Here is a 54,116-nt window from a genome sequence, read left to right as displayed (position 1 = left end):
GGGCGGACAAGCGTTATCTGGTGCTGGTCAAAGGGCGCTGGATGAATGAGACACAGCACGTCAAGGCGCCGCTTTTTAAATACCTGCTGGACAACGGCGAGCGCCGGGTGTCGGTGGATGCGGAGCGGGGCAAGCCGTCGCATACCGTCTTCCGTCTGTTGGCGCGCTGGCCTGAGATGAGTCTGCTGGAAGCGCAGTTGAAAACGGGGCGGACGCACCAGATTCGCGTCCATCTTGCACACCTGGGGTTTCCGATCCTCGGTGATGAAAAATACGGTGATTTCGCTTTGAACAAGCGTCTCAAACCGGCTGGGCTGAAGCGGATGGCGCTGCACGCGTGGCGGATGGCCTTCCGTCACCCGCTGACAGCAACGCCGATGATCTGTGTGGCGCCCATGCCGGAGAGCCTGCGCAGCTATTTGGCTGCGGTCGACGCCGCGCAGGGGCGGGAATTCACGGCGGCGGCATTGGCCGATATTCTGGAAACGCGATGAACTACGAATTGGTTGTGTTTGATTGGGATGGGACGCTGCTGGATTCGGCGGGCGCCATCGTGAAGGCGATTCAGGCTTCGTGTGCGGATCTCGGTCTGGAGATTCCCTCCGATGCGCGGGCGCGCCACGTGATCGGTCTGGGCTTGATGGATGCGATGCGCTATGCCGTGCCGGATCTTGCGCCGGATCGTTACCAGGCCATGGTGGACCGCTATCGTCATCACTATCTGTCCGGCGATCATGCCTTGACCTTGTTTGAAGGGGTACCCGCCATGCTGGCGCGGCTGCAGGCGGCGGGGCATGTTCTGGCGATTGCTACCGGCAAAAGCCGGATGGGCCTGGAGCGGGCACTGGATCATGCCGGTTTGCGCCCGTTTTTCATGGCGTCGCGTTGTGCGGATGAGTGCCATTCGAAACCACATCCGCAGATGCTGGATGAACTGATGGCCGAATTTGGCATGGCGGCGACGTCGACCGTCATGATCGGCGACACCTCGCACGATATGCTGATGGCAAAAAATGCGGGTGTTGATGGTCTGGCGGTGACCTATGGGGCGCATCCGCATGATCATCTGCTCGACTGCGCGCCGCGGGCCTGTGTGCACTCTGTGCAGGAGCTCGATCAATGGTTGCGGGCCCACGGCTGATCTGTGCCAGCGACGATCTGGTTGAGGCGGGCCGGGGTGTTCGCTTCACGGTGCTGCGGTATGGGCAGGACGTGCCGGCCTTCGCGGTGCGTTTTCGCGGCAAAGTGTATGCGTATTACAACGAATGTGCCCATGTGCCCGCCCAGTTGGACTGGTTGCCTGGCGAGTTCTTCGATGATTCCAAGCTATACTTGATTTGCTCGATTCATGGCGCGTTGTACGCACCGGATACGGGCAGATGCCTTGGAGGGCGCTGTCAGGGAAAGGGTTTGAAACCTCTGCCGGTCTTCGAGGTCGATGGACAACTATATCTCGATACCGCAGAGAACCATGAATTACCCCGAACCGAATGAGCAGGGCTGGGAGCGTCGTGCGCTCGAAAAACTGGCTTTTGCCGCCCTCGAGGCACAGAAAAAACAACACCGCTGGAGCGTCTTCTTCAAGGCCTTGGGTTTTGCTTACCTGATGGTCGTGCTCTTTGCCGTGGTGGATTGGGGGGTGAGCCCTGAACACAAGGAGCGTCACACGGCCCTGGTGACCCTCAACGGGGTGATTGAGGCGAAGGGGGAAGCGAATGCAGAGCATTTGATCGCGGCCCTGAACGCGGCGTTTGATGAGAAGAACGCGGTCGGTGTGGTGTTGCGGATCAATAGTCCGGGCGGGAGCCCGGTTCAGTCCGGTTTGGTGAATGACGAAATTCGCCGTTTGCGCGCCAAATATCCCGAAAAACCCCTGTACGTCGTGATTGAGGATATCTGCGCCTCAGGCGGCTATTTTGTCGCGGCGGCGGCAGACAAAATCTACGTCAATAAGGCCAGTATTGTCGGTTCCATCGGGGTGTTGATGGATGGTTTCGGCTTTACGGGCGTCATGGATAAGGTGGGTGTGGAGCGTCGTCTGCTGACAGCGGGGGAGAACAAGGGCTTCATGGACCCGTTCTCGCCGCAGGTGGCTGGTCAGAAGGCGCATGCTCAGGCTTTGCTGGCGGATATTCACAAGCAGTTCATCGACGTGGTGCGTACAGGGCGCGGCAAGCGCCTGAAGGAAACGCCCGAAATGTTTTCCGGCCTGATGTGGACGGGGGCGCAAAGTGTCGAAATGGGCTTGGCGGATGATTTTGGCAGCATCGACTCAGTGGCGCGGGACGTGATTCAGGCCGAAAAGGTGCTGGATTATTCCGTGAAGGACAACATTGCCGAGCGCTTTGCCAAGCGTCTGGGGGCGGGGGCGGTTCAGGGCTTCTGGAAAGTGTTGTCGGAGAATGCTGCGTTCGGGGGGGTGCGCTGAGTCGTTGCGCACGCTTTCCTGAATGCAAAAGGCCGCCCTCGGGCGGCCTTTTTGTTAGCTGGCGAGCAGGAGAAAAACCGTGGGGCGCCGATCAAGATCGGGGGGCGGGGTTTTTTTCCACTGCGCGATGTTGCGGGTGTGAATCTGCTCGCCGGGCAGGGTCAGGTCGGTGGCAACGCAGAGCCGGGTGCTGGGTTGGCAGGTCTGAAGCAGGGCCTCGAACAGGGCGTGATTGCGATAGGGGGTCTCGATGAAAAGCTGGGTTTGGTGCTTTTTGCGAGATTCGCTCTCCAGGTCGCGGAGGCTTTTGCTGCGTTCGGGCTCTTTGGCGGGCAGGTAGCCCTGGAAGGCGAAACGCTGACCATTCAGGCCGGAGCCCATGAGCGCCAGAAGCAGGGAGGAGGGGCCGACGAGCGGGGCGACGCGGATATTTTCCTGTTGCGCCAGGGCGACGAGATCGGCGCCCGGATCTGCGACGGCCGGGCAGCCGGCTTCGGAGAGCAGGCCGACATCGTGGCCGGCGCGGAGCGGATCCAGCAGGTGGTCGATGCGCTTGCCGCGCGAGTGCTCGTTCAGTTCTTCCAGGTGCAGGGCTTGCAGCGGCGTGTCGGTGCCGACCGCTTTCAGGAAGGCGCGTGCCGTTTTCGCCTGTTCCACGACGAAGTGGGTGAGCGGACGAATCAGTGCCAGGGTGTCGGGGTGCAGGTGTTGGCCGGGCGCGACAGGGCCGAGCGGGACCGGAATCAGATACAGCGTGCCGCTCATGACAGGACCGAGATGCCTTGGCGGCGCAGCAGTGTGCAGAGTGCGATCAGGGGGAGGCCGACCAGGGCGTTCGGGTCGTCGCCGCGCATGCTTTCAAGCAGCGCAATGCCCAGGCCTTCTGATTTGGCGGAGCCGGCACAGTTGTAGGCGGGTTCGCGCTGCAGGTAGTTTTCGATTTCGCTGTCACTCAACTGGCGAAAGGTCACCAGGGTCGGGATGCCCAGGGTGTCGGCCTGATTGGTGCGCGCGTTGTAGAGGCAGAGTCCGGTGAAGAAATTGACGGTTTTTCCGGACAGCGTTTTGAGTTGGGCGACGGCGCGTTCGTGCGTGCCGGGTTTGCCATAAATTTTGCCGTCGACCGTCGCCACCTGGTCGCTGCCGATGATCAGGGCGTCCGGAAATTGTGCAGCGACGGCGCGTGCCTTGGCTTCGGAGAGGCGCAGTGAGAGGGCTTCGGGTGCTTCGCCGGGCAGCGGGGTTTCGTCGGTTTCCGGGTTGGCTACTGCGAAGGGGAGGCCCAAGCGTTCCAGTAGGGCGCGGCGATAGGGGGAGGTGGACGCGAGAATCAGCGGTTGCGGCATGGGTGTGGTAAGAATGACTGCCGTACAGGGCCTTGGGTGGCGAAGGGCAGTACTTTGCTTTGACTTGGAAAGCTAAAAATAATATCATCTAGGGTTTAAGTCGCAACAGCTTGAGATTGAAAAAGCTTACAGACGCATTCGTGTTTGCCCGGGAAGGCCGTGTTCTGGAAGGAACGCTGCCGGTCTCGAGTCTTGAACGCCTGCATGATTTGCTGGTGGAGGTTGGGGGAGAGGTTGTCTTCCGCCTTGAGGGCTACAAAGGTAAACGAGGTGAAGCCATGCTGCATCTGACGGTAACGGGGTCGCTCCCGTTGATCTGTCAGCGCTGTTTGGCGGCTGTGAGTCACGATCTTGACGTCGACAACCTGCTGGAACTTGTTCCCGAAGGTGCCGACCTGTCACAGGACGAGCTGGAAGACGACACCCGGGATTTTCTGCCGGTGGTGAAAGAACTGGATGTGGCCGAGTTGGTGGAGGATGAGATCCTCCTGGCCCTGCCGGTGGCGCCGCGGCACGAAAAATGTGGTTTGCCGGGGGCGGCCGATGCGGGCGAGCGGGTGAATCCGTTTGCGACGCTGGCTGCGCTCAAGGGTAAGCCGAACTGATTTTTTTGGAGTATTAACATGGCCGTTCAACAGAACAAGAAGTCCCCGTCCAAGCGTGGCATGCACCGTGCTCACGACTTCCTGACCAACCCGCCGCTGGCCGTTGAGCCGACCACCGGTGAAGCCCATCTGCGTCACCACATCTCCCCGAACGGTTTCTACCGTGGCAAGAAGGTCCTGAAGGGCAAGGGCGAGTAATCGTTCTCTGAAGGGCAGGCGGCTCCCCGTGGAGCGCCTGCCTTTTCTTTTGCCATGACAACCCGCATTGCTATTGATTGCATGGGGGGGGACCACGGCCCGTCAGTGACGGTGCCCGCGGCGATCCGTTTTCTGGCTGAGCAGCCGGCGGCGAATCTCATCCTGGTTGGTCAGGAGGAGGTCTTGCGCCCGTTGCTCGCTGGCCATGCCCAAGATTCTCGTGTGCGACTGGTGCATGCTACCGAAGTGGTGGGCATGGACGAGTCGCCTTCTCTCGCCCTGCGCAACAAGAAGGATTCCTCGATGCGCGTGGCCATCAATCTCGTCAAGCAAGGCGAGGCGGATGCCTGCGTGTCGGCCGGGAATACCGGTGCGCTGATGGCGATTTCCCGTTTTGTGCTCAAGATGTTGCCTGGTATCGAGCGCCCGGCGATCTGTGCGCCTTTGCCCACGGTCAATGGCCACACGCACATGCTGGACCTGGGTGCCAATGTGGACTGCGGTCCGGCCCATCTGCTGCAGTTCGGCATCATGGGGGCGGGCCTGGTTTCTGCCATGGAGCACAAGGAGCGCCCCACGGTCGGTATCCTGAATATCGGCGAAGAGGACATCAAAGGAAATGAAGTGGTCAAGGCGGCGGCCGAGTTGTTGCGTGCCTCCGGCTTGAACTTCATCGGTAACGTTGAAGGGGATGGGATCTACAAGGGCGAAGCCGATGTCATCGTGTGCGATGGCTTTGTCGGTAACGTGGCCTTGAAAACCTCGGAAGGGCTGGCTCAGATGCTGGCTTCCTCGCTGAAGAGCGAGTTCAAGCGCAACTGGTTTACCAAGCTGGCCGCCCTGATCGCCATTTCCGTGCTGAACAACTTCAAGCGGCGTTTTGATCATCGTCGTTACAACGGCGCGGTGCTGCTGGGTTTGAAGGGGATTTCGGTCAAGAGTCACGGCTCGGCGGATGAGTTGTCTTTCTGTAACGCCATTTCCCGTGCTTACGATGCTGCCGAGAACCGTGTTCTGGAGCGCATCACCAGCCGTCTGGCGCAAATGAATCCCGCCGATGCGGCGGTTGTGGAGAGTGTCTGAGCATGTACGCACGTGTGATCGGTACCGGCAGCTATCTTCCGGGCAATCCCGTCAGTAACAACGACCTGGCCGCCCGTGGCATCGATACGAGCGATGAGTGGATCGTGACCCGGACCGGGATCCGGGCGCGTCACCTGGCTGAGCCGGGCACGACCTCCAGTGCGCTGGGCCTGATCGCGGCCGAGCGTGCCCTGGAAATGGCGGGGATTTCTGCTGCCGAGATCGATCTCATCATCGTGGCGACCTCGACCCCGGATTTCATCTTCCCGAGTACGGCCTGCATCATTCAGGGCAAGCTGGGCAACAAGGGCGCCGCAGCCTTTGATGTGCAGGCGGTGTGCAGCGGCTTTGCCTATGCGCTCGGTGTTGCAGACAAATTCATCCGTTCGGGCAGCCATCGCCGCGCATTGGTGATCGGCGCTGAAGTGTTTTCGCGCATCCTGGACTGGGATGATCGCGGCACCTGTGTGTTGTTTGGCGACGGGGCCGGCGCTGTGGTGCTGGAAGCGGCCGAACAGCCGGGCATCTTGGCGACGGCGCTGCATGCCGATGGCAGTCAGTTCGGCATCCTGAATGTCCCGGGGCAGATCTGTAACGGGCAAGTGACGGGCGATCCTTTTCTGCGTATGGACGGGCAGGCGGTCTTCAAATTTGCTGTGCGCGTGCTCGCCGACGTGGCCGAAGAAGTCTGCGCGACGGCAGGCATCAGCGCGGCGGAGGTCGATTGGCTGATTCCGCATCAGGCCAATATCCGCATCATCGAAGCCACGGGCAAGCGCCTGGGCGTTGATCGCGACAAGGTGATCGTCAGTGTCGATCATCACGGCAATACCTCGGCGGCTTCGATTCCGCTGGCGCTTGATGAGGCGGTGCGCGATGGGCGCATCCTGCGTGGCCACAAAGTCCTCGTTGAAGGCGTGGGTGGCGGCTTTGCCTGGGGCGCGGCCCTTTTCGAATTCTGAAACAGGAGACTTAAAGCATGTCTTTTGCCTTCGTATTTCCCGGCCAGGGCTCGCAGAGCGTTGGCATGATGGCGGCCTACGGCGATGCAGCCGTGGTGCGCGCTACCTTTGATGAAGCCTCTGCGGCGTTGGGCGATGATTTGTGGACCATGGTTGCCGAAGGTCCGGCAGAACTGCTGGCTCAAACCGTGAACACCCAGCCGGTCATGCTGACGGCGGCCATTGCTGCCTGGCGTCTCTGGTGCGAGAAGGGCGGCAAGATGCCGACCGTTGTCGCCGGTCATAGCCTGGGCGAATATTCGGCTCTGGTGGCGGCGGGCGTGATCGAGTTCAAGGATGCGGTGCCGCTGGTGCGTCTGCGCGCGGCCGCCATGCAGGCCGCGGTGCCGCTTGGTACCGGTGCCATGGCTGCGGTGCTGGGTCTTGATAACGCCGGGATTGCCGCTGCGTGTGACGAAGCGGCGCAAGGCGAGATTGTCGAGCCGGTGAACTTCAATGCCAACGGTCAGACCGTGATTGCCGGCCACAAGGCCGCAGTCGAGCGCGCCATGGACGCCTGCAAGGCGCGCGGTGCCAAAATGGCCAAGGCCCTGCCGGTTTCCGCGCCGTTCCATTCTTCCCTGATTCGTCCGGCTGCCGATACGCTGGCGGTCCGTCTGGCGGAGTTGGACCTGAAGGCGCCCCGCATTCCGGTCATCAATAACGTCGATGTCGAGATCGAAAGCGATCCGGCCCGTATCAAGGATGCGCTGATTCGCCAGGCTTATAACCCGGTGCGCTGGGTGGAAACCATCCAGAAAATGGCTGCCATGGGCGTGTCGACCGTCGCCGAGTGTGGTCCGGGCAAGGTGCTGGCTGGGCTGACCAAGCGTTGTGCCGACGGTGTTGCCGGTGTCGCGCTGGCCGATGCGGCCGCCATTGAAGCCAATCTGGGTCTGGAGTAAGTATGCTGAATGACAAAATTGCCCTGGTGACGGGCGCCACGCGCGGCATTGGTCGTGCCATCGCGCTTGAATTGGGCAAGCAGGGCGCCACCGTAATCGGCACGGCGACCACTGAAGAGGGTGCCGGCAAAATTTCCGCCTACCTCGCCGAAGCCGGCGTCAAGGGAAAGGGTGTGGCACTGAACGTGACAGATATCGCCCAGACGGACGCTGTGATGGCTGAGCTGGCCAAGGAGTTCGGCGCGATCACCATTCTCGTCAATAACGCCGGGATCACCCGCGATAACCTGGCGATGCGCCTTGGTGACGACGAATGGGATGCCGTGATCGACACCAACCTGAAGGCGGTGTTCCGTCTCTCCCGTGCGGTCATGCGCGGCATGATGAAGGCCCGTTTTGGCCGCATCGTGAACATCACTTCGGTGGTTGGCTACTCCGGTAATCCGGGGCAGGCCAATTACTGCGCTGCCAAGGCGGGTGTGGCCGGCATGAGCCGCTCGCTGGCCCGTGAGTTGGGTAGCCGTAACATCACGGTCAATTGCGTGGCACCCGGTTTTATCGATACCGACATGACGCACGCCTTGACGGATGAGCAGAAGGCCGCCATGCTCGCGTCCATTCCGCTTGGTCGTGCCGGTACGCCGGAGGACATCGCGGGCGCTGTCGGTTTCCTGGTTTCTCCCGTCGCTGCCTATGTCACGGGTACCACCGTGCATGTCAACGGCGGTATGTTCATGGATTGATTACACGAAGCCTCGGCTTTTGGTAAAATCTCAACGTTTTTTTTCGTACCCCCGAGGGGAAGGAGTTTTTCGAATGGATAACATCGTAGAGCGCGTCAAGAAGATCGTCGCCGAACAACTGGGCGTGAACGAAGCGGACATCAAGAACGAGTCCTCCTTTGTGGACGATCTGGGCGCTGACTCCCTGGACACCGTTGAGCTGGTCATGGCTCTGGAAGAGGAATTCGAGTGCGAAATTCCGGACGACCAGGCTGAAAAGATCACCACGGTTCAGCAGGCTGTCGATTACATCCTGGCTAACAAGAAGTAAGCCAATTCCGGTTTGAACCAGGCAAGGCCGGCCATGGCGCCGGCCTTGCCACATTTGCTTTCGGAGTGCATCTTGGCACGTCGCAGAGTCGTCATCACCGGCCTGGGCCTTATCTCCCCGGTTGGTAACAGCGTCGAAGAAGGCTGGCAGAACATCATCGCCGGCGTTTCGGGTATCGCCCCGGTCACCCGTTTCGACACCTCCACCTTCCCGGTTCAGTTTGCCGGTGAGGTCAAGAATTTCGATATCACCCAGTACATCGCCGCCAAGGATGCGCGCCGCATGGATACTTTCATCCATTACGGTCTGGCCGCCGGCATTCAAGCTGTACGCGATGCAGGGCTCGACAAGGAAGGCGCAGCCGACCCCGAGCGCGTTGGCGTGTCCATCGGTTCCGGCATCGGCGGTCTGCCGCTGATCGAGAACACCAAGGGCGAGTACGATGCCGCTGGCGTGCGCAAGGTTTCCCCCTTCTTCGTGCCGGGTTCGATCATCAACATGATCTCCGGCAATCTGTCGATCGAATTCGGCTTCAAGGGCCCGAACATTGCCGTCGTGACGGCGTGCACGACCGGGACGCATTCCATCGGCGAAGCCGCGCGCCTCATCGAGTACGGCGATGCCGACGTGATGGTCGCCGGTGGTGCCGAATCCACCGTTTCGCCGCTGGGTATGGGGGGGTTCAGTGCCGCCCGTGCGCTGTCCACCCGCAATGACGATCCGACCACGGCCAGCCGTCCCTGGGACAAGGACCGTGATGGTTTCGTGCTGGGTGAGGGGGCTGGTGTCCTGGTGCTCGAGGAGTATGAGCATGCCAAGGCACGTGGCGCCAAGATCTACGCTGAAGTCTGCGGCTACGGCATGAGTGCGGATGCGCATCACATCACCGCACCGAATATGGACGGCCCGCGCCGCTCCATGGTCAATGCCCTGAAGAACGCCGGCCTCGGCCCGTCCGATGTGCAGTACGTCAATGCACACGGCACCTCCACCCCGCTGGGTGACAAGAACGAGTCGGACGCCATCAAGGCTGCCTTCGGCGATGCCGCCTACAAGGTCGTGGTCAACTCGACCAAGTCGATGACCGGCCACCTGCTGGGCGGCGCCGGTGGTGTTGAGTCCCTGTTCACCGTGCTGGCGATCTATCACCAGATCTCGCCGCCGACCATCAACATCTTCAATCAGGATCCGGAGTGCGATCTGGATTACTGCGCCAACAAGGCGCGTCCGATGAAGATCGATGTGGCGCTGAAGAATAACTTCGGCTTCGGCGGGACCAACGGTTCGCTGGTCTTCAAGCGTATCTGATCCGCTTTTCCTCGAGCGAGGACTGAACGGTGCAGTTTCCGATCACCATCGGACTGCACCGTTCTCGTTTTGGGCGTCCGCTCCTGTGCCTGCTCGCCTGCCTGATGCTGCCCTTGTGGGTGATTTGGGGCGGGCAGGGTGCGCCATGGTGGCAGTTGGCCTTCTCGGTGTCGATCCTGGGCTTGCTGCTGGCGGTGGATCAGCGGTTGTTGCGTGCGACGGTAGCCGTCGCAGCGTTGCGCCTGGAGGCGGATGGTCGCTTGCTGGTGCGCCCTGGTGGGGCGGAGGCGGGCGTCTGGCTGCCGCTGACCTTGTCGCCAGTGACGCGTGTGCATCCGTGGCTGACGGTGATCAGCGGCACGTTGGCGGATGGCCGGGGTTTTAGCCTGTGCCTGACGGTCGACCGTCTGAATCGCGAAGATTTTCGCCGCTTGCGGGTGTTTCTCGCGTGGCGGCTCGATCAATTGCAGGTGACCGCTTAGCGCGGTCTGCGGCGCTTCAGGACGGTGTCGCGCGCCGATTTGGCCATGTCCGGGTAATCCCGGGAGAAGTGCAGTCCACGGCTTTCCTTGCGCTGCATGGCGCAGCGGACGATCAGATCAGCCGTGACGACCAGGTTGCGCAGTTCGATCAGGTCATGGCTGACCCGGAAGTTGGCGTAAAACTCGTCGATTTCCCGCATCAGCAAGCGGATGCGGTGATGGGCGCGTTTCAGTCGCTTGGTGGTGCGGACGATGCCGACGTAATCCCACATGAAGCGGCGCAACTCTTCCCAGTTGTGCGAAATCACGACTTCCTCGTCGGCGTCCGTGACCCGGCTCTCGTCCCAACTTGGCAGGGCAGGGGGAGCGCTCGGGGTCTGCTTGAGCATGTCGCTCACGGCGGCTTCGGCAAAAACCAGGCATTCGAGCAGGGAGTTCGAGGCCAGGCGATTTGCACCGTGCAGCCCGGTGCATGACGCTTCTCCGGCGACATAGAGACCGGCGACATCGGTGCGGCCGGACAAGTCACTGACAATGCCGCCGCAGGTGTAGTGTGCAGCCGGGACGACCGGGATCGGGTCTTGCGTGATGTCGATCCCCAATTCCAGGCAGCGGGCGTGGATGTTGGGGAAGTGGGCGCGGATGAATTCCTCGCCTTTGTGCGAAATATCGAGGAAGACACAGTCCAGGCCGCGCTTCTTCATCTCAAAGTCGATGGCGCGGGCGACCACGTCGCGCGGCGCAAGTTCGGCACGTTCGTCATGCTCGAGCATGAAGCGGGTACCGTCCGGCAGGCGAAGCAAGCCGCCCTCGCCGCGTACGGCTTCCGAAATCAGGAAAGACTTGGCTTGCGGGTGATACAGGCAGGTCGGATGGAACTGGATGAATTCCATGTTGGCGACGCGGCAGCCTGCCCGGTAAGCCATGGCGATCCCGTCGCCGGTTGAGGTGTCCGGATTGGTCGTGTAGAGGTAAACCTTGCCGGCGCCGCCAGTGGCCAGCAGCGTATTGGGGGCGCCCAGCGTGATCACTTCGCCGGTCCGGTTGTTCAGCACGTAGGCACCGTAGCAGCGCTGCTCGCCGGTACCGAGCTTGTCGCCGGTGATCAGGTCGATGGCGATGTGGTCCTCGAGGATCGTGATGTTCGGATGGTTGCGCACCTTGCGCGTCAAGGTGTCCTGGACTGCAAAGCCGGTTGCGTCGGCCACGTGGATGACGCGGCGGGCGCTGTGGCCGCCTTCGCGGGTCAGGTGGTAGCCCGAGGCATCCTTGGTGAAGGGAACGCCTTGCTCGATCAGCCATTCGATGGCCCGGCGTCCGTTTTCCACGACGAAACGGGTCGCTTTTTCGTCGTTCAGCCAGGCGCCGGCAATCAGTGTGTCGCGAATATGGGCCTCGATCGAATCCTGGCTGTCGAGGACTGCCGCAATGCCGCCTTGGGCCCAGCCGGAGGCAGAGTCCTCCAGGCTGCGCTTGCTGACCAGAACCACCTTGCGCTGCTCGGCAAGGCGAAGGGCGGCAGATTGGCCGGCGAGGCCGCTACCGATGATCAGGACATCAAATTTCTGCACTGCTGTTCTCGGGGAGGCTTGTTTGGCGCGAAATATAGCACGCGGGAAACGATTCATCCCGTTACAGATGGTCACAAATAAGCAGAAATCGTTATCGGCGGGTGAAAAACCTCTGCGCTATACTGCGGACAAGAACCATACCTACAACAACTCCCCAGGGAACGAGACTCATGAGTGAGCGCGAGATCGATCAGGCCTTGGTCGAACGTGCGCAAGGCGGTGACCAGCGTGCCTTCGATCAGTTGGTGGGCAAGTACCAGCGCAAGCTGGGCCGCTTGCTGTCGCGCTATATCCGCGACGCAGCAGAAATCGAGGATGTGTCGCAGGAGGCGTTTATCAAGGCCTACCGCGCCTTGCCGTCCTTTCGCGGCGACAGTGCGTTTTATACGTGGCTGTATCGCATTGGCATCAATACGGCCAAAAATTATCTGGTATCGCAGGGGCGTCGTGCGCCCACAACCACCGAATTCGATGCCGAGGAAGCCGAGGGTTTCGAGGATGCCGGGCAGTTGCGGGACATCAATACGCCTGAGAGTGTCCTGATGTCGAAACAGATTGGCGAAACCGTGAACTCCGCGATGGAGTCACTGCCGGATGAATTGCGTACAGCCATCGTCCTGCGCGAAATCGAGGGGCTGTCCTACGAAGAGATTGCCGCTGCCATGGATTGTCCGATCGGGACGGTCCGTTCCCGTATTTTTCGGGCCCGCGAGGCGGTGGCGACCAAATTGCGCCCCTTGCTAGATACGGCGCCGGATCGCCGCTGGTAAGTGAAGGTGTGATGATGGAAGCCGGTCATAGTACGGTGCGTGCGACAGTGCGTGCCCTGGAGGGCGGGATCGCACTTGTGGAGGTTGAGCAGGGCGGGTGCGGCCGTTGTCATGAAAAAGGCGGCTGTGGCGGGCAGAACCTGACTCAGATGTTATGCACCTCGCCCAAGGTCTATCGGGCAGAAAACCGGATCGGTGCAGCGGTTGGCGAGCGGGTGTTGATCGATATCGAATCCGGGAGCGTGCGCGCTTCTGCAAACCTCGCCTATGGCGTTCCGTTGTTGGCCTGTGTGCTGGGTGCCGTGCTCGGAACGCAGCTTGCCGATGATCTGGGTGGAATTCTCGGGGCGCTGGGTGGTCTATCGCTTGCCTTTGGGTATGTTCGCTCCCGTTCCCGGCTTGGAAATGCCGCGGGTCATCCCTATATCGTTTCTCGTTCCTGATTCGTTTCGGAGGTAGTCCGTTCATGAAGCGTCTTCTGGCGGTTGTGTCGATGTGGCTCGTCTGTTCTCTGGCGATTGCACAAACGCGTGCCTTGCCGGACTTTGCCGATCTGGCGGAGAAGCAGGGTCCCACTGTGGTCAATATCAGCACCACGCAGGTGAGCCGTGCGCAGGCCGCTGGATCCCCTTTCCCTTTTGATGAAAGCGACCCTGCGTTTGAGTTTTTCAAGCGTTTCATGCCTCGCGTTCCGGGGGGCGGGGCGCCGCGTGAGTTCGAGAACAAATCATTGGGTTCGGGTTTCATCATCAGCGGGGATGGTTACATCCTGACCAACGCGCATGTGGTCGATGGTGCCGATGAGGTGACGGTCCGTTTGACCGATAAACGCGAATTCAAGGCCAAGATCGTGGGGGCTGACAAGCGTACGGACGTGGCCTTGGTCAAGATCGAGGCGTCGGGCTTGCCGGTAGCCAAGTTGGCCGACCCTGCTCAGTTGCGCGTGGGGGAGTGGGTGGTGGCAATCGGTTCGCCGTTCGGTTTTGATAATTCGGTGACGGCGGGGATCGTTTCGGCCAAGGGGCGTTCCTTGCCGCAGGAAAATTACGTGCCCTTCATTCAGACCGATGTGGCGATCAATCCGGGCAACTCCGGCGGGCCGCTCTTCAACATGCGGGGCGAGGTGGTTGGCATCAATTCCCAGATTTATAGCCGCAGCGGAGGCTACATGGGGGTTTCCTTTGCCATTCCAATTGATGTCGCCATGGACATCCAGCATCAGCTTCGTGCGTCCGGCAAGGTGAGCCGTGGGCGGTTGGGAGTGGTGATTCAGGAAGTCAGCAAGGAGCTTGCGGACTCTCTGGGATTGGCGCGGCCCATGGGAGCGGTTGTGAATTCCGTGGAGCGTGGCGGGCCGGCGGATAAGGCGGGGCTGGAGCCGGGGGACGTGATTCTGAAGTTTGACGGCAAGGCGATCAATGCGTCGGCAGATTTGCCGCGTTTGGTTGCTGCAACCCGTCCGGGTGCGAAGGCGCTCGTTCAGGTCTGGCGTAAAGGGGCTTATCGCGACATTGCTGTCGTGGTCGGGGAAATGCAGGAAGAGCGTCAGGTCGCTGCTCGCCAGGGCAAGCAGCGCGCCCCGGAGCAGGCGGCCAATCGCCTCGGTTTGGTGGTTAGCGAACTCACGCCGGAGCAGCGCCGGGATCTCAAGTTGAGTGGTGGTCTGTTGATTGAAGATGTGCGTGGTGCTGGCGCACGTGCCGACCTGAAGGCGGGGGATGTCATCATCGCGGTGATCAGTAAAGGCGCAACGACCGAGGTGAAAACGGCCGATCAACTGAACAGGCTGCTTGCCCAGTTCGACAAAGGCAGCAATGTGACGCTCCTGATCCGTCGCGGGGAGATGCAGACTTTCATTACCATTAAAGGTTTGAACGGTGGCAATTGAGTTAACCCTGATGAGTCGCGGCTATTGCCACCTTTGTCATGACATGGAAGCGGCCCTGGCGCCGGTTGCGGCCGAGTATGGCGCGACGGTGACGGTGCTGGATGTCGATGCCGATCCGGTTCTGGAAGCGAAGTACGACGAATTGGTGCCGGTTTTGTTGCACGGCGAGCTTGAACTTTGTCACTACTTCCTGGAGGAAGCCAAAGTCCGTGAATATTTGGCTGAAATCCGCTAAAATTCAGGGTCTTCTGAACAGGGAAGGGCGCCGTAAAAGCGCCCTTTTTTACTCGCAGCATGGATCACATTCGTAATTTCTCCATCATCGCTCACATCGATCACGGCAAGTCCACGCTCGCCGATCGCATCATCCATCTGTGCGGCGGCTTGTCCGACCGTGAAATGGAAGCTCAGGTACTCGACTCGATGGATATCGAGAAAGAGCGCGGTATCACCATCAAGGCCCAGACGGCTGCGCTGCAGTACAAGGCGAAGGATGGCAAGGTTTATAACCTGAACCTGATCGATACGCCGGGACACGTGGACTTCTCGTATGAAGTGTCGCGCTCCCTGTCGGCGTGTGAGGGTGCCTTGCTGGTGGTGGATGCTTCCCAGGGGGTTGAAGCGCAGACCGTGGCCAACTGCTACACCGCCATCGAGCTCGATGTCGAAGTGCTGCCGGTGCTCAACAAGATCGATCTGCCCTCGGCCGATCCGGATAACGCCAAGCAGGAAATCGAGGATGTGATCGGGATCGATGCAACCGATGCCGTCCAAGCCTCAGCCAAGACTGGTCTCGGTGTGCAGGACATTCTGGAGGCCGTGGTTGCCAACGTGCCGCCGCCCAAGGGCGATCCGGGCGCGCCGCTGAAGGCCTTGATCATCGATTCGTGGTTTGACAACTACGTCGGTGTGGTCATGCTGGTGCGTGTGGTGGATGGCGAAATGCGTCCGAAGGACAAGCTGCATTTCATGGCAACCGGTGCCAACCAGCTTTGCGAGCAGGTCGGGGTATTTACGCCGAAGTCCCTGCCGCGTGATGTGCTGCGCGCGGGTGAGGTCGGCTTTGTCATTGCCGGGATCAAGGAACTCAAGGCGGCCAAGGTCGGCGATACGATCACCCATGCTGATCGCAAGGCGACCGAACCCCTGCCGGGCTTCAAGGAAATCAAGCCGCAGGTGTTTGCCGGTCTGTATCCGGTGGAGGCCAATCAGTACGACCAGTTGCGTGAGTCGCTGGAAAAACTGAAGCTGAACGATGCCTCGCTGCAATATGAGCCGGAAGTCTCGCAGGCGCTGGGCTTCGGCTTCCGCTGCGGCTTCCTCGGTCTGCTGCACATGGAGATCGTGCAGGAGCGTCTGGAGCGCGAATTCGATCAGGACCTGATCACCACCGCGCCGACCGTGGTGTATGAAGTGGTTCAACGCGACGGGTCGATCATCCAGGTGGAAAACCCGGCCAAGCTGCCGGAAATTTCCAAAATCGAGGAAATCCGCGAGCCGATCATCGAGGCCACCATCTTCGTGCCGCAGGATTACCTGGGTAACGTGATCACCCTGTGCAACCAGAAGCGCGGTAACCAGGTCGATATGCACTACCACGGGCGTCAGGTGAAGCTGGTCTACGAAATGCCGATGGCCGAAGTGGTCATGGATTTCTTCGACAAGCTGAAATCCTGCTCCAAGGGCTATGCCTCGCTCGATTACGATTTCAAGGAATACCGCCCGGCCGACGTGGTCAAGCTGGACATCCTGATCAACGGTGAAAAGGTGGATGCCTTGTCCCTGATCGTGCACCGTGCCAACTCCCAGTATCGTGGCCGCGAACTGGCCAACAAGATGCGTGAGCTGATTCCGCGCCAGATGTACGACGTCGCCATCCAGGCGGCCATCGGTTCGCACATCATCGCCCGCGAGAACGTCAAGGCCATGCGCAAGGATGTCTTGGCCAAGTGTTACGGCGGCGATATCACCCGGAAGAAAAAACTGCTCGAGAAGCAGAAAGCCGGTAAGAAACGCATGAAGCAGGTCGGCAGCGTGGAAATCCCGCAGGAAGCCTTCCTTGCCGTGTTGCGCGTCGATAACTGAGAATCCAGCCGATGAATTTTGCACTGATCCTGTTTGTGCTGCTGCTTGTGACCGGCCTGCTCTATGCGGTCGACGTCCTGAAATGCCGCAAAATGCGGACGCCGGGGAGCAAGGAGCCGCTTTGGGTGGAGTGGGGTGCCAGTTTCTTTCCGGTTATTCTGGTCGTGTTCGTCCTGCGTTCCTTCCTGTTCGAACCGTTCAAGATTCCGTCCGGCTCGATGATCCCGACCCTGTTGGTGGGGGATTTCATCCTGGTCAATAAATTCACTTACGGCATCCGCCTGCCGGTGATCAACAAGAAGATCATCAGCCTGAACGACCCGCAGCGGGGCGATGTGATGGTGTTTCGTTATCCGGAAGATCCGTCTCTGGATTACATCAAGCGGGTGGTCGGCGTGCCGGGGGATACCGTTTCCTACCAGCACAAGCAATTGACGGTGAACGGCCAGCCGGTGGCGACCGAAAAGCTGAACGATTACCTGCACCCGGAGCGTTTGTATTATTCCGAGCAATACAAGGCACGCCTGGGTGACGTCGAATTCCGTTACCTGAACGATGCTGATGCGCCGGCCTTCATTCCGGATGCGACCCGCTTTCCCTTCCGGGAAAACTGTACCTACAATGCGGCAGGGGTGACCTGCAAGGTGCCGGCCGGTCATTACTTCATGATGGGCGACAACCGGGACAACAGCCGGGACAGTCGTGCCTGGGGCTTTGTGCCCGAGGAAAACATCGTCGGGAAGGCCTTCTTCATCTGGTTGAATTTCAGTGATCTCGGACGCATCGGTTCGTTCAAGTAAGGGGAAAACATGAACAGGCAACGTGGTGTTTCGCTTTCTGGTTTTTTGCTGTGGTGTGTGGTGATTGGTCTGGGAGCGACCGTTTTCTTGCGTATTGTGCCCAGCGCGATTGATCACTATAAATTGGGTAAAGATGCCAAGGCTGTGGTCGGGCAGGTGTCACGCGATGCGACCGTCGCGGATGTGCGTGCGGCCTATGACAAGTTCACCGAAATCGACAATCTGCCCTTGAAGTCCAGCGAAATCGAAATCTCCAAGGAAAATGGCCAGATCGTGATTTCCTACGATTACGAAAAGCGGATCCATCTGTTCGGCAATGTCAGCCTCCTGATCCACTACAAGGGTTCAACCCTGAATTGATGTCGGGATGAGTCTTGAATCTCTGGCCCGGGCGCTGGATTACGCTTTTGCTGATCTCAGCCTCTTGCAAACGGCCCTGACGCATCGCAGCTTCAGTGCCGCACATAATGAGCGTTTGGAATTTTTGGGCGACAGCGTTCTGAATTGCGTGGTCGCATCGGCGCTTTTCAAGCGCTTTCCCGATTTGCCCGAGGGCGATTTGTCCCGTTTACGGGCGAATCTGGTGCGGCAGGATGCCCTGCATCAACTGGCCTTGTCGTTGAAGCTGGGCGATTTGCTCCGCCTCGGGGAAGGGGAGTTGCGCAGTGGCGGGCATCAGCGTCCATCCATCCTGGCCGACGCGCTCGAAGCCATCTTTGGTGCGGTCTATCTCGATGGCGGTTTTGATGCCGCCCGTCAGGTGATCGCCCGCCTGTACGCACCGCTCGTGGCGGAACTGAAGCCCGGTCAGGCGCAAAAGGATGCCAAGACCCGTCTGCAGGAATGGCTGCAGGCCAAGCGCAAGCCGCTGCCGCGTTACGAACTTCTCGACAGTACCGGTGCGGCGCACGAGCGTCGTTTCGAAGTGTGCTGCGAACTCCAGAATCCCCCGCTGCGGACGACCGGTCATGGGTCGAGCCGGCGCATTGCCGAGCAGGCCGCTGCGGAACATGCCCTGAAAGCCTTGAACGCATGAAAGCCATCCGCTCCGGTTATATCGCCATCGTTGGCCGTCCCAATGTCGGGAAGTCCACGCTGCTCAATCGTCTGATCGGTGAAAAGATCAGTATCGTTTCGCGCAAGGCGCAGACGACGCGTCACCGTATCACGGGCATCCTGACCAATGACGACGCGCAGTTCGTCTTTGTCGATACGCCGGGCTTCCAGACCAAATTCTCGAATGCGCTGAACCGGGCGATGAACCGTGGCGTGACGCAGACCCTGCACGATGTCGACGTCGTGCTCTTCGTCATCGAAGCCGGGCGTTATGACGCCAAGGACAAGGCGGTGGTTCGCCTGCTGCCGAAGGATATTCCGGTCATTCTGGTGGTCAACAAGACGGATCAGTTGAAAAGCCGGGAAGCGCTGCTGCCCTTCCTGGCCGAAGTGGCCGCCGATCACGACTATACGGCCGTCGTTCCGGTGAGTGCCGCCAAGGGGCGTCAGACCGACGATTTGTTGAAGGCGGCGCGCAAGCACCTGCCGAACGAAGGCCTGATGTTCCCGGAAGACGAACTGACCGACAAGAGCGAACGTTTCCTGGCGTCCGAATACATCCGCGAAAAGGTGTTCCGCCTGCTCGGCGACGAATTGCCGTACGCCACGGCGGTCGAAATCGAACGCTTCGAGGTCGAAGGCGCCCTGCGCCGGATTAATGCGGCCATCGTGGTCGACCGCGAGAGCCACAAGGCCATCGTCATCGGCAAGGGGGGCGACTCCCTGAAGCGTATTGCCAGCGAAGCCCGTCAGGACATGGAGCGCCTGTTCGACGGCAAGGTTTACCTCGAAATCTGGGTCAAGGTGAAGTCGGGCTGGAACGACGACGAGCGCCTCCTGAAGAGCCTCGGCTACGAATAAGCGATGAACCCGCGGGGCAAGGTCGATGCGCAGCCCGCCTATGTGCTGCACACATTGCCATTTCGCGAGACCAGCCTGCTGGTCGAAGTGTTCACGCGTGACTACGGACGCATTGCATTATTGGCCCGTGGCGCACGTCGACCGCGGGCGGCCATTCGCGGCTTGATGATGGGCTTTCAGCCGCTGGAAATCGGCTGGTCGGGGAAGGGTGATGTGCTGACCCTGATGAAGGCCGAGTGGCAGGGCGGTCAGCCCTTGCTCGGCGGCGAGGCCCTGTTCTGTGGCTATTACCTCAATGAACTGCTGATCCACCTGCTGCCCCGCGAGGACGCGCATCCGGCGCTGTTCATCCATTATGCGGCGACCTTGCTGCGTTTGGCCGACAGCCAGCCCGGACGTGAGCGCGAAGCGGTGCTGCGCGGTTTTGAAAAGGCCTTGTTGCAGGAGTTGGGCTATGGCCTGAGCCTGCGCCACGATGCCGACGGTCGACCGGTTGAACCCGGCATTTTCTACACTTATCTCATCGAGCGCGGGCCGCAACGGGTGACCAGCCGGGAGGCTGCCGCCGGCCCGGTTCTCATCGGTCAGAGCCTGCTCGACCTGGATGCGGACGACTTGAGCGATCCGCGCTCCTTGCTGGAGTCCAAACTGATGATGCGGACCCTGATCACGTATTATCTGGCCGGCAAGGAACTCGAAACCCGCAAGATCCTGAAGGAGTTGCAAGACCCATGATTGAACTCGGAGTCAATATCGATCACGTGGCGACCATTCGCCAGGCCCGTCGCACCTATGAACCGGACCCCGTCTGGGCGGCGGTGGAGGCCCATCTGGGCGGGGCGGACGGCATCACCTTCCATCTGCGCGAGGATCGCCGCCACATTCAGGACGACGATGTGCGTCGCCTGAAGGAAGCCACCCAGATGAAGCTCAATTTCGAGATGGCCGCCACCGATGAAATGGTCGGCATCGCCTGCCGGATTCGGCCGCAGATGGCGATGCTGGTGCCGGAAGGGCGCCATGAAGTGACGACGGAAGGCGGCCTCGACATCGTGGGGCAGGAATCCCGCCTGAAGGACGTGATCGCGCGCCTCGCCGATGCCGGCATCTCGACCAGCGTGTTCATCGATGCCGAATTGCCGCAGGTGGAGGCGGCCGCACGTATTGGCGCGCAGGTGTGTGAAATTCACACCGGCCCGTATGCCCACGCTTTTCACGACAAGGGGCGTGATGCCGAGGCACCGGCCGTGCTGGCCGAGCTGGCCAAGATCCGCCAGGCCGGTCAGGCCATCCGCGACCTCGGCATGCGCTTCAATGCCGGTCATGCGCTGAATTACTACAACGTGCAGCCGCTGGCCCGCCTGGCCGGGGTGCGCGAATTGCACATCGGCCACGCCATCATCAGCCGCGCCGTCTTTGTCGGCTTGCGTGAGGCCGTGCGTGAAATGAAGGCGCTGATGCGCGAAGCCGCAGCGCAAGGCGAATGATCCTCGGGATCGGCACCGATATCGCCGCAGTCGGGCGCTTGCGCGCGCTGTGGGAAAAACACGGCGAGCGGGCGCTGGAAAAAGTGCTGGCGCCCAGCGAGTTGCCGGCTTTTGCCGCGGCCGCCGATAAAGGCCGTTTCCTGGCCAAGCGCTGGGCGGCCAAGGAGGCTTTTGCCAAGGCCTTTGGGACCGGTGTACGGCCGCCGGTCAGCCTGCCTGCCGTGGCCGTCGTGCATGATGATCTGGGCAAGCCGGGCTTCGCCTTTACGGGGCCGCTGGCGGAGGCCATGCAGGGCCTGACCGCCCATCTTTCGATCAGCGATGAGGCCGATTACGCCATCGCTTACGTGATACTGGAGCAACGATGACTTCCCTGCCGCTCGGTCCGCTGATGATTGACATCGCCGGGACCGCTCTGACCGACCTCGATCGCGAACGCCTGTGTCATCCGCTGGTGGGAGGCATCATCCTGTTCAGCCGCAATTTTGCCGATGTGGCGCAGTTGACCGCCTTGACGGCGGAAATCCATGCCCTGCGTTCCCCGCAGCTGCTGATTGCCGTGGACCATGAGGGCGGACGCGTGCAGCGTTTCCGCGAGGGCTTCACGCGCTTGCCGGCGATGCGCCTGCTCGGCCAACTGTATGACCGCGACGTGCCGGCTGCGCTGGGCGCAGCGCAGGCGGTCGGTCTGGTGCTGGCTGCCGAGTTGCGCGCCTGTGGCGTCGATTACGCCTTTACGCCGGTGCTGGATCTGGATTACGGCCCCTCGCGCGTGATCGGTGACCGTGCCTTCCATCGCGATCCGGCGGTGGTGGTCGCGCTGGCGCAGGCCTTGAGCGAAGGGTTGGCGGCCGGCGGCATGGGGACCTGCGGCAAGCACTTCCCCGGCCACGGTTTCGTGATTCCCGATTCTCATGTCGAATTGCCGGTCGACCCCCGGGCACTGCCGGACATGGCCGAGGATCTTCAGCCCTATCGTGATCTGCGTCTGGATGGCGTGATGGCGGCGCACGTGATCTACACCTGCACCGACTGCAATACCGCCGTGTTTTCCAAAATCTGGCTCGATTACCTGCGTGGCCCGCTGGGCTTCAAGGGCGTCATCTTTACGGATGATCTTTCGATGGCGGGGGCGGGTGTCGTCGGTGACATGCTGGCGCGTGTCGAGACGGCGTATGCGGCCGGCTGCGACATGTTGCTGGTGTGCAATGCACCGGAGGCCGTTGCCTCGGTGCTGGCCCAGTGGCATCCGACGGTCGACCCGCTGCGTACGGCCAGAATCGAAGCGTTGGCTGGGCGCACGGGCCTGCCCGTGGATGCGGCTCGACTGGCTGCCGCACAGGCACGGGTTCAGGCGCTGAGCGCAGCCTGAACCCTTTGCATCAGATGCGGTAGCGCTGGACGGTCTGGTTCACGCGCGTGGCCAGGCCTTCCAGTTCGCTGGTGCTGTGCGTCGTGGTTTGCGTCGCACGGCGGGCTTCTTCCGAAATCCGCGTCAGCATGTCGAATTCCCGGGCGATCTGCTGCACGGCCTCCTGCTGATGACGGATCGAGCCGGCAATGTCGGAGACCGTCGTCAGCACATGGCTTGAACTACCCTGGATCGAACTCAGGGCTGCAATGGCATCGCTGGCGGTATCGACGCCGCTTTCGACGCGGGTGACCACCTGCTGCATGGTGCCGACGGCGACCGAGGCGCTCTGCTGAATCTCCTGAATCAGCCCGGAAATCTGCTGGGTGGAGTGGGCTGTCCGCTCGGCCAGTTTGCGCACCTCGTCGGCCACCACGGCGAAGCCGCGCCCCTGTTCGCCGGCGCGGGCGGCTTCGATGGCGGCATTGAGGGCAAGCAGGTTGGTCTGCTCGGCAACGTCGGTGATCACGCTGACCACGGACGAAATGCTGCCGATCTGGGTGCGCAAGGCATCGATATCTTCCGCTGCCGTGTGCACCGTCTCGGAAATGGCGCGAATCTGATCGATGCTGCTGCGGATGGTCTCGCCGCCCTGGCGGGCCTGATCGCCGGACTGGCGGGCCAGCCGTTCGGCATCCTCGGTCCGTTGGGCGACATCGCTGATGTTGACCGTCACGGTTTGCACCGTGGCCGCCACGGCTGCGGAGGATTCGCTGGTCTGGGTCGATACATGCTGGATGTCCTGACTGGCTTCGCGCAACTGGCTGGTCGCCTGGGTCAGAGAGGCCATCGAGTGCGTGATGTCGCGCAGGCTTTCCTGCATCGAGGCGAGTAGCCGGTTGAAGGCAGCGACGGCTGCGCCAACTTCATCCTGCGAGGATTGTTCCACCCGCTCGGTGAAGTCGAGGGAACGCGCCACGCGCGACATGGCGTCGGTCATGGCCGTCAGCGGCCGCATCACGGAGCGATAGAGGATGATGCCCAGCACGCCGACTATCATCACCCCGGCCGTCATGGCAATCATGTACAGCGTGATGGCGCGATTACCATCGGATTCGATTTCCTGCTGCATTGTCTGCTGGCGCTGAAGCAGGGCAGCTTGCTGCTGACCGAGGAATTCTCCCAATGCCTTTTCGGCCGGGATGACCTGGGTGTAGAGCAGCAACTGGGCTTGTTCTTTATGCGCGGCCTTGCCGCTGGTGGTCGCGACCGCCTTGGCATAGCGTTCTGCCAGCGGCTTCAGGCTGGTGGCCAGGTCACTGGAGCCGTCGAGCTTGGCCAGGGCCGTCACGCCGGCCTGGAGGCGCTGGTCTGTTTCCTTGATCTTCTGGACAAAGGCCTGATTCAGGTCCGCGTCGTCCTCCAGCAGGAGGGCGAGCAGCAGGGCACGGGTTTCCTTGAACTGGTCAGAAACCTGATTCATGGCCTGCAGCGACGGGACGGCCTGGTTGGTCACCAGATCAAAGCTGTGCTGCATGCCGCGCAACTTGCTGACACCATAAAGGCCGCCACCGGCCAGGCCGAGCATGGCGAAGGCCACCAGAATGGCGAGACGTTTTCCGATACTCATGAGAGCTCCTTCTCCTCGAAGGGAATGGGGCGGATGCCTGGCGGCATCCGCCCGGGCGCTTAATGGACGGTGTAGACGGCCTTTACGCCGGCCCCGACATCTGCCTTGTCGACATAGCCGATGGCGGCGGGATTCTTGCTGACCTGCTCAGCCACGGCCTTGCCCGAGGGGGCTTCAGCTGGTGCCTTGCCTTTGCCGGTGAACTCGATCTTGGCCCAGTGCGCCTTGGCCTGATCGCCGCTCTTGCCGGTGACGCCTTGGTAGAAGGCATCCCGGAGTGCGGCATTGTCGATGGGCGTGGCGCTGCCGCCGGCCGGAAAGCTGGTGCTGCGACCGAGAAAAATCTGCTCGACCTGTTCCTTACTCAGGCTGCCACTCGGATTCTGTGCGTGCACGATGACAACCTGGGCCTGCGCAGCCCCCATGCCAGCAGCCAGGAGGAGGGCGATGATGTGCGATTTGATCGACATGGGCCTCTCCTTAGAACACGAAGTCGAGCGAGACGGCGAAGGCATTGCCGCCGGCACGGGTCGGATAGGTGGACGACTTGTTGATCAGGAAGCCCTGGGTGCTCGGGTCCTCGATGCGAATATGGTCGTACTGGGCTTTGAGGGCCATGTTCTTGTACACATCCCAGCGGACACCGATGCTGCTCGTGTTCTGGTCGCGGACAGAGGCGTCAGCCAAAGCCTGAATGCCGCCTTGCAATTGCGCAGCATTGCTGGCGCCGACCAGTGGCGTCAGCTGTGAAGCCACGTCGCTGACCTGAATGCGGTTTTTCGTCTTGGCTGCGGCGTAGCTCACGTAGGGGGTGAATTTACCGATGCGGTAGCCACCGAGGATGCTCCAGGCATCCGTGTCGTTGTAGGCCTTTTCCGAGCGCAGCATGACGTATTCGCCGGTCAGGATGATGTTCCCCTGGTCGTACGTTGCACCGATGCCGGTGAACGAGGACTTGGCATCCTTGATTTCCCACTGGTTGCGGATGCGGTTTCCGGTGCTGCCCAGGTTGCTGAGCGTGTCGAAAACCTGACGGCGGGCACCCAGTGCATCATAGGATAGGTCGCCTTCCGTACGTCCCGCACGCAAGGTCCAGGCACCGATTTCGTAGGTGGCATTCACATAGGCCATCTTGCGCACCTTGACTTCGTCGTAGTCGCGTTCATAGCTGGAGCGAATGACGTCGGTGTCTGCGCGGCCGACACCTGCCTGAACGTTGACCTGGCCGCCTGCCAGGCCGAATTTGAACAGCCCTTCGATGACATCGGAGGAGTTGATCGGCACCAGGTTATAGACCTCAACGGCCGGGCGCAGGGCGACGTTGGCGTAATTGACCTGGCGGTAGTCCGAGATCATGAAGAAGGGATGGCCGATGCGGCCTGCCCGGACGGCGATGTTCTCGTTGACGCTGTATTTGATGTTGGCCCAGTCGATGGTCGGGGTCCAGTCGTTGCGCGGTGTCTTCTTCACGACGGATTGGACGGTCGCTTCGAGGTTGGCCATCGGGGTGATGCGCAGTTGCACACCGGCTTTGGAGTCGACGCCGAAGCTCGTCGACGTGGTGCGGCCGACGCCGTTCATCACGTTGGGACCGCCACCGAAGTCGATGTCGTTGCGGTCAAAATGGGTGGCGGCCACAGTGCCGAAACCGGATAGGTGGAGGAGCGTGTTCTCCTGTGCGTGGCCGGTGGCGACGCACAAGCTGCCGATCAGGGTAGCCAGGATGGTGCGGTCAAACATGATGTAAGCCTCTTGTTCTTGGATTGGATTTGTCTCCCGTGGCCCTGCTGCCGCTCACGGTCAGGGTGAGATCGGCGGGCGTGCAGGTGTCACGGCGGGGGGATGCTAGCAGCGCAGGGCGGTGCCAAGCGCGATGTCGCCGGGTATGAGACAAAAAAATCAAACGTTTGTATGATTTTTACAACGCTTTGTCACTTTTATGAAAAATCGCGTCGGGGAGACGGCTTAGAGGCGGAGGCCGGTGAGTCCGGCGAGTTGCTTGATCTGGCCGAACAGGCGTTGTGCCGGTGCCTGTCTGGATGCGCCGGGGCGGGTGCCGGCATTGGTGACGACGCGGTTGCGGCCGTTTTCCTTGGCCAGGTAGAGCGCACGGTCAGCTTCCGAGACCAGGTGTTGGGCCTGTGTCTGGATACTGCTGTCGTCGCCCTCAGCAAGGGACTCGAGCATCGACAGGCCGATTGAGAGCGTGACACGCAGGGCCTGGCCGGCGGTCGACTGGAAATGGGCCGCCTCGATCCCGCGCCGAATACGTTCGGCGACCTCCTTGGCGTGGAGGAGGGAGGTTTGCGGCAGCAGAACGACAAACTCCTCACCGCCGTAACGGGCGATGGTGTCGCCTGCCCGCAGGCTGTTCTGGATCAGGCCGGCGGCTTTGCGCAGGACCTCGTCGCCGGTCTGATGGCCGTAGGTATCGTTGATCCGCTTGAATTTGTCGATGTCCAGGAACATGCAGGCCAGGGCGTGCTTGTAACGCCGGCTCTGGCTGATCTCGACGAGGCAGCGGTGTTCGAAATAACGCCGGTTCTGGACGCCGGTCAGACCATCGGTCAGGCCCGCCTGTTTTAGGCGTTCCTGCGCGAGCATGCTTTCGATGCAGACGGCAATGATGGCGGCCAGCCGTTCCAGCAAGGTGGTGCCGCAATCTGCTCCGTAGCGTTCGGGATTGTCGCTGGCCAGGTGCAGGGCGCCGATCAGGCGGCCATTGCGGACCAGCGGGAGTTCCGCCAGGCTCTGGATGCCGGTCGCTGCGTTGCCGAGCAACGGGCCGTGCCGGTCTGTGTCGAACGGGCCGAGGCGGGGTGCGTAAGGTAGCGGGAAGCTGGCTGCGAGCGGGGCGTCCGAGGGCAGCAGATGAATGGCGTCGCGCCAGGGCGCATGGGCCACTTCGCTACCCAGGATGCGGCGGATTTCCGAACAGGCGTCCACCAGGCTGAGGCGAACGGCTTGCAGGCCAAAGCGGGCCGGGTAGTCGGCCAGCAGGTATTCGAGAATTTCTTCCAGCGAGCCGGCGCCGATCAGCTGGCGTTCAAAGCCGTCCATGCGCTGCATCTTTTCTTCGTTGATGCGGGCGTGCCGCAGCAAGTCGTCCAGTTGCTGGCGCAGCGGGTGGAGATCGGTATCCGGATGTGCGTGCATAGAAAAGGTATCGGCGGAAAGCCTGAACACTTGAGGCATTCTGCCGATAAATTTGCGACCGGAAAAGCGGATGGCATAAAAAAGCCACGCCCGGGGGCGTGGCGCATCGGATGGCGTCCGGGGCTCAGATCAGGCCGAGGGTTTCCTCAACGCCAAGATGCACGTTCATGGCCTGTACGGCGGCGCCGGAGGCACCCTTGCCGAGGTTGTCGAGGCGGGCGACGATGAGCATGCGCTCCTCGGTGCCGAAGACGAACAGGTCGACGCGATTGGTGTCGTTATTGGCTTCGACATTGAAGAAGCCGCCTTCGGTGCTGCTGGCCAGATCGAAGGGGGCGACACGGATGAAGGTCTCGCCGGCGTAGTAATCGGCCAGGATCTGCTGCACGTCGGCCGGGCTGACCTTGCGCGTGAATTGTTGCGGGTGCAGGTAGGCGGTGACGGCGAGGCCCTTGTAGAAGGGGCCGACGATGGGCTGGAAGATCGGGGCGACGGTCAACCCGGTGTAGGCACACATTTCCGGCAGGTGCTTGTGGGCCAGGCCGAGGGCGTAGGGGCGCGGTGCCTTGAGTTGGGTCGCGCTGGTGCTGGCGGCCTGATAGTCGGCGATCATCGATTTGCCGCCGCCGGAATAGCCGGTGATGGAATTGGCCGCAATTTGCGTGTCGACCGCCAGCAAGCCGCTGGCGACCAGTGGACGCAGGCCGAGGATGAAGGCGGTGGCGTGGCAGCCCGGGTTGGCGATGCGCTTGGCGGCGCGGATTTTCTCGCGCTGATCCTTGGCCAGTTCCGGCAGGCCGAAGGTCCAGGCCGGATTGACGCGATGCGCCGTCGAGGCATCGATGATGCAGGTGTTCGGGTTGTCGACCAGGCTGACCGATTCCTTGGCCGCTTCGTCCGGCAGGCACAGGAAAGTGACATCGGATTCGTTGATCAGGCGCTTGCGCTCGGCCAGGTCCTTGCGCTTGTCGCTGTCGATCTTCAGGAGTTCGATATCGCTGCGCTGGGCCAGGTATTCATTGATCTGCAGGCCGGTCGTGCCTTCCTGCCCGTCGACGAAAACTGTGTAGGTCATGGTGAATCCGGTGGGTGGGTTTGAGTAAACCTGAATTTTGGCAGAAAAATGTTTCAGTGATGAAACGTGTCGCAGGCCGGCTGCAGATTATTTGCCGGATCAGGCGCGGGTCAGCCAATTCACGAGGCGGCGAACACGGGGAGCGACGACCAGAACGGTCGGCAAGGCAATCGGCCAGGTGGACAGGAAACTCTTCAGCCAGCGTGACAGGAAGTCGGGTGTCAGGCCCTGGTTGATCAGCAGGACAGCCGCAGACACCACGCTGACCATGATGCCCGAGAGCATGGTGCCGAAAAGCAGGTTGGCGTATTTCGGGTCAAAGCGCATGGAGGCTCCTGAGGGGCGGAGGGGAGGGGCGGAAAGCAAAACGGGCAGCCAGGCTGCCCGTTTTTGTCTGCGTCGCGGCGAATTACTTGCTGCGGCTGCGGTATTCGTCGGTACGGGTGTCGATTTCGATCTTGTCGCCAATGCTGACGAAGGCCGGCACCGGCAGTTCGAAACCGGTGGAAATCTTGGCCGGCTTCATGACCTTGCCCGAGGTGTCGCCCTTGACGGCCGGCTCGGTGTAAATGACTTCACGCACGACGCTGGTCGGCAGTTCGACGGAGATGGCCTTGCCGTTGTAGAACACGACTTCGCACGGCATGTCGGCTTCCAGGTACTTCAGTGCGTCGACCATGTTTTCGGCTTCGACTTCGTACTGGTTGTACTCGGCGTCCATGAAGACGTACATCGGGTCGGCGAAGTAGGAGTAGGTCACTTCCTTCTTGTCCAGGATGACGACTTCGAACTTGTCGTCGGCCTTGTAGATGGCTTCGGACGGGTTGCCGCTCAACAGGTTCTTGAGCTTCATCTTGACGACGGCAGCGTTGCGGCCGGACTTGTTGTATTCGGTCTTCTGAACCACGAGCGGCTCGGTGCCGACCATGATCACGTTACCGGAGCGGAGTTCCTGAGCGGTCTTCATGTGGGAATATCCAAAAGCTGAGAAAGAAAAACGTTCAATTATACCCTTGGTGCGCAAAAATTGACGAGGCGGGTGGCGAGATCGGGCTGTGCCGCCTGCGCTTTTGCCCAGGCTGTTGCATGCGTGCTGAATGCGGGCAGGTTTTCCAGGTAGGCGCGCAGCGGCGTGCGCAGATCGCCCTGGTCGTTCCAGGCGTGATGCAGGTCGATCAGGCAGGCGGCCGCCGCCTCGGGCAGGGGGCGCGTGTACTGCGTCAGAAAGGCGTCGAGCTTGTCGAGGTGCGCGTTGTCATCCTGCTTGTAGATGTGCCAGACAAAAGGGCGACCGGCCCACTGGGCGCGGACAAAGGAGTCTTCGCCTCGGATGAAGTTGAGGTCGCAGTTTTGCAGCAGCGTGTCGTAGGCGTCGAGCGGCAGGAAAGGCAGCGGCAGCAGCGTGAGTTGGCCGACTTGCCACGGACCTTCTCCGCGCAGGTGGGCGCGGACGGCGGCCAGGGGTTTGCCCGGCGGCACGTGGCAGCGGATCGGTCCGGGCGCGTCGGCCAGGGTGGCGATCAGGGCCGCCATGGGCGCCGTCTCGTAGCAAAACAGGCTCATTTCGAGCGTTGACCGTCGGGGCCGGGGTGGGGCGATCGGGAGCGCCGCTTCACGCAAGAGTCCGCCGGTCGACGGCGTGAAACCGGGGAAAAAGAAATGCTTGACCAGCGGCAGGCTGGGGTGGGGCGAGGCCATGCCGTGGCAGGACTCGGCCCAGCTTTCCGCGGTCAGGTATTCGAGGTTGATCCAGCGCGGCGGCTGCGCCCTGGCTGCCATGGCGGCCAGATAGGCGGGCGGCAGGTCGCAGGCAAAGGCTTCGATGACCACATCGGCGGCGCGGTCGAAGGTGCTGTCGGCCCGCCAGTGACGAATGTCCACGCCCGCCTGCTGTTGCTGATCCAGGCTGGGATCGGTTTCCGGCAGGAGCGGGCGGAGGCTGTTCAGGTCGTCGACCCAGAGGCGTACGCGCAGGCCGTGCTCGCCGGCGAGTTGCCGGGCGAGCCGCCAGCAGACGCCGATGTCGCCGTAGTTGTCGATGACGCGGCAGAAGAGGTCCCAGGTAGGCTGCATGGGGCGCCATGCTACCATCGCGCCCCATGACTGCCCCGAATTCACCGACCGCTTTTTCCGATCCCACCACCTGTACGGATTGTCCGCGCCTGGCTGAGCACCTGGCCATGATCCGGCGCCGCGATCCTGACTGGCACGCCCTACCGGTGCCGGCATTCGGCAGCCTGGATGCGCGCTTGCTGGTGGTTGGCCTGGGGCCCGGCGAAAAAGGGGCGAACCGCACCGGTCGGCCCTTTACGGGCGACGTGGCGGGCGAGCTGCTCTATCCCGCCTTGCACCGCTTTGGTTTCGCCAGTGCATCCGAGCCCCTGGGGGCGGACAAGTGGGCCAATCCGGCGATGACGCTCAGCGATTGCCGGATCACCAATGCCGTGCGTTGCCTGCCGCCGGCCAACAAGCCGACGCCGGCCGAAATTCGCCAGTGCAACGGCCATCTGGCGCGCGAACTGGCCGCGATGTCGCACCTGCAAGTGATCGTGGTGCTCGGTGCGATTGCGCATCAGGCGGTGCTGAAGGCACTGGGGCTCAAGGTCAAGGATTACGCATTCGGCCACAACATCGTGCATCGCCTGCCGGATGGCCGCCATCTGGTCGCCAGCTACCACTGCAGCGGCTATAACTGGCGGACCGGCCGCCTGACTCGCGAGAGTTTCGAAGCGGTGTTTGCCGGTGTGGTGGATTTGCTGGCCTGAGGGCGGTCGACCGTCGGAATCCGCCATGTTTGACGCCAAGGCCTTTCTTGCCACGCTGACCGAGTTGCCCGGCGTCTATCGCATGCTGGGTGAGGATGGCAGCGTGCTCTACGTGGGCAAGGCCAAAAACCTCAAGAAGCGGGTCAGCTCCTACTTCCGGGAAAACCTGCCGAGCCCGCGCATCGCGCACATGGTGGGCCAGATCGCGCACATCGAGACGACGGCGACGCGTACCGAGGCCGAGGCGCTGCTTCTTGAAAACAACCTGATCAAGTCGCTGGCGCCGCGTTACAACATCCTCTTTCGCGACGACAAGTCTTACCCCTACATCGTGCTGACGCGCGGCGATTACCCGAAACTGGGCTTCTTTCGCGGCAATCCGGATCGTCGGGCGGATTATTTCGGCCCCTATCCTTCTTCATGGGCGGTGCGCGACAGCATGCATCTGTTGCAGAAGATGTTCCGCCTGCGCACCTGCGAGGACACGGTGTTCGCCAATCGCTCGCGGCCCTGCCTGCTCTATCAGATCAAGCGTTGCAGCGGCCCGTGTGTCGATTTGATCACGCCCGCGGATTACGCGGCGGATGTGCAACTGGCCGCCATGTTCCTGCTCGGCAAGCAGCAGGAAGTGATCCGCCGCCTGACTGCTTCGATGGAGGCGGCCTCGGCCAGCCTTGCCTTCGAGCAGGCGGCGGTGTTTCGCGATCAGATCCAGTCCCTGCATCAGGTGCAGGAAAAACAGTTTGTCTCCAGCAGCAAGGGCGAAGATGTCGATGTCGTCGTCGCCCTGCGCGAGAGCGGGCAAGTCTGCGTCAATCTGGCGATGGTGCGTGGCGGGCGTCATCTGGGCGATCGTCCCTTGTTTCCGAGCAATGCCGGCGAGTCGACCGCCGGCGATGCGCTGAGTGCCTTCCTGCGCCAGCATTACGCCCAGCATCCGGCCCCAGCGCGCCTGCTGGTATCGCCCGCGCCCAGCGAAGACGAGGCCGGTGAGACCGAAGCCATGCTGGCCGAACTGGCCGGGCGTCCCGTGCCGGTGTTCGAGGCGCGCTCGCAGTTGCACAAGGCCTGGGTCGAGATGGCGTTGCAGAACGCCCGTCTGGCCATCCTTGCGCGCAACCAGGCCTCGGCCCAGCAGACCCAGCGCCTGGCTGCCCTGCAAGCCGCATTGGGGCTCGCGGAGCCGGTCGACCGTATTGAATGCTTCGATATCAGCCATACGCAGGGTGAGGCGACGCAGGCGTCCTGCGTGGTGTATCACGGCGGCGGCATGAAGCGCTCGGATTACCGGCGCTTCAATATCCGCGACATCACGCCGGGTGACGACTATGCCGCGATGCGGCAGGCTGTCAGCCGACGCTACGACGCCCTGGCCGGCGGCGAGGGCGTGGCGCCCGACCTGATTCTGATCGACGGCGGCAAGGGGCAGGTCGCTTCCGCGTTTGCCGCGCTTGAAGAGCTTGGCTTGAGCCATCTGCCCATGCTCGGCGTGGCCAAGGGAGAAGGGCGCAAGCCCGGGCTCGAAACGCTGGTTTTCCCAGATGGGCGCGAGCCGCTACAATTGTCACCGGAACATCCGGCCCTGCTCCTGATCCAGGAAATCCGCGATGAGGCTCACCGTTTTGCCATCACCGGCCAGCGCGCCCGGCTTGGCAAGGCGCGCAAGACCTCGACGCTGGAATCCCTGCCGGGTGTCGGGGCGGTCAAGCGCAAGGCGCTGGTGGCCCGCTTTGGCGGGTTGGCCGGGGTCAAGGCGGCGACCATCGAGCAATTGATGGATGTTCCCGGGATCGGCCGCGACTTGGCCGAAAAGATTCACGCTGCCTTGCATTGAGTTCATGCCTTTCAATCTGCCCATCCTGCTGACCTGGCTGCGCATCGTCGCCATTCCGCTGCTCATTGCGGTGTACTACCTGCCGGCAGCCTGGGCGACGCCCCTCGAGCGCGACCTGTTTGCCACCGTGCTCTTCATGGCGGCTGGCTTCACGGATTGGGCGGATGGCTATCTGGCCCGGCGCTGGAACCAGACCTCGGCCTTCGGCGCATTTCTGGACCCGGTGGCCGACAAGCTGATGGTCGCTGCTGCCCTGATCGTGCTGGTGCAGTTGGGGCGGACAGACGCCATCATCGCGATGATCATCATCGGGCGGGAGATCACGATTTCCGCGCTGCGCGAATGGATGGCCAAGATCGGTGCCTCGAAGAGCGTGGCGGTCTCCATGCTGGGCAAGGTCAAGACGGCGGCGCAAATGGTCGCCATTCCCATGTTGCTCTACTACCAGCCGCTGTGGGGGATGGATATGGCGCAGCTGGGCGGGGGATTGATCTGGGTGGCTGCCTTGTTGACCCTGTGGTCCATGGGCTACTACCTGCGCATGGCCTGGCCCGAGATTGCCCGTCGCAGCGCAGAAAAGTGAAGATGGGGTGTTGACAAGATTTAGGGCTCGTCTATAATGCGCGCTCTGTTCGACGCGGGAGTAGCTCAGTTGGTAGAGCGCAACCTTGCCAAGGTTGAGGTCGCGAGTTCGAGACTCGTCTCCCGCTCCAGGTTTTCTGGGGCTTGATCGGCAGATCAGGTTTCATGTAGTACGCAAGATCAAGGTACGGCGCGATAGCAAAGCGGTTATGCACCGGATTGCAAATCCGTGTAGGTCGGTTCGACTCCGGCTCGCGCCTCCAAAGTTTTGCGGGAGTAGCTCAGTTGGTAGAGCGCAACCTTGCCAAGGTTGAGGTCGCGAGTTCGAGACTCGTCTCCCGCTCCAAGTTAAAAAGGGAAAGCACAGTGTGCTTTCCCTTTTTGCTTTTCAGCCCGCCTGATTCAGCGTTTTTCGTCCAGCCAGGCCAGCAGGCGGGCAAAGAGATGCTGCGGATCGACCGGTTTGCTGATGAAATCATCCATCCCCGCATTCAGGCAACGCTGTTTGTCTTCATCGAACGCGTTGGCGGTCATGGCCACAATCGGCGTATGCGCATGCTGCGGCAGGTGGCGGATGGCCTGCGCGGCTTCCAGTCCGTTCAGTCGCGGCATTTGCAGATCGAGCAGAATCAGGTCGTATGCGCTACGTGCAGCTTTCAATACCGCCTGTTCGCCATCTTCAGCCAGATCGGTGCTGAGTCCGGCTTCATTCAGCAGTGTGGTGATGACCTCCTGATTGATCGGCTCGTCTTCTGCGACCAGGATATGTTTGCCTGTACAGGCCTGGCGCAGACGGTGTTCGGGCGCGATGCTGCTCGGCTGCTCGCACACGGTGCCCAGACGTGCCTTGTCGAACCGGGCTGTGAAGGAAAACTGACTGCCTTGACCGGGGGTGCTGTGGATGGCGATGTCGCCCCCCATCATGCTGACCAGACGGCGACTGATCGCCAGGCCCAGTCCTGCTCCGCCATAACGTCGGGCCATCGAGTTGTCGAGTTGCTCGAATGCGTTGAACAGCCGACTCTGTTCTCCTTTTGGGATGCCGATTCCGCTGTCGCGCACCGTGAAAAAGGCGCAGATATTGTGTGCGGTTTCCGACTCCAGGCTGACATCCAGTTTGATGAATCCCGTCTGGGTGAATTTGATGGCGTTACCGAGCAGGTTGATCAGGACTTGCCCCAGCCGTAGCGGATCACCTTCAAGCAGCTGTTCGGCAAGTCGTGGATCAAGGCGGCTTTCGAAGCGCAGCCCTTTGTCACGGGCGTTCTGGGCCAGCATGCTGCAACTGCGATCCACCACGTCACCAATCCTGAAAGGCTTGGTTTCCAGTTCAAATTTTTCCGACTCGATCTTGGCAATATCGAGGATGTCCGAGATCACCTCCAGCAGATGCTGCGAGGCCTGCGCACTTTTGTGCAGGTAATCCATCTGGCGGGTATCGGTCGCGCGGCGCAGGGCCAGTTCGTTCATGCCCATGATGGCGTTGAGCGGTGTCCGCAATTCATGGCTCATGTTGGCCAGGAAGGCACTCTTGGCGCGGGAAGCCGCTTCGGCGGCGTCGCGGGCGCGAATCAGGTCGCCGCTGCGTTCCTTGAGTAGGTCTTCCAGATGCTGACGATGCCGTTCCAGTTCTGCCGCATCCTGCTTGCGTTCCGTGATGTCGTCGTGGATGAGCACGCAGTGGGTGATTTCCCCGTCACGTTCGCGGATCGGCGCAATATGCACCCGCATGCAACGGCGTTGTTCATCCTTGCGTCGGTAATCCAGTTCGCCACACCAGACCTCTCCTTGTCGCAGACAGGCTTCGATGCCTTGGCTCAGATTATCCGGATTGAGGCCTTCGCCAAAGCGTCTGGCCGGCTTGCCGATGATTTCGTTGGCGGCGTAACCGGTTAAATCCATGAAAGCCTGATTGGCGTATTCGATGAGCCCGCCCGGGTCGGTAATCAGGATACCGTTCGGATTCTGGGCAACCGCTTCCGAGAGTTTGCGAACATTGCCTTCGGCGGCCTCCAGTTCGGAAAGGTCCAGATCCATGCAGTAGAGCAGGGCGGGCTGGCCGGGGGCGGCAACCTTGGTGTGGCTGGAAAATACCGGAATCCGATGCCCGTTTTTGTGCATCAGGAGCAGTCGACCGGAGGGAATCCGATGGTTGTTTTCAAACATCTCCCGAACGTCCCGCTCGACCATGGGACGGATTTCCGGCGGAATGATCAGGTCGTACAGACGCCCCCCGATGGCTTCCGCTTCGCTGTATCCGTAGAGGGCGGTGCTTGCCTTGTTCCAGTAGCGCACCGTGCCGTCGGAAGCGTAGCCCTGGATCGCGAGTGATTCCGCATCATCGAAGAGCTTTCGGAAACGCAGTTCGCTGGCCTGGAGCGCGGCTTCGGCCTCAACGCGTTCGGTGATGTCCGTGATGATGGAAAACAGGGCGGGTTCGCGTTCATCTTCGATGCGGGAGGCGCGGACCTCCACCGTCCGGATTTGCCCGTCCGCCAATCGATGAGGAAAAACAAAAAAATCCCGTTCCGCTTGGCGTGCAGATTGAATGGCCTGATCGACATCGCTGCTCGGGAGAATATTGATGTCCCGGATATTCATCCTGGACAAGGTCCCGATCGAATAGCCATAGAAGCGTGCGGCAGCCTGATTGGCTTCGAGAATGTTGCCGCTGGCGGCGCCAATCAGGAGCATCACCGAGGTATGTTGGTCGAACATCGCCCGCAGTTGCTCGGCCTGACGGCGCAAGGCGTGTTCATTGCTGCGTTGTTCCGTGATGTCGTGGATGGCGGTGACGCGGATGACCTTGTCGTCGTGGGTAAAACTCTGCCCGTGGGCTTCGACCAGAATGGCCTTGCCGTCGCTGCGCAGCATCTGACATTCCATCCGGCTGTCTTCTCCGCGTGCAAGTCGCTCGATGACGCGTTCACGACAGTCCGGTGCGAGGGTGTCGGCAATCGGGCGTCCGATCAACTGCGCCCGCGTGTAGCCGAGCAGGTCGCAGAGTTGTGCATTCACATCCGTGTAACGTCCTGCCTCCGAGACGGCAACACCATCAAAGCTGCCATTGGCTAGCGTACGGTAACGCCGTTCGGATTCGCTCAGCGCCGCTTCGAGGGCGCAGGTGGCCGAAATATCGCGGGCAATGCCGAACAACCCGATGATCACGCCATGCGGGTCGTGGATCGGATATTTGCGATTGTCGACCCAGCCGGCGCGGCCTGCCCGGTCGATGGTCCGTTGCTGTTCGCGGGCGACGGCTTCGCCGGCGAAGACAGCCTGTTCAAGGCGATAGTAATGATCGGCATAGTCTTCCGGAAAAACATCGTAATCGGTCAGGCCAATCAGGTCTGACCAATGATCGTAACCCGGCGTCAGTTCCGTCAGACGTTGGCTGGCGGCCGTGAACACGTGGTTGCGATCCTTCACATAGATGTAGTCGTCCGAGTTTTCGAGCATGGCCACGAAAAAATCCGGCAGCTCAGGCCCGGTGGCCGCCAGTTGTCGTACATCCTGCAGTACGACGAGACGCGTATTGCCCTCAGCCCGGATGCTGACGCGCAGGCAACGGATTTTCTGGTCCTGATGGCGAAAGCGCAGTGTCAGGGGGGCATGGCCGGATGTCTCCGGCTGATCGAGGTGTTTTTCCCAGGGCTGGCGGTCGTCGGCATGCAGGCAATCGTGCAGCGTCAGATCCCCCTCAAGAAAGTACCGGGGGGCATAGCCCAGCAAGGCCTCGATGCCTGGATCGAGGTGACTCAGGCGATGTGTTGGGGCGTTTTCAAACCGGAGATGGACGTCCGCCAGGGTGGCCGGGGCATGCTGGTTCATGGGTAAGCCTCTCGGAAGTGGGCCTCGGCAATCTGGAGGAAAGGGCATCAAGACCCTTGGTCAGTTTAGTCCAAAATCATAAAAATGACATTAGGTTGATGCCTTGGTTAGCATGCCTGGGTAGCCGTAGCGGGAAGGTTGGGGGTGCGACAGGCCGTGACATCGGCTGACTGCCCAATGCCTTGTATGGCCATGCCAGTGCACGTTTCCTGATTGTGCTGCCCCCTATTTGCGCTCGCGTAGCGGCGGGGGGCTTGTGCCGAATTTAGCGGGCGAGCAGAGCCTCGAGATGGGCGTCGAGATCGGCTTTGCGCACGAGTCCCATTTTTTGCCCGATCACCTGACCGTGGCGGTCGATGAACAAGGTGTACGGCAGGCCACCCTTGCTGTTGCCGAGGGCTTGCATCAGGGGAATGCCTTTGTCTTTGGCGACAAAAACCGGGTAGTCCATGTCGTAGGCCTTGGCGAATTCCTTGGCCGGTTCGGCCTTGTCCTCAAGACCGATGCCGAGGACTTCCAGTTTGCCTTTGTGGGCCTGGCGGACTTTGATCAGTTCGGGAATTTCTGCTCGGCAGGGGCCACACCAGCGGGCCCAGAAATTCACGATCAGGGGCTTGCCCTTGTAACGCGCCAGCGCTACCGGTTTGTCGTCGAGATCGTTGAGTGTGCTGGCGAACAGCGGATCGGAGCTGATCTGCTGGGCGACGGTCAACGTCGAAAAAACGGTCAAAACGACGGCGCTGGCGAAGCGGGCAAAAGGCTGAATCAAGGCAGGTCACCCCGGCGGAACAGAACGTACCCGATGGTAGCACTGAGCAGGCCGAGTACAGCTGGATACACCAGGGCGAAGACGCGATACCCGGCGGCACCGAAGGTATCCAGAATGACGTAAGCCGAGGGCCCGAGCACGATCAGCTGCGGGTCGAACAGGGCGAGGGCGGCGGTCCGGAAGACCTGCAGCGGATTGGCCAGGGCGATGCCGACGGCCACTTCGGGCGTCACCTTACCCTGGATCATTACGCCGAGCAGGATCAGATCCAGAAACAGCAGCAGGGTGAGCCAGACCAGGAAGGCGGCACCTTGGGCCATGTCGGTGCTGCGGGCGACGGCGGAGATGAGCATGCCGATACCCAGAAAGCAGAGGGCCATCACGGCGAGCAGGCCGGTGTAATAGCCGAACATGCCCCACGGCACTTCGATGTCCTGAATGCTGGCCCAGCCGACGGCGCCGAGCATGGCGAGGAAAACCGGCGCAAAAACGACAATGTAGCGACCGACAATCTTGCCCCAGAACCAGGCACCGAGGCCGACCGGCAGCGACAGCAGGTATTCGAAGACACCGGCTTCGCGGTCGCCGGCCACCGAGCGGACCGTGGTGATGAGCACGAAGATCGGCAGGATGGCCATGGTCAGCTGGATGTAGGTGACCAGCAGGCGAGACAGGCCGATGAAGCCGAGCACGCGCGATTCGGTCAGGCCGAACAGGAAGAGCAGGGCGACGATGCCGCCAAAGACCAGGGTGTAGATCTGGAACCAGCGGGCGCGCATGGATTCGACGATGTCGAGCTTGGCGGTGAGCCACAGTTGCTTCATTTACTTTCCTTTGGCCAGCACGTGCTGGCGCATGCTTGTGAAATCGAGGCTGCCCATTTCCGGATAGGCGACGGCCCCGAAGTTGTAACCCATGGGCGAGGTGCGCGTGACGAACTGGGCGCGGCGCGGGTCGAGCCAGGTGATCTCCTGACCGTTGTTGCGGCTGTCGGCCACCCACATCCGGGTCTCCGGTGCATCCGCCCAGGCGTGCGTATCACGGTGTTCCTTGATCCAGAAGGTCATGCAGCCGATATCGTCAAACGTGAAGGCTTCCTGCTTCGGGCCACCGCGCAGCTGGACGACAAAGCGCCGGTCGGAAATGACCATGCGGCAGCGCGGACAGACATCGCGATCCAGATGGAAGGCGGCCATGCCCTCCGGCAAGCCGGATTTTCCGCAGGCAGAGAGGAGGGCGGCCAGCGGCGTCAGTGCGAGGCCTGTGGCGCTGATTTGGCGCAGAAAATGGCGACGGGCCGGCTGGCACATCTCAGGCTTCCTGCATCGAGATGTCGGCCACCAGCGCAATGTAGCGGGCCACCATGCCGTGGAAGCGCAGGCGATCCGGTCCGGCGATCTCGCCTTCCCAGACCAGCCCGTCCGCCGAGCGGCTGAACTGCCAGGCTTCGATGGCCTTGGTGAAGGCCGGCTCTTCGCGCTTGATCACGATACGGCAGGCAATTTGCCCGGACAGTGAGACATCGTCGGCGACGCGGTCGTCGAGGACCACCTGGCCCATGTCCATTTCGATGACGCGATTGACCAGCGCCGAGACCTCGTCCAGCCGGTGGCTGGAAATGATCATGGTGACGTTCTCCTGACGCTCGGCGAGCAGGTCGAAGAAAATCTTGCGCGCTTCCGGATCGAGGTTGGCTGCCGGTTCATCCATGATCAGCACCTGCGCATCGCGGCCGAGGGCAATGGCGATCAGGAGCTTTTGCTTCATGCCGCCGGAGAGGCGGACGAACTGGCGGGTCAGGATGCTCGCCACGTCGAGGCCGAGGCGCTCGGCGATGGCGTGGATGCGGGCCGGATCGGTCCCGCACAGCGAGGCGGAAAAGTCGATCAGCTGGCCGACCGGCATTTTGAGCGGTGGCGGCAATTGCGGCACAAAGCCGATCTTGCCCAATACTTCGGTGCGATGCTCGCGCGGATCAAGCCCGGCAATGCGAACCTCGCCATCATGTGTGTATTCACCGAGCAGGCAGCGGATCAGTGTGGTTTTGCCGGCACCGTTGGAGCCGATCAGGGCGACCCGCTCGCCGATCCCGATCTCGAGATCGATCCCGTTGAGTACACGGGCTTTGCGGAAGGTCTTGGCAATGTTTTTGAACTGGATCATGACTGCCGATTATAGGGAGGCGGTTTTACGCAACGTTGAATCTCGATCAAAAAAACAGCACGCCGTACCGGTCAGCCGGTGCGGCGTGCGTGGGCGCGAGATAGGGCGAGGCGGCCCGAGGTGACTCGATCAGAGCAGTTTGGAGAGACCTTTGACCTCGTAGGTCAAGGCGCCCGTCGGGCAGGTGTCGATACACAGGCCGCAGCGCGTGCAATCCGGACCGAGCCCCATGTTTTCCTCGCTCGCCCGGCCCTTGATCGTGACATCCAGCACATGCGGCACGAGGCAGACCTTGCGGCAGTCACCCTCGTGGAAGCAGTGCTCGACCTTGTACGTCACCTGCATCGGTGAAATGGCGCCGACCACACCGTAAGTCAGGCCGATCGGGCAGACGTAGCGGCACCAGGCGCGGCGCGACCAGACGACTTCAAAGGCCAGCAGCAGAAAAACCCAGCCTAGCGCCAGACCCGGGCCGTAAATCAGGGCGCGGGACAGGATGCCGGTCGGCGACAGGGTTTCAAAGACGGTGTAGCCGGTGACGATGGACATCAGACCGAAGAGGAGCCAGAAGGCCGTCCGCGTACCGCGGTGGAATTCATGGTCGGTCACCCACTTTTTCTCGACCAGCTTCAGATGCAGCTTTTCGGTCCATTCCGAGAGCAGGTGATAGGGGCAGACCCAGGAGCAGAAGGAGCGGCCACCGAGCAGCACCCAGAGCAGGAACACCGTGAAGGTGCCGATGAAGAGGTTTACGATGATGTGCTTGTGCGCCAGCATGACCTGCAGGGCTGAATTGAGGTCAATCAGGTGGAAACCGACGAAGCGGGAGGCCGTGAGCGAGCCTTCCAGCATCTGAATGTCCAGCCAGAAACTGAGCACAAACAGCAGGTTGACCGCCGCCAGCACTGCCCAGCGGCGGTTGCGCCATTTGTGGCTGACCGCGTGGTGGGCGCGGGCGTGCAGTTTTTCCTTGATGTAGCGATCTTTGTCCTGATATTTCAGCACCATGATCTGCTGGACGGCAGGATTCACCTGGGCGGGCTTTTTCGGGGCGGCCCCCAGCATGCCCATGAACAGTTCGGTAAAGCGGCTCATCGTGCGGCTTCCTTCCAGACGGCCTGGGCATCGACCACGATGGCCGCCGGTTCGGCCGGGCAGACCATTTCGCAGACGCCGCAGCCGACGCAGGGCTCCAGCACGACCGGGGTCATGCGCGTGCTGCCATCCTCGGCCTTGAGCGGACGGAGCTCGATGGCGCCTTTGACCGGACATTCGCGGACACAGAGGTCGCAGAGCGGGAGATCGTAGGGGTGATCGTTGACCGGGATCGGTTTCCAGCGGTCGACGTCCATATAACGCAGTTTTCCGTGGAAATTGCCTGTCCGGGCGGTCCCTTTGAGGCCTTTCCCCTGGACGGCGAGGCAGGCTGCCGGTTCGGCCAGGCGGGCGACGCCGATGCGCTCCTTGAGGTTCAGGGTTGGCTCGGCATCTTTTTCCTTGGCTTTCAGGATGGGCGCGGCAGCCAGCGGGGCTCCGTCACGGATGCCGAGGAAATCCGGCTTGTGATAGGTCAGGGCACCGGTCGGGCAGGCCAGGATGCATTGCACGGCATCGCAGGAAAAATCGCAGGCCTGCTGGCGTGCATCGATGTAGGGGACGCCAACGCCAAAGCCGTCGGTCAGGTCGGCGAGCTTGATGGCCTGCACGGGGCAGACCTGGACGCACTGGCCGCATTTGATGCAGGAAGACAGAAAGTCGGCTTCATTGAGCGCGCCAGGGGGGCGCAGGCGATGCTGGCGGGCGTTGGCCACCGGCAGGTAGCCGAGCATCGAGATGCCGACCATGCCGACGGTCAACCCGACCGATTGCAGGAATTTCCGGCGGGCTTTCTGGCGCTTCTCGATCGAGGTGCCCGGCTTTTTGGCCGGTTTGGGTGTTGATTCGGTGTCGCTCATGACATGCCTCCCTGGACGGGTTTGGCAAAACGCGGTTTTTCATCGACCAGGATCTGGTCCGGGGCGGAGAAGGGGGCCAGACGCTCCAGAAAATCGAGCAGTTCCATGACCGGCGAGCTGCGGAAAAAGCGGGCGACCGGCATTTCCATCCAGATCTGGTCGGCGTAGGCCATCAGTTCGTGTTTCTGGTCGCCAATGCCGTCCTTGTTACGGTCAAAGCCGAGGTAATCGTCCCAGAAGTTGCCTTCCCAGAAATTCTTGGCTGCCGAACCGCTGCGCCCGCCATAGGCGACCTGGGTGAGATTGCCCTCGAAAATGTTGTCGACCATCCGGTTGCCGCCCACTTCGCTGTTGAACAGGATGCCGATCCCGTTGAAGGCAAAGCGGTTATGCCGGATCTCGACGGTCGAGTCCGGCTGGAAGGGCGAGAGGTCGGAGCCGATGCCGATGGCGCAATAGACGATCTCGTTGCCTTCCACGATGGTGCCGGACGATTCCTTGAAACCGATCCCCATGCCCGCGGCGCCGGTGGCGTGCGAAATCACGTTGTTGCGGGCCGCGCCGCCTTCGGTGTACATGAAGTAGACACCGACTGCGTTGTCGTAGAAGCGGTTGCCTTCCACGATGTTCTCGTTGGCGAACATGAAGTGGATGGAATAGCGGCTGCGCTTGCCGAGGTTGTTGCGGAAGGTGTTGCGGTGGGAGTACCAGGCCACCATGTCGCGCGAGTCGATGATTTCGTTCTGCTCGATCAGGTTGTCATGGCTGTACCAGAGGCGGAGGCCGTCGCCGCGCACGCCCAGTTCGCGGTCCTTGGAGCGCACGCTGTTGCCGCGCAGGACGCTGTGGTTGGTTTGCTTGAGGTCGATGCCAAAGAGGCAATTGTCGAGCTTCAGGTTTTCCAGCGTGTTGTGGTTGCCCCGGACATCCAGGCAGGAGTCGTCCGTATCGTGCGAGTCGCCCGAGCCGGTGAGGTGCAGGCCACGCAGGGTGGTGTGGTCGGCATTGACGACCATGACCGTGCCTTTGTCGCCGGCATCGATCGTGACCTGGCCGCCACCTTCGATGGTCAGCGGCTTGTCGATGCTGACCGGGCCGGCATAGGCGCCGGGGGGCGGACGCAGGACCGAACCGGCCGGTGCCTTGTCCACCAGTTCCTGAAAGGGTTTCAGACCATGCACGCGGGGGGCGCGCTCATGCAGCATGTATTGGGGCTTCGGGCGATCCACGTCGGCGCGGGCCCCCATGCCGGCCGGCACCTGCTGTTCGCTCTTGCCGACCGTGATGACGGAAAGCAGGGCGGTTGCCAGGAGCAAGCCGGCCAGTGGTCTGAGCACCGCCATGACTTACTCCGCCTGGCCGTCACGCAGTTGCTTGCGACGCAGCAGCAGGGCGAGCATCAGGCAGGCAAAGATGATCAGCAGGAGGCCGTAGCCCCAGTACGGGTAGGAGAAGGTCGAGAACTGCGCCACCTTGCCCTCACCGAATACGGTGGGCATGAACGGCTTGACCGTGAAGGCGCCCCACGGGTGGAGGTTGTGACCGAAGAACCAGAGCCAGCCGGCGTAGGTGATGACAAAGAAAACGGGCAGCAAGGCCGGGACCAGCGCGAGGACGAGCTGGAAATTGCGAATCTTGGCAACGCCGGCAATCACAATGCCCATGGCTGCGATCAAACCGATGATGACCAGCATGGATACCTGTCGAACGTTGTCGCCCCAGATCTTGATCTTTTCCGGCTCCTTGAAGAAAGCACCGGCTTCCTGCATGTAGTGCTGGACGTGGCTTTCAAGATGGCCGAGCACGAATTGATCGACCACCATCCAGACGGCGACGGCAGCGAAGCCGGCGGTCAACGTGGCCAGACGGGCTTTTTTCGCGGTCATGGCGAAGGCCACCATCATCACGGCGAAGAAACCGAAGAAGAACTTGGCCAGCGGTTTTTCGACCGGTGCGCCGGTGGCGATCGGGAACATGCCGACGTAGTGGTTGATGGTGTTCATTTCATGAACGCAATCCAGACCTTCGGCCCCCTTGTCCACGTTTTTCTGGGCGTCGAGGATGGGGTTGTAGCGTTCGTCGTCGTGAGCGAGGTCCTTCTGGATGATCTCATTGGCCATCCGGGTGCCTTTGCCTGCAGCTTTACAGCCGTTATAGACGCCATCAAAGTGGAAATGGATGCGAATCCCGTCCGGGAAAGCATCCGCAGGGTAGTTCGGGGCGGTCAGGGATACCCACCAGATCGGCGCGAAATAGGCGGCGATCAGGCAGATCAGGGAAATCAGGGTCAGGCCGCTGATCAGCTTGTTCTCTTTATTCATGATGCTGCTCTCTGTTTTTTTGTTACGTCCAGACGACTTCTGGGAGGGTTATCCGGCGGGAGATGATGACCATGCGGTCGCCGGATAACCCGATGCTGCTCAATGTCGGTATGACACCGTTTACTTCTTCTTGGCCGCCTTCGGCTTGCACATGCTGCCCGGCATGACGAGGCTGGACTGGTAGGCGGAGATGGCGATCAGCTGGTCATTGGTGTACGGCTTGATGACCTTGACCATGTCCGGATTGGCATTGCGGCGGTGACCGTCGCGAATTTCGGTCATCTGACGCAGCAGGTACTTGTAGTGCTGGCCGGCGATCACCGGGTAGAACTTGTCCTTCTGGCCTTCACCGTTCTTGCCGTGGCATTCCAGGCACTGCTTTTCATACAGCTCCTTGCCCTGCTGGATCTTGATGGCGGCGTCGGCACCTTCATACTTGCCGTGCTCGACCGGGATGCACAGGCTTTCGATGTAGGCGGCGGCATCGGCCAGTTCCTGCGGATCGGTCAGGGTGGCGGCAAACGGGTACATGGTCGGGTTGTCGCGCGTGCCGGCACGGATGTCGGCCATCTGCTTGATCAGTACGGTAGTGTGCTGGCCGGCGAGCTGCGGGAAGGTGCCGTCCGGACGTCCGGCGCCGGAGGGCAGGTGGCAGGCGCCGCAGACTTCATAGGCTTCCTCGCCCCGCTTCTTGTCGCCCTTGAGCTTCAGTGCCTCGGATTTTTCACCGCCCTCAGCATTCCATTTGTAACCTTTGGATTCGATCCCGTCGGCATGCGGTGCCGGGGGGCCCGCAAAGGCGATGCCGGCGCTCATCAGGCCGACCAGCAGAAGTGATGCTTTCATGTTCGCTTTCCTTTGAACGATGGTGTATCGGAACACCGTGCGCAGATTGTTTCATTACGCATATCAGTGTTCCTTGATATGGGTCATAAGCCCCGGTTGGTGGGGCGTTTCACTTATTTCAGCGTGGACAGATAGACGGCCAGCGCCTTGATTTCTTCGTCGTTCACCAACTCCATGACGCCCTTCATGGCAGCAGTCTGGCCGTTGTTACGGGCGCCGCTCTTGATGTCCTTCATCTGCTGTTCTGCGTAGGCGGCGTTCTGGCCCGCGACCTTCGGGAAGGCCGGGGTCAGGGTCTTCTTGCCGTCCTTGCCATGGCAGGACCAGCAGGTTTTTTCCTGGTAAAGGGTGGCGCCGTCCGGTGCGGCGATGGCCGGTGCAGCAATCACAGCGGCGGCGAGCAGAGACATTACATATTTCATGGTTTTTCCCTCCTGAATGTGAATCGGGGAGCAGATTGACTCTGCTCCCCGATGATTGCCTTAAGTCAGATCAAGACTGTCGGGCGATTTACTTGACCTTCTTGGCGCCGTTCTGCTCAAGGTAGGTCTTGGCACGCAGACCGAGGTCGGCTGCCTTGACCTGGTATTGCCAGACTTGCTCAGCCCACAGGTTGGCCTGTTCCCAGTCCTTCTTGGCGGCTGCGGCTTCGTGCTTGGCCTTGGCGTCCTTGATCTTGCCCAGCTGGTCGGTGGCGTCATCCACCATGTTCACCACATCCGGGAAGTCCTTGAAGTTGACGCTGGTGATGTAACCGACGACGGAGTCGATGACGGCCTGGGTATCGGCAACTTTCTTCAGCGTGGTCTTGTAGTCCGCTTCGGTGTAGTTGGCCTTGGCCATTTCGGTCTTGGTCGGTTTCCAGCCCTTCGGCTTGACGAGCAGGTAACCCATCATTTCAAGGTGCAGGGCAGAGCAGAATTCCGTGCAGTAGTACGGATAGACGCCTTCCTTGTCTGCCTTGAACTTGACGGTCACGGTCTTGCCCGGTTCGACGGAGGCATGCACGTTGTAAGTCGAGACGGTGAAGCCGTGGGTTTCATCCTGAGCACGTTCGAGGTTGGTCAGGTGGACGGTGATTTCGTCGCCCACTTCCGCCTCGATGGTTTCCGGCGTGATGTGCGAACGGATCAGGGTGCCCTTGACCTCGATCTTGTTGCCCTTCTTGGTGGTGACTTCTTCACCGGCACGGACGGCGCCCGGGTGCGGCTTGTCCGTACGGGAATCGGTACCGACCTTGTAGCGGACGCCCGGCTTCAGCTTGGTGGCGTCGATGGCGACGGCGTAGTGCGGCTCGCCCAGCGGCAGCGGCATGTCGTACAACAGTTGCATCTTGTCGTTCGAGATGTCGATCAGCTGGTGGTTCTGCGGGTGCAGCGGGCCAACCGGGACGAAGCGGTCGATGGCCAGCTTGTTCAGCGCGACCAGGTAACGGCCCTTCGGATCGGCGGAGTCGCCTTCCATGGCCATCAGATGGCCGATGTTGTAGTGGACGGAAATCTTGTCCACGACCTTGCCTTCACAGTAGTTCCACTTGGCGACCTGGGAATCGACGTACAGCGAGGTGTAGGCGATACAGGACTTGGAGTCGTACTGGGTGTGCAAGGGGCCGAGGCCGAGCTGAACCTGCTTGTCCAGCGCATCCTTGAGGCCGATGACCGGCACGCCGTACGGGTCCTTGGATTCAAACTTGCCGGACTTGGCTGCGGCCTGAATCTTTTCGAAGGAGTAGACGGAGGTGTGCGTATCCAGCTTGCCGGAAACGATGATGAACTTGCCGTCCGGGGTCACGTCCACGCCGTGCGGGGACTTCGGTTCCGGCACCAGGAAGAGCACGCCTTCCTTGGCGGCGACGTCCAGCGGCAGGACCTTGTGGCCGTTGACGACCTTGGCCTTGCCGGCCTTGACCAGTTCTTCGGCTTTCTTCCAGTTGATCACGTGCAGATAGTCGGTGTCCTTGGCGGAACAACCGGCTTCGTACGGCGGACGGCCTTTTTCGATACCGCCAACGTAACGCTCGGAGCAGAAGGAGTTGGTGAAGGACCAGCCATCGGACGGGCCTTTACCGGCATCGGAGAGATCCTGCCAGTACGGGGGGGCTTCGACGGAGAAGGATTCCTTCGGATTGAGGCGGCCTTCCTTGCGGTCGAACTTCCAGTAGGTGATACCGCCGCGGTACTTCTCGTTCATCTCTTCCAGCGGGACGAACTTCTTGTTTTCCAGCGGGGCCGGGTACTGGGCGGCTTCGATCACGTATTCGGTGTTCGGCGTGACGAAGGCACCACCGTGTTCCGACTTGTAGATCGGGTTGACCACGATCTGCTTGGTTTCGAAGTCGCGCAGGTCGATCACGGCCAGGCGCGGGTTGGCCTTGTCGTTGATGAACAGGAACTGACCGTCATACTTGCCCTGGGTTTCGGAAATGGCCGGGTGGTGCGTGTCACCCCAGGTGATTTCCTTGCCGTCGATCTTGCCTTGGTTGAGCACGGCACGCGAGTTCTCGTCGTAGCCATAACCCTGCCAGGGTTCCGGCGTGAAGACGCCGATGTACTTCAGGATGCGCATGGACGGGATGCCATACACAATGATCTGGCCAGACTGACCACCCGAGCTGAAGACCACGAATTCATCGCGCTTGCCGGTCGGCACGTAGGTCTTGGCGGCAGCGAGCAGATCCTGCTGGCTGAGGCCGCGACGCTTCATGACGTCCTGCAGCGATTCGGCGGACATGGCCGAGGCGGCCAGGCCGGCTGCGATGAGCAGGGCGCTGGTTTTCACTGCGAAATGCTTCATTTGAACACTCCCATATGGTTAGAAGCGGATACTTCCTTTCCCCCATTGCCGCAGTCTTTTGATGCATGGCTGCGACAATTTGCCGCACACTGTATTCCGCATGGGTTGTGAAAGAATTGATGTTTGTTAATTTCGTCTGGCCGGGATGGGCGAAAATGCGACTTTCGTGTTTTCCCGGTATTGCTGCCGTTTTTCGTGAATAAAAAACTTCTGACCGACTTGATCGGTGGCCTGCTGATCGCCTTGATCGTGGTCGTCGGCTACAAACTTTCGCCCATGCTTTTGCCGAAGGCCGATGTGACGGTCATGCCGGATCCCGGATGCTCGTTGCATCGGGGTGCGTGCAAGGCCAGCCTGCAGGACGGTGGCAGCATCGAGTTGAGCAGCAGTGTGCAGCCGATTCCCATGGTCAAGCCGTTTAAGGTGCAAGTGCTTCTGCAGGGCATTGCGGCGCAGCGGGTGGCCGTGGATTTTGCCGGGATCGGCATGAGCATGGGCCTGAATCGGCCTGAACTCGTGAGTCAGGGCAATGGGCGCTATGTTGCGGAAGTGAGTTTGCCGGTCTGCATTACCGGCGAGATGGACTGGCAGGCCACCGTGCTGGTCGAAACGGCCACGGCCAGCATCGCCGTGCCTTATCGTTTCTCCGGTGGAGGTCACTGACATGTCAGAACGCGTGCTGGCCGTGATTGCGGCCCTCCTGGCTGCGCTGGTGCTGGGGCTGGCCCTGTTCTGGCACCCCGCGCCGCCGGAGCGTCCTCTGCCCGTTGCCGCAGGCCCCGCCGGTGGTGCCTTTACCGTGCAGTCTGCAGACGGCCCGATATCGCTGGATGATTTCCGGGGCAAGGTCGTGCTGCTGTATTTCGGCTATACCTATTGCCCGGACATTTGTCCGACTTCCCTGATGTCGACCGCCGCCGGCCTGAAACTGCTGTCCGATGAAGAGCGTCAGCAGGTGCGGACGCTCTTCATCTCGGTCGATCCGGAACGGGATACCCCGGCCCGACTGAAGGAATATGCCGCCTTTTTCGACCCGGGCATCCTGGGTGCGACGGCCTCACCGGAAACCCTGGCCGATGTGGCCAAGCGTTATGGTGTGTTTTATGCCCGCCAGCCCGCCGATGCCGGCAGCGGCTACGTAGTTGATCACACCTCCGAAACTCTGGTGGTGGCGCCGAATGGCAAGCTGGTTGGCCGGATTCCGCATGCGGCAGCACCGGAGGTGGTGGTCGCTGAAATCCGCAAATTATTGATTCACCCCTGAAGGAGTTGTTGTGATGAAAAAGATGTCTGTTCTGCTCTCGGGCTTGTTTGTGGCTGCTGGCGCCTGGGCCGCTGCTGCCGATGATGTGGTCGTGCAGGAACCGTATGTTCGCCTGGCCCCCCCGAATGCCCCTGCGACCGGCGCTTTCATGGTGATCCGCAACACCGGGGCGAAGGATCTCAAGGTCATCAAGGCGGATAATCCGCTGTCCAAAATCACCGAGCTGCATACCCACCTGAACGACGGCGGAGTGATGAAGATGCGTCCGGTGTCCGCCATCGAGATCAAGGCCAAGGGCGAGGCTGTTCTCAAGCCGGGCGGTCTGCATGTCATGATGATCGACCTCAAGGGGCCGATGAAGGAAGGTGACAGCGTGCCGATCACCTTGAGCTTTGACGATGGCAGCAGCAAGGTGGTCGAGGCCAAGGTCGTGCGCCCGATGGTGGCGCCGGCGGCAGCACCGATGGAGCACAAGCACCACTGATTTTTGCCTGTTTTCAGGGGTTGACCGTCGGACGGTCAGCCACCCCATGGCCAGCCGGACATCGCTTTTGCGATGCGCCCGCTGGCTATGTTTTTGCCGGTCGTTTGGAGAGTTTGCGCTGCAGGGTGCGCCGGTGCATCTTGAGGGCGCGTGCCGTGGCCGAGATGTTGCCGTCGTTTTCAGCCAGGACGCGCTGGATGTGTTCCCATTCCAGGCGATCCACGGAGAGCGGTTCATCCGGGGTGTCAAAGCTGCTGTCCAGGGGGGCTTCGTCGTCGAAGGCATTGAGGATGGCTTCGATTTCCACCGGTTTGGCCAGATATTGCACTGCGCCCAGCTTGATCGCATCGACGGCGGTGGTGATGCTCGCGTAGCCGGTCAGGACGACGATGCGGCAATCCGGATTGAGGGCCAGTAAAGGCTGAATCAGGGCAAGGCCGGATTGGCCGGCCAGATTGAGATCGAGTACGACGCGGGCGGGGGGATGGGCCCGTGCCGCTGCCAGCGCGGCAGCGGGGTCCTGCACGCCGCTGGCCGCAAAGCCCCGCCGGGTCAGGGTGCGGACCAGGATGGCGTTGAAGGCGGGATCGTCGTCGATGATCAGGGTCGATTCGGTCATGGCTGGAAGCGGGGAAGCGTGATGCGGGCGAGGGCGCCGCCTGAGTCCGGGTTGCTCAGGTTCAGGCTGCCGCCCAGTTGTTCGAGGGCGCTGCGGGTCAGCATCAGGCCGACTCCGCTGCCATGGGCGTGTGCGCCAAAGCCTTGCTGGCCTGCACCGGCCAGCACCGTGGCCGGAAAACCGGGACCGCTGTCCCGAATGTCGATGTGCAGGCTGTCTCGGGTCCAGTTCAGGGCGATGTCGATGCAGCCCGGGCCGGCGGCCTGGGCCGCGTTGTTGAGCAGATTGAGAAGGGCCTGCTCCAGGCGCGGGTCGGCCGTGATTTCCGGGATGTCGCCCTCGCCCTGGATCAGCAAGCGGCTGTCGGCTTGGGGGCGGATGGCCGTCCAATGCTGGCGGACCTGTTCGATCCAGCGGTCGACATGCTGGCGCGGGCTGTTTTCCAGGCGTTCCGCGCCGGCTCGCCGAGAGAGCCCGGTGATGATCTGCTTGCAGACCCCGATCTGCTGCCGCAGGAGTGCCAGATCCTCATGCCATTGCGCCGGCAGGTCGAGTTGCCGGGCATCGTGGGCCAGTTCGCCGGCGATCAGGGCCATGGTGCCCAGGGGCGTGCCCAGTTCGTGTGCTGCGCCGGCCGCCAGGGTGCCCATCGCCATGACGCGCTCATCGCGCAGCGCCTGTTCGCGCGCCGCAGCGAGGGCGGCGTCGCGTTCGCGGAGCTGCTGCGTCATGCGTACGACGAACCAGGCAATCATGCTTGCCGAGAGGGCAAAGGTGATCCACATCCCGGCCAGGTGAAGACGGGTGGCGCGGGTGGCATCGGGCAAAGGCAGGGGCAGGTAGACGAGCATTAGCGCCGAATAGGCCCCCAGGGCTGCCCCGCCCACCAGGAGCACGCAGCGTGCGGGCAGGGCCAGCGCAGCCAGCGCCACCGGCGGCAGCAGCAGGGAAACGAGCGGGTTGGTCGCGCCACCGGAGAAAAAGAGCAGGGCGCTCAAGACCAGAATGTCGAACAGCAACTGGCTGACCAGTTCGATGGGCGTCGCGCTGGTTGCCTGACGCAGCCGCCAGGCAACCAGGGTATTGATGACCAGCGCGATGGCAAGGATGGCGAGGAGCGGCGGCTGGCTGATCGGAATGTCGAGGCTGGCCGGGCCAATCAGGACGAGCAGGGTGGTCAGCGACAGCACGGCCCAGCGGCTTGCGACCAGTCGGCGCAGGATGCTGAGCTGGTCGGGATGGGCGGTGGGACAGAAGGGAGATGCCATGGGGTCGAATTATGCGTGATATGCGTCAATTTTCTGCGTGCGACTCGATGCGACAATTCGTCGCAGCCGATTCGGAGTCTGATGACATGCTGTTGCCCTTTTTTCGTTCTTCCCTGTTGATTGCCCTGCTTGCCATCGGCCAGAGTGCGTGGGCGGTCGATCTCGATCAGGAGCAGGCCAAGGGTAAGGACATCAATGGCACCTGTGCCGCCTGCCATGGCGAGTTTGGCCAGGGGGGCAAAAAGGGCGAATACCCGCGCATCGCCGGTCAACAGGTCAAACATATTGAAAATCAGCTGAAAAATTTCCGGGCGAGAACGCGGGTCAATATCCCGATGTTCCCGTATACCCAGGAGCGGGAATTGTCGGATGCCGACATCAAGGAAGTGGCGGCCTATCTCGCGGGCATTGAACTGCCGACCAAAATGCCGGAATTCAAGGGGCATGAGGATGCGCTGACCCGCTTGCAGATGGTCGATAAGGTGATGATCATCCCGCGCGCCGAAGGCGATGTGGACAAAGGCGGCGCCCTTTATCAGAAGCAGTGTGCCAGTTGCCATGGCAAGACGGGCAAGGGGCGGGGCATGTTCCCGATGCTGGTCGGGCAATACACCAGCTATCTGCAGCGCCAGGTCGATCTCTTCCTGAAGGGCGACCGGCCCCATGATGAGGACGGCGTGGTCGGCGTGCTCAATCAGCTGAATCCGCAGGCGGTCCAGGACATCCTGGCCTACCTGACCGCAATCCAGGAGAAAGAATGAAATCCCTGATGTCGTTAGTGCTGGGCTTCAGCCTGGCTGGTGCTGCCTGGGCGCATGCCCATGCGGCGAATGTCCCGGACGACATGCCGGACGTGCAGAAGATCCGCTTTTGCGAGCGGGTGCGCGATCATGCCCTGCAGGCTTTCTATAACCGCGAGAATGGCCGCCCGATGAAGTTGTATGAGGAGGATGGCAGCCACGGCCCGCGCATCACCAATCAGATCATCCGGCGCATTTACGCCGAGCCGCAGATTTCCAGCCCGAAAAAAGCCGAGGCCTTTGGGCGGGCGACCTGCAATGAAATGATGGGGACCAAGCAGTCGCCCGAGTAGGGCGACGTGCCGCAGGGTTCCTGCGCTGTCGGCTGACTGGGGTTCAGGCCCCGAGTGCGCAACTCAGCGCTTGGGTCATCCAGAGGTGGTCCTGCACGCCGGCGCTTTCGCGAATGCTGTGCATGGCCCACATGGGCGCGCCCACATCGACACTGGCCACCCCCAGTTGCGCGGCGACAATCGGTCCGATGGTGCTGCCGCAGCCGAGGTCCGTACGGTGCGCGTATTGCTGGCAGGGGACGCCGGCCTGCTCACAATAGCGCATGAAACGGGCGGCGCTCTGCGCATCCGTGCTGTAACGCTGGTTGGCATTGCTCTTGATGACCGGGCCGCCATTGACCAGGGCCTTGTGGCAGGGTTCGTAGGCGGACGGAAAGTTGGGGTGCCAGCCATGCGCCATGTCGGCACTGATGAAGAAACTGCGGGCCCGCATGCGCTGGCTGTCTTCGGCATCGAGCTGCTGGCTGGCGGAGAGCCGCGCCAGGACATCGCTGACAAAGCTGCCGGCGGCACCGGCGGCGCTTTCGCTGCCGACTTCCTCGTGATCGAAAAAGGCGACGATGGCCGTGTGATCTGGCTGGTCGACGGCAAGCAAGGCCGACAGCGCGGCGTGGCAGGAGGCCAGGTTGTCGAGCTGGCTGTCGGCGATGAACTCACGGTCGACGCCCCACAACACGCCTTTTTGCGTGTCGTAGGCGACCAGTTCCCAGGTTTGCAGCGCCTCGGGGGCCACACCCAGTTGCCGGGCAATCGGGTCGCGGAAGCGGCGGTCGGCTTCGCGGGCATCGGCCACGCCGAGCAGCAGGGGCAGTTCGGTCTGCTTGTTGAATTTGAGCCCGGCCTCGTTCACATCCCGGTTCATGTGGATGGCCAAGTTGGGCAGGCGCAGCATCGGGTCCGGGAAGTGCACGAGGCGCGCTTCGGACTCGCCCTTGACCAGGACGCGCCCGGCCAGTGCGAGGTCACGGTCGGCAAAGGTGGCGAGGATGGGGCCACCATAGACTTCGACGCCCAGCCGGATCATGCCCTGTGCGTGCTCGGCCGGCTTGGGCTTGATGCGCAGACCGGGCGAGTCGGTGTGTGCACCGACCATGCGAAAACCGGCCTCGGCGAGCGGTTGACCGCCGGACACGAAGGCGATGATCGAGGCGCCGCCACGCACGACATAGTATTTCCCGCCAGCCTGCAGCGACCAGCGGTCGACCTCGTCCAGACGCTGAAAACCGGCGGCCTCCAGGCGGCGCGCGCAGGTGGCAACGGCATGCCAGGGGCTTGGGCTGGCATCGATGAAATCGAGCAGGTCCCGGGCGTGCGTATGGGCATCGGCAGAAAACGGCATGGGCAATCCTTGATTCAGTCGTCGAGGTGGCGCAGGACAGCGGCGGCCACG

General features: G+C 61.5%; 61 protein-coding genes and 3 tRNA genes (2 of these 64 only partly in view). 37 read left to right on the top strand and 27 right to left on the bottom strand.

The window, feature by feature from the left end; all coding sequences use genetic code 11:
* The 4 genes in view from AACO21_RS04995 to AACO21_RS04980 are tightly spaced (each overlapping or abutting the next) and all read left to right on the top strand, a layout consistent with a single transcriptional unit that may run on beyond the window.
* Positions 1-494, top strand: partial view of an RluA family pseudouridine synthase gene (locus AACO21_RS04995; protein ID WP_346191393.1) — the 3' portion only. It extends 514 nt beyond the left edge of the window; 494 of the gene's 1,008 nt are visible here — the last part of the coding sequence; its start codon lies off the left edge, out of view; it ends in the stop codon at positions 492-494.
* The gene (locus tag AACO21_RS04990; RefSeq protein ID WP_346191392.1) at positions 491-1,141 is read left to right on the top strand and encodes an HAD-IIIA family hydrolase; all 651 of its coding nucleotides are present in this window, start codon (positions 491-493) and stop codon (positions 1,139-1,141) included. The genes AACO21_RS04995 and AACO21_RS04990 overlap by 4 nt, the downstream gene beginning before the upstream one ends.
* Complete coding sequence (locus AACO21_RS04985) at positions 1,120-1,494, top strand: Rieske 2Fe-2S domain-containing protein (RefSeq protein ID WP_346191391.1); 375 nt, start codon at positions 1,120-1,122, stop codon at positions 1,492-1,494. Before AACO21_RS04990 ends, AACO21_RS04985 begins: the two co-directional genes overlap by 22 nt.
* Positions 1,472-2,428: a S49 family peptidase gene (locus AACO21_RS04980; RefSeq protein ID WP_346191390.1), complete on the top strand. Its 957-nt coding sequence runs from the start codon at positions 1,472-1,474 to the stop codon at positions 2,426-2,428. Before AACO21_RS04985 ends, AACO21_RS04980 begins: the two co-directional genes overlap by 23 nt.
* A gap of 54 nt (positions 2,429-2,482) precedes the next feature.
* Here AACO21_RS04980 and AACO21_RS04975 read toward each other — a convergent pair whose 3' ends face one another.
* Both AACO21_RS04975 and AACO21_RS04970 read right to left on the bottom strand, forming a co-directional pair.
* Positions 2,483-3,193, bottom strand: a complete 711-nt coding sequence (locus AACO21_RS04975) for an SAM-dependent methyltransferase (protein ID WP_346191389.1) — start codon at positions 3,191-3,193, stop codon at positions 2,483-2,485.
* Positions 3,190-3,774, bottom strand: coding sequence for a Maf family nucleotide pyrophosphatase (locus AACO21_RS04970; protein WP_346191388.1), 585 nt, complete (start codon positions 3,772-3,774; stop codon positions 3,190-3,192). Before AACO21_RS04970 ends, AACO21_RS04975 begins: the two co-directional genes overlap by 4 nt.
* A 116-nt stretch (positions 3,775-3,890) precedes the next feature.
* Between AACO21_RS04970 and AACO21_RS04965 the strand changes: the two genes are divergently transcribed.
* The 9 genes from AACO21_RS04965 to AACO21_RS04925 all read left to right on the top strand — a co-directional run bounded on the left by AACO21_RS04965 (position 3,891) and on the right by AACO21_RS04925 (position 10,409).
* On the top strand, positions 3,891-4,379 hold the full coding sequence (locus tag AACO21_RS04965; protein ID WP_346191387.1) for a YceD family protein: 489 nt from the start codon (positions 3,891-3,893) through the stop codon (positions 4,377-4,379).
* 18 nt (positions 4,380-4,397) lie between these two features.
* Positions 4,398-4,577, top strand: a complete 180-nt coding sequence (gene rpmF / locus AACO21_RS04960; protein WP_346191386.1) for a 50S ribosomal protein L32 — start codon at positions 4,398-4,400, stop codon at positions 4,575-4,577.
* Positions 4,578-4,631: 54 nt separating this feature from the next.
* Complete coding sequence (gene plsX, locus AACO21_RS04955; RefSeq protein WP_346191385.1) at positions 4,632-5,660, top strand: phosphate acyltransferase PlsX; 1,029 nt, start codon at positions 4,632-4,634, stop codon at positions 5,658-5,660.
* Positions 5,661-5,662: 2 nt separating this feature from the next.
* Positions 5,663-6,622 (top strand): beta-ketoacyl-ACP synthase III, encoded by a 960-nt coding sequence (locus AACO21_RS04950; protein ID WP_346191384.1) that lies wholly within the window; start codon positions 5,663-5,665, stop codon positions 6,620-6,622.
* Between the two features lie 17 nt (positions 6,623-6,639).
* Positions 6,640-7,566 (top strand): ACP S-malonyltransferase, encoded by a 927-nt coding sequence (fabD, locus tag AACO21_RS04945; protein ID WP_346191383.1) that lies wholly within the window; start codon positions 6,640-6,642, stop codon positions 7,564-7,566.
* A 2-nt stretch (positions 7,567-7,568) separates the two neighbouring features.
* The gene (gene fabG, locus AACO21_RS04940) at positions 7,569-8,309 is read left to right on the top strand and encodes a 3-oxoacyl-ACP reductase FabG (protein ID WP_346191382.1); all 741 of its coding nucleotides are present in this window, start codon (positions 7,569-7,571) and stop codon (positions 8,307-8,309) included.
* Positions 8,310-8,382: 73 nt separating this feature from the next.
* On the top strand, positions 8,383-8,619 hold the full coding sequence (gene acpP / locus AACO21_RS04935; RefSeq protein WP_027458475.1) for an acyl carrier protein: 237 nt from the start codon (positions 8,383-8,385) through the stop codon (positions 8,617-8,619).
* A gap of 72 nt (positions 8,620-8,691) precedes the next feature.
* Positions 8,692-9,927 (top strand): beta-ketoacyl-ACP synthase II, encoded by a 1,236-nt coding sequence (gene fabF / locus AACO21_RS04930; RefSeq protein ID WP_346191381.1) that lies wholly within the window; start codon positions 8,692-8,694, stop codon positions 9,925-9,927.
* A 29-nt stretch (positions 9,928-9,956) separates the two neighbouring features.
* Positions 9,957-10,409 (top strand): hypothetical protein, encoded by a 453-nt coding sequence (locus tag AACO21_RS04925; RefSeq protein WP_346191380.1) that lies wholly within the window; start codon positions 9,957-9,959, stop codon positions 10,407-10,409.
* Here AACO21_RS04925 and nadB read toward each other — a convergent pair.
* Positions 10,406-12,037: an L-aspartate oxidase gene (gene nadB, locus AACO21_RS04920; RefSeq protein ID WP_346191379.1), complete on the bottom strand. Its 1,632-nt coding sequence runs from the start codon at positions 12,035-12,037 to the stop codon at positions 10,406-10,408. The two genes, AACO21_RS04925 and nadB, sit on opposite strands and share 4 nt — an antisense overlap.
* A 113-nt stretch (positions 12,038-12,150) precedes the next feature.
* On the opposite strand from nadB, the gene rpoE reads away from it, so the two are divergent.
* The 13 genes from rpoE to nagZ are packed head-to-tail and all read left to right on the top strand — an operon-like array spanning position 12,151 to position 22,299.
* Positions 12,151-12,750, top strand: a complete 600-nt coding sequence (gene rpoE, locus AACO21_RS04915; protein WP_346191378.1) for an RNA polymerase sigma factor RpoE — start codon at positions 12,151-12,153, stop codon at positions 12,748-12,750.
* An 11-nt stretch (positions 12,751-12,761) separates the two neighbouring features.
* Complete coding sequence (locus tag AACO21_RS04910; protein ID WP_346191377.1) at positions 12,762-13,193, top strand: SoxR reducing system RseC family protein; 432 nt, start codon at positions 12,762-12,764, stop codon at positions 13,191-13,193.
* Between the two features lie 23 nt (positions 13,194-13,216).
* Positions 13,217-14,638, top strand: coding sequence for a DegQ family serine endoprotease (locus AACO21_RS04905; protein WP_346191376.1), 1,422 nt, complete (start codon positions 13,217-13,219; stop codon positions 14,636-14,638).
* 10 nt (positions 14,639-14,648) lie between these two features.
* Entirely contained in the window at positions 14,649-14,873 is a 225-nt protein-coding gene (locus AACO21_RS04900; RefSeq protein ID WP_346191375.1) for a glutaredoxin family protein, read from the top strand.
* 59 nt (positions 14,874-14,932) lie between these two features.
* On the top strand, positions 14,933-16,723 hold the full coding sequence (gene lepA, locus AACO21_RS04895; RefSeq protein WP_346191374.1) for a translation elongation factor 4: 1,791 nt from the start codon (positions 14,933-14,935) through the stop codon (positions 16,721-16,723).
* An 11-nt stretch (positions 16,724-16,734) separates the two neighbouring features.
* The gene (lepB, locus tag AACO21_RS04890) at positions 16,735-17,523 is read left to right on the top strand and encodes a signal peptidase I (RefSeq protein WP_346191373.1); all 789 of its coding nucleotides are present in this window, start codon (positions 16,735-16,737) and stop codon (positions 17,521-17,523) included.
* 9 nt (positions 17,524-17,532) lie between these two features.
* Positions 17,533-17,883, top strand: a complete 351-nt coding sequence (locus tag AACO21_RS04885) for a DUF4845 domain-containing protein (RefSeq protein ID WP_346191372.1) — start codon at positions 17,533-17,535, stop codon at positions 17,881-17,883.
* Positions 17,884-17,890: 7 nt separating this feature from the next.
* Positions 17,891-18,559 (top strand): ribonuclease III, encoded by a 669-nt coding sequence (gene rnc / locus AACO21_RS04880; RefSeq protein ID WP_346191371.1) that lies wholly within the window; start codon positions 17,891-17,893, stop codon positions 18,557-18,559.
* A complete protein-coding gene (gene era, locus AACO21_RS04875; protein ID WP_346191370.1) occupies positions 18,556-19,440 on the top strand; it encodes a GTPase Era in 885 nt (294 codons plus the stop codon). The genes rnc and era overlap by 4 nt, the downstream gene beginning before the upstream one ends.
* Before the next feature lie 3 nt (positions 19,441-19,443).
* The gene (gene recO, locus AACO21_RS04870; RefSeq protein ID WP_346191369.1) at positions 19,444-20,175 is read left to right on the top strand and encodes a DNA repair protein RecO; all 732 of its coding nucleotides are present in this window, start codon (positions 19,444-19,446) and stop codon (positions 20,173-20,175) included.
* On the top strand, positions 20,172-20,927 hold the full coding sequence (locus AACO21_RS04865; RefSeq protein WP_346191368.1) for a pyridoxine 5'-phosphate synthase: 756 nt from the start codon (positions 20,172-20,174) through the stop codon (positions 20,925-20,927). The genes recO and AACO21_RS04865 overlap by 4 nt, the downstream gene beginning before the upstream one ends.
* Positions 20,924-21,295, top strand: coding sequence for a holo-ACP synthase (gene acpS, locus AACO21_RS04860; RefSeq protein WP_346191367.1), 372 nt, complete (start codon positions 20,924-20,926; stop codon positions 21,293-21,295). The genes AACO21_RS04865 and acpS overlap by 4 nt, the downstream gene beginning before the upstream one ends.
* Entirely contained in the window at positions 21,292-22,299 is a 1,008-nt protein-coding gene (gene nagZ / locus AACO21_RS04855; protein ID WP_346191366.1) for a beta-N-acetylhexosaminidase, read from the top strand. Before acpS ends, nagZ begins: the two co-directional genes overlap by 4 nt.
* 10 nt (positions 22,300-22,309) lie before the next feature.
* On the opposite strand, the gene AACO21_RS04850 is transcribed toward nagZ, so the two are convergent.
* The 8 genes from AACO21_RS04850 to earP form a co-directional block, all read right to left on the bottom strand.
* Positions 22,310-23,908 (bottom strand): methyl-accepting chemotaxis protein, encoded by a 1,599-nt coding sequence (locus tag AACO21_RS04850; protein ID WP_346191365.1) that lies wholly within the window; start codon positions 23,906-23,908, stop codon positions 22,310-22,312.
* 59 nt (positions 23,909-23,967) lie between these two features.
* Positions 23,968-24,378, bottom strand: coding sequence for a hypothetical protein (locus AACO21_RS04845; protein WP_346191364.1), 411 nt, complete (start codon positions 24,376-24,378; stop codon positions 23,968-23,970).
* Between the two features lie 10 nt (positions 24,379-24,388).
* Entirely contained in the window at positions 24,389-25,648 is a 1,260-nt protein-coding gene (locus AACO21_RS04840; RefSeq protein WP_346191363.1) for a porin, read from the bottom strand.
* 225 nt (positions 25,649-25,873) lie between these two features.
* Positions 25,874-27,064, bottom strand: coding sequence for a sensor domain-containing diguanylate cyclase (locus tag AACO21_RS04835; RefSeq protein ID WP_346191362.1), 1,191 nt, complete (start codon positions 27,062-27,064; stop codon positions 25,874-25,876).
* Positions 27,065-27,188: 124 nt separating this feature from the next.
* Positions 27,189-28,139 carry an N-acetyl-gamma-glutamyl-phosphate reductase gene (gene argC, locus AACO21_RS04830; protein ID WP_346191361.1) on the bottom strand — a complete coding sequence of 317 codons (951 nt, stop codon included), beginning with the start codon at positions 28,137-28,139 and terminating at the stop codon, positions 27,189-27,191.
* A 99-nt stretch (positions 28,140-28,238) separates the two neighbouring features.
* Positions 28,239-28,466: a DUF2798 domain-containing protein gene (locus AACO21_RS04825; RefSeq protein WP_346191360.1), complete on the bottom strand. Its 228-nt coding sequence runs from the start codon at positions 28,464-28,466 to the stop codon at positions 28,239-28,241.
* 82 nt (positions 28,467-28,548) lie between these two features.
* Positions 28,549-29,106 (bottom strand): elongation factor P, encoded by a 558-nt coding sequence (gene efp / locus AACO21_RS04820; protein ID WP_346191358.1) that lies wholly within the window; start codon positions 29,104-29,106, stop codon positions 28,549-28,551.
* A gap of 38 nt (positions 29,107-29,144) precedes the next feature.
* Positions 29,145-30,212, bottom strand: coding sequence for an elongation factor P maturation arginine rhamnosyltransferase EarP (gene earP, locus AACO21_RS04815; RefSeq protein WP_346191357.1), 1,068 nt, complete (start codon positions 30,210-30,212; stop codon positions 29,145-29,147).
* A 26-nt stretch (positions 30,213-30,238) separates the two neighbouring features.
* Between earP and AACO21_RS04810 the strand changes: the two genes are divergently transcribed.
* From AACO21_RS04810 to AACO21_RS04785, 6 genes are all read left to right on the top strand, one after another.
* Positions 30,239-30,904 carry a uracil-DNA glycosylase gene (locus AACO21_RS04810; RefSeq protein ID WP_346191356.1) on the top strand — a complete coding sequence of 222 codons (666 nt, stop codon included), beginning with the start codon at positions 30,239-30,241 and terminating at the stop codon, positions 30,902-30,904.
* A gap of 25 nt (positions 30,905-30,929) precedes the next feature.
* Positions 30,930-32,738: an excinuclease ABC subunit UvrC gene (gene uvrC / locus AACO21_RS04805; RefSeq protein ID WP_346191355.1), complete on the top strand. Its 1,809-nt coding sequence runs from the start codon at positions 30,930-30,932 to the stop codon at positions 32,736-32,738.
* Positions 32,739-32,742: 4 nt separating this feature from the next.
* Positions 32,743-33,321: a CDP-diacylglycerol--glycerol-3-phosphate 3-phosphatidyltransferase gene (gene pgsA, locus AACO21_RS04800; RefSeq protein ID WP_346191354.1), complete on the top strand. Its 579-nt coding sequence runs from the start codon at positions 32,743-32,745 to the stop codon at positions 33,319-33,321.
* Positions 33,322-33,375: 54 nt separating this feature from the next.
* A tRNA-Gly gene (locus AACO21_RS04795) sits at positions 33,376-33,451 on the top strand.
* Between the two features lie 58 nt (positions 33,452-33,509).
* Positions 33,510-33,583 (top strand) — tRNA-Cys (locus tag AACO21_RS04790).
* Between the two features lie 7 nt (positions 33,584-33,590).
* Positions 33,591-33,666, top strand: a tRNA-Gly gene (locus tag AACO21_RS04785).
* 56 nt (positions 33,667-33,722) lie between these two features.
* Here the strand turns inward: AACO21_RS04785 and AACO21_RS04780 are convergent.
* The 12 genes from AACO21_RS04780 to nosZ all read right to left on the bottom strand — a co-directional run bounded on the left by AACO21_RS04780 (position 33,723) and on the right by nosZ (position 47,998).
* Positions 33,723-37,151 carry a PAS domain S-box protein gene (locus tag AACO21_RS04780; protein ID WP_346191353.1) on the bottom strand — a complete coding sequence of 1,143 codons (3,429 nt, stop codon included), beginning with the start codon at positions 37,149-37,151 and terminating at the stop codon, positions 33,723-33,725.
* Between the two features lie 265 nt (positions 37,152-37,416).
* Positions 37,417-37,920, bottom strand: a complete 504-nt coding sequence (locus AACO21_RS04775; protein ID WP_346191352.1) for a TlpA disulfide reductase family protein — start codon at positions 37,918-37,920, stop codon at positions 37,417-37,419.
* Positions 37,917-38,744, bottom strand: coding sequence for an ABC transporter permease subunit (locus tag AACO21_RS04770; RefSeq protein ID WP_346191351.1), 828 nt, complete (start codon positions 38,742-38,744; stop codon positions 37,917-37,919). Before AACO21_RS04770 ends, AACO21_RS04775 begins: the two co-directional genes overlap by 4 nt.
* Positions 38,745-39,230, bottom strand: a complete 486-nt coding sequence (locus AACO21_RS04765) for a hypothetical protein (RefSeq protein ID WP_346191350.1) — start codon at positions 39,228-39,230, stop codon at positions 38,745-38,747.
* A 1-nt stretch (position 39,231) separates the two neighbouring features.
* Positions 39,232-40,083, bottom strand: coding sequence for an ABC transporter ATP-binding protein (locus AACO21_RS04760; protein WP_346191349.1), 852 nt, complete (start codon positions 40,081-40,083; stop codon positions 39,232-39,234).
* Positions 40,084-40,212: 129 nt separating this feature from the next.
* Positions 40,213-41,178 carry a NapH/MauN family ferredoxin-type protein gene (locus AACO21_RS04755; protein ID WP_346191348.1) on the bottom strand — a complete coding sequence of 322 codons (966 nt, stop codon included), beginning with the start codon at positions 41,176-41,178 and terminating at the stop codon, positions 40,213-40,215.
* The gene (locus AACO21_RS04750) at positions 41,175-42,038 is read right to left on the bottom strand and encodes a 4Fe-4S dicluster domain-containing protein (protein ID WP_346191347.1); all 864 of its coding nucleotides are present in this window, start codon (positions 42,036-42,038) and stop codon (positions 41,175-41,177) included. The genes AACO21_RS04755 and AACO21_RS04750 overlap by 4 nt, the downstream gene beginning before the upstream one ends.
* Complete coding sequence (gene nosD / locus AACO21_RS04745) at positions 42,035-43,381, bottom strand: nitrous oxide reductase family maturation protein NosD (RefSeq protein ID WP_346191346.1); 1,347 nt, start codon at positions 43,379-43,381, stop codon at positions 42,035-42,037. The genes AACO21_RS04750 and nosD overlap by 4 nt, the downstream gene beginning before the upstream one ends.
* Positions 43,382-43,384: 3 nt before the next feature.
* Positions 43,385-44,359, bottom strand: a complete 975-nt coding sequence (locus AACO21_RS04740) for a hypothetical protein (protein ID WP_346191345.1) — start codon at positions 44,357-44,359, stop codon at positions 43,385-43,387.
* 120 nt (positions 44,360-44,479) lie between these two features.
* Positions 44,480-45,205 (bottom strand): c-type cytochrome, encoded by a 726-nt coding sequence (locus AACO21_RS04735; RefSeq protein ID WP_346191344.1) that lies wholly within the window; start codon positions 45,203-45,205, stop codon positions 44,480-44,482.
* Positions 45,206-45,318: 113 nt separating this feature from the next.
* The gene (locus AACO21_RS04730) at positions 45,319-45,627 is read right to left on the bottom strand and encodes a c-type cytochrome (RefSeq protein ID WP_346191343.1); all 309 of its coding nucleotides are present in this window, start codon (positions 45,625-45,627) and stop codon (positions 45,319-45,321) included.
* Positions 45,628-45,715: 88 nt separating this feature from the next.
* Positions 45,716-47,998, bottom strand: coding sequence for a Sec-dependent nitrous-oxide reductase (gene nosZ / locus AACO21_RS04725; RefSeq protein ID WP_346191342.1), 2,283 nt, complete (start codon positions 47,996-47,998; stop codon positions 45,716-45,718).
* Between the two features lie 195 nt (positions 47,999-48,193).
* On the opposite strand from nosZ, the gene AACO21_RS04720 reads away from it, so the two are divergent.
* From AACO21_RS04720 to AACO21_RS04710, 3 genes are read left to right on the top strand one after another with little or no spacing between them, the layout of a single operon-like run.
* Positions 48,194-48,661, top strand: a complete 468-nt coding sequence (locus tag AACO21_RS04720; RefSeq protein WP_346191341.1) for a hypothetical protein — start codon at positions 48,194-48,196, stop codon at positions 48,659-48,661.
* A gap of 1 nt (position 48,662) precedes the next feature.
* Positions 48,663-49,262, top strand: coding sequence for an SCO family protein (locus tag AACO21_RS04715; protein ID WP_346191340.1), 600 nt, complete (start codon positions 48,663-48,665; stop codon positions 49,260-49,262).
* Between the two features lie 13 nt (positions 49,263-49,275).
* Positions 49,276-49,746: a copper chaperone PCu(A)C gene (locus AACO21_RS04710; protein ID WP_346191339.1), complete on the top strand. Its 471-nt coding sequence runs from the start codon at positions 49,276-49,278 to the stop codon at positions 49,744-49,746.
* An 85-nt stretch (positions 49,747-49,831) separates the two neighbouring features.
* Here AACO21_RS04710 and AACO21_RS04705 read toward each other — a convergent pair whose 3' ends face one another.
* Together AACO21_RS04705 and AACO21_RS04700 are read right to left on the bottom strand one after the other, a co-directional pair.
* The gene (locus AACO21_RS04705; protein WP_346191338.1) at positions 49,832-50,365 is read right to left on the bottom strand and encodes a response regulator; all 534 of its coding nucleotides are present in this window, start codon (positions 50,363-50,365) and stop codon (positions 49,832-49,834) included.
* The gene (locus AACO21_RS04700; RefSeq protein ID WP_346191337.1) at positions 50,362-51,633 is read right to left on the bottom strand and encodes an ATP-binding protein; all 1,272 of its coding nucleotides are present in this window, start codon (positions 51,631-51,633) and stop codon (positions 50,362-50,364) included. Before AACO21_RS04700 ends, AACO21_RS04705 begins: the two co-directional genes overlap by 4 nt.
* An 86-nt stretch (positions 51,634-51,719) precedes the next feature.
* Here AACO21_RS04700 and AACO21_RS04695 point away from each other — a divergent pair, with 86 nt between their 5' ends.
* Together AACO21_RS04695 and AACO21_RS04690 are read left to right on the top strand one after the other, a co-directional pair.
* On the top strand, positions 51,720-52,394 hold the full coding sequence (locus AACO21_RS04695) for a c-type cytochrome (protein WP_346191336.1): 675 nt from the start codon (positions 51,720-51,722) through the stop codon (positions 52,392-52,394).
* Positions 52,391-52,726 carry a hypothetical protein gene (locus AACO21_RS04690; protein WP_346191335.1) on the top strand — a complete coding sequence of 112 codons (336 nt, stop codon included), beginning with the start codon at positions 52,391-52,393 and terminating at the stop codon, positions 52,724-52,726. Before AACO21_RS04695 ends, AACO21_RS04690 begins: the two co-directional genes overlap by 4 nt.
* Positions 52,727-52,769: 43 nt before the next feature.
* Here AACO21_RS04690 and AACO21_RS04685 read toward each other — a convergent pair whose 3' ends face one another.
* Complete coding sequence (locus AACO21_RS04685; protein WP_346191334.1) at positions 52,770-54,065, bottom strand: M18 family aminopeptidase; 1,296 nt, start codon at positions 54,063-54,065, stop codon at positions 52,770-52,772.
* Between the two features lie 14 nt (positions 54,066-54,079).
* A protein-coding gene (locus AACO21_RS04680; RefSeq protein ID WP_346191333.1) for an alpha/beta fold hydrolase crosses the window boundary here: on the bottom strand, positions 54,080-54,116 show its 3' end. It continues 839 nt past the right edge of the window; only the last 37 of its 876 coding nucleotides appear in the window; its start codon lies beyond the right edge, outside the window; it ends in the stop codon at positions 54,080-54,082.

The organism is Dechloromonas sp. ZS-1, assembly GCF_039649255.1.
Lineage (GTDB): Bacteria > Pseudomonadota > Gammaproteobacteria > Burkholderiales > Rhodocyclaceae > Azonexus.
The sequence above is the reverse complement of the archived record's forward strand: the minus strand, read 5'-3'. Positions and strand labels throughout refer to the sequence as shown.

What these genes read in the sequence shown, in the direction of transcription:
- AACO21_RS04990 (WP_346191392.1), top strand. Translation starts at nt 491, where the DNA reads ATGAACTACGAATTGGTTGTGTTTGATTGGGATGGGACGCTGCTGGAT.
- AACO21_RS04985 (WP_346191391.1), top strand. Translation starts at nt 1,120, where the DNA reads ATGGTTGCGGGCCCACGGCTGATCTGTGCCAGCGACGATCTGGTTGAG.
- AACO21_RS04980 (WP_346191390.1), top strand. Translation starts at nt 1,472, where the DNA reads ATGAATTACCCCGAACCGAATGAGCAGGGCTGGGAGCGTCGTGCGCTC.
- AACO21_RS04975 (WP_346191389.1), bottom strand. Translation starts at nt 3,193, where the DNA reads ATGAGCGGCACGCTGTATCTGATTCCGGTCCCGCTCGGCCCTGTCGCG.
- AACO21_RS04970 (WP_346191388.1), bottom strand. Translation starts at nt 3,774, where the DNA reads ATGCCGCAACCGCTGATTCTCGCGTCCACCTCCCCCTATCGCCGCGCC.
- rpmF (WP_346191386.1), top strand. Translation starts at nt 4,398, where the DNA reads ATGGCCGTTCAACAGAACAAGAAGTCCCCGTCCAAGCGTGGCATGCAC.
- plsX (WP_346191385.1), top strand. Translation starts at nt 4,632, where the DNA reads ATGACAACCCGCATTGCTATTGATTGCATGGGGGGGGACCACGGCCCG.
- AACO21_RS04950 (WP_346191384.1), top strand. Translation starts at nt 5,663, where the DNA reads ATGTACGCACGTGTGATCGGTACCGGCAGCTATCTTCCGGGCAATCCC.
- fabD (WP_346191383.1), top strand. Translation starts at nt 6,640, where the DNA reads ATGTCTTTTGCCTTCGTATTTCCCGGCCAGGGCTCGCAGAGCGTTGGC.
- fabG (WP_346191382.1), top strand. Translation starts at nt 7,569, where the DNA reads ATGCTGAATGACAAAATTGCCCTGGTGACGGGCGCCACGCGCGGCATT.
- acpP (WP_027458475.1), top strand. Translation starts at nt 8,383, where the DNA reads ATGGATAACATCGTAGAGCGCGTCAAGAAGATCGTCGCCGAACAACTG.
- nadB (WP_346191379.1), bottom strand. Translation starts at nt 12,037, where the DNA reads ATGAATCGTTTCCCGCGTGCTATATTTCGCGCCAAACAAGCCTCCCCG.
- rpoE (WP_346191378.1), top strand. Translation starts at nt 12,151, where the DNA reads ATGAGTGAGCGCGAGATCGATCAGGCCTTGGTCGAACGTGCGCAAGGC.
- AACO21_RS04910 (WP_346191377.1), top strand. Translation starts at nt 12,762, where the DNA reads ATGATGGAAGCCGGTCATAGTACGGTGCGTGCGACAGTGCGTGCCCTG.
- AACO21_RS04905 (WP_346191376.1), top strand. Translation starts at nt 13,217, where the DNA reads ATGAAGCGTCTTCTGGCGGTTGTGTCGATGTGGCTCGTCTGTTCTCTG.
- AACO21_RS04900 (WP_346191375.1), top strand. Translation starts at nt 14,649, where the DNA reads ATGAGTCGCGGCTATTGCCACCTTTGTCATGACATGGAAGCGGCCCTG.
- lepA (WP_346191374.1), top strand. Translation starts at nt 14,933, where the DNA reads ATGGATCACATTCGTAATTTCTCCATCATCGCTCACATCGATCACGGC.
- lepB (WP_346191373.1), top strand. Translation starts at nt 16,735, where the DNA reads ATGAATTTTGCACTGATCCTGTTTGTGCTGCTGCTTGTGACCGGCCTG.
- AACO21_RS04885 (WP_346191372.1), top strand. Translation starts at nt 17,533, where the DNA reads ATGAACAGGCAACGTGGTGTTTCGCTTTCTGGTTTTTTGCTGTGGTGT.
- rnc (WP_346191371.1), top strand. Translation starts at nt 17,891, where the DNA reads ATGAGTCTTGAATCTCTGGCCCGGGCGCTGGATTACGCTTTTGCTGAT.
- era (WP_346191370.1), top strand. Translation starts at nt 18,556, where the DNA reads ATGAAAGCCATCCGCTCCGGTTATATCGCCATCGTTGGCCGTCCCAAT.
- recO (WP_346191369.1), top strand. Translation starts at nt 19,444, where the DNA reads ATGAACCCGCGGGGCAAGGTCGATGCGCAGCCCGCCTATGTGCTGCAC.
- AACO21_RS04865 (WP_346191368.1), top strand. Translation starts at nt 20,172, where the DNA reads ATGATTGAACTCGGAGTCAATATCGATCACGTGGCGACCATTCGCCAG.
- acpS (WP_346191367.1), top strand. Translation starts at nt 20,924, where the DNA reads ATGATCCTCGGGATCGGCACCGATATCGCCGCAGTCGGGCGCTTGCGC.
- nagZ (WP_346191366.1), top strand. Translation starts at nt 21,292, where the DNA reads ATGACTTCCCTGCCGCTCGGTCCGCTGATGATTGACATCGCCGGGACC.
- AACO21_RS04850 (WP_346191365.1), bottom strand. Translation starts at nt 23,908, where the DNA reads ATGAGTATCGGAAAACGTCTCGCCATTCTGGTGGCCTTCGCCATGCTC.
- AACO21_RS04845 (WP_346191364.1), bottom strand. Translation starts at nt 24,378, where the DNA reads ATGTCGATCAAATCGCACATCATCGCCCTCCTCCTGGCTGCTGGCATG.
- AACO21_RS04840 (WP_346191363.1), bottom strand. Translation starts at nt 25,648, where the DNA reads ATGTTTGACCGCACCATCCTGGCTACCCTGATCGGCAGCTTGTGCGTC.
- AACO21_RS04835 (WP_346191362.1), bottom strand. Translation starts at nt 27,064, where the DNA reads ATGCACGCACATCCGGATACCGATCTCCACCCGCTGCGCCAGCAACTG.
- argC (WP_346191361.1), bottom strand. Translation starts at nt 28,139, where the DNA reads ATGACCTACACAGTTTTCGTCGACGGGCAGGAAGGCACGACCGGCCTG.
- AACO21_RS04825 (WP_346191360.1), bottom strand. Translation starts at nt 28,466, where the DNA reads ATGCGCTTTGACCCGAAATACGCCAACCTGCTTTTCGGCACCATGCTC.
- efp (WP_346191358.1), bottom strand. Translation starts at nt 29,106, where the DNA reads ATGAAGACCGCTCAGGAACTCCGCTCCGGTAACGTGATCATGGTCGGC.
- earP (WP_346191357.1), bottom strand. Translation starts at nt 30,212, where the DNA reads ATGCAGCCTACCTGGGACCTCTTCTGCCGCGTCATCGACAACTACGGC.
- AACO21_RS04810 (WP_346191356.1), top strand. Translation starts at nt 30,239, where the DNA reads ATGACTGCCCCGAATTCACCGACCGCTTTTTCCGATCCCACCACCTGT.
- uvrC (WP_346191355.1), top strand. Translation starts at nt 30,930, where the DNA reads ATGTTTGACGCCAAGGCCTTTCTTGCCACGCTGACCGAGTTGCCCGGC.
- pgsA (WP_346191354.1), top strand. Translation starts at nt 32,743, where the DNA reads ATGCCTTTCAATCTGCCCATCCTGCTGACCTGGCTGCGCATCGTCGCC.
- AACO21_RS04780 (WP_346191353.1), bottom strand. Translation starts at nt 37,151, where the DNA reads ATGAACCAGCATGCCCCGGCCACCCTGGCGGACGTCCATCTCCGGTTT.
- AACO21_RS04770 (WP_346191351.1), bottom strand. Translation starts at nt 38,744, where the DNA reads ATGAAGCAACTGTGGCTCACCGCCAAGCTCGACATCGTCGAATCCATG.
- AACO21_RS04765 (WP_346191350.1), bottom strand. Translation starts at nt 39,230, where the DNA reads ATGTGCCAGCCGGCCCGTCGCCATTTTCTGCGCCAAATCAGCGCCACA.
- AACO21_RS04760 (WP_346191349.1), bottom strand. Translation starts at nt 40,083, where the DNA reads ATGATCCAGTTCAAAAACATTGCCAAGACCTTCCGCAAAGCCCGTGTA.
- AACO21_RS04755 (WP_346191348.1), bottom strand. Translation starts at nt 41,178, where the DNA reads ATGAGCCGCTTTACCGAACTGTTCATGGGCATGCTGGGGGCCGCCCCG.
- AACO21_RS04750 (WP_346191347.1), bottom strand. Translation starts at nt 42,038, where the DNA reads ATGAGCGACACCGAATCAACACCCAAACCGGCCAAAAAGCCGGGCACC.
- nosD (WP_346191346.1), bottom strand. Translation starts at nt 43,381, where the DNA reads ATGGCGGTGCTCAGACCACTGGCCGGCTTGCTCCTGGCAACCGCCCTG.
- AACO21_RS04740 (WP_346191345.1), bottom strand. Translation starts at nt 44,359, where the DNA reads ATGAATAAAGAGAACAAGCTGATCAGCGGCCTGACCCTGATTTCCCTG.
- AACO21_RS04735 (WP_346191344.1), bottom strand. Translation starts at nt 45,205, where the DNA reads ATGAAAGCATCACTTCTGCTGGTCGGCCTGATGAGCGCCGGCATCGCC.
- AACO21_RS04730 (WP_346191343.1), bottom strand. Translation starts at nt 45,627, where the DNA reads ATGAAATATGTAATGTCTCTGCTCGCCGCCGCTGTGATTGCTGCACCG.
- nosZ (WP_346191342.1), bottom strand. Translation starts at nt 47,998, where the DNA reads ATGAAGCATTTCGCAGTGAAAACCAGCGCCCTGCTCATCGCAGCCGGC.
- AACO21_RS04715 (WP_346191340.1), top strand. Translation starts at nt 48,663, where the DNA reads ATGTCAGAACGCGTGCTGGCCGTGATTGCGGCCCTCCTGGCTGCGCTG.
- AACO21_RS04710 (WP_346191339.1), top strand. Translation starts at nt 49,276, where the DNA reads ATGAAAAAGATGTCTGTTCTGCTCTCGGGCTTGTTTGTGGCTGCTGGC.
- AACO21_RS04705 (WP_346191338.1), bottom strand. Translation starts at nt 50,365, where the DNA reads ATGACCGAATCGACCCTGATCATCGACGACGATCCCGCCTTCAACGCC.
- AACO21_RS04700 (WP_346191337.1), bottom strand. Translation starts at nt 51,633, where the DNA reads ATGGCATCTCCCTTCTGTCCCACCGCCCATCCCGACCAGCTCAGCATC.
- AACO21_RS04695 (WP_346191336.1), top strand. Translation starts at nt 51,720, where the DNA reads ATGCTGTTGCCCTTTTTTCGTTCTTCCCTGTTGATTGCCCTGCTTGCC.
- AACO21_RS04690 (WP_346191335.1), top strand. Translation starts at nt 52,391, where the DNA reads ATGAAATCCCTGATGTCGTTAGTGCTGGGCTTCAGCCTGGCTGGTGCT.
- AACO21_RS04685 (WP_346191334.1), bottom strand. Translation starts at nt 54,065, where the DNA reads ATGCCGTTTTCTGCCGATGCCCATACGCACGCCCGGGACCTGCTCGAT.